We start from the raw sequence: 57671 nt of genomic DNA on the forward strand, positions 1-57671 counted from the left end.
ACTTTAATTAAAGTGAGCGGCTTTTTTGTGCCCTGTGATTAACCACGAGACACTTCTACATTAAAACTTGTAGTTATACTGAGCGCCAAGTAATACCGCGTGGCCTTTAGATTCGAAGCCCCACTGGCTGCCCGAGTCATCAGCTTCTGTGAACGTTTGTGTTTTACCACGGATGATACTTACACCAAGATCAACGTTAGAGTTTTGATCAATTGTGTAGTTACCGCCAAACGAGAACCAAAAGCGATCGGTATCAGGAATAGAGATTGATAGGTGCGTTTGTGATACTGGAGACTCATCAAATGCAACACCGGCACGAAGTAGTAAATCTTCGTTGTATTGGTAATCAGCACCTACAGAGTATCTGAAAGAGTCATCAAACTGCTCTTGCTTTTCAAACGCAACAAACTTATCACCAGTTGGTAACGTTACTTGTGCTTCTAGTGATTCAAAGCTGCTCCAACCTGTCCATAATACACTGTAATGTAGGCCTAACTTATCATCTAACTGATGTGAGCCAGAAAACTCAGCAATAGCTGGTAGTGTTAGATCAACAGCTCCTGGTAGCTTAGCGCCGCCTGTACCACCAATAGCTGCTGGTAGATCGTTTGAGAAGTCACCATCAAATGTGATGTCTGTTTCGCTACGATAGTTAAAACCAAAACGGCTGTTATCATCTAGCTGGTACATTAAACCAACGTTTAAACCAAAACCAGTATCATCACCTTGAAGGTTTACAGCATCAGCACCAAAATCAATACCGCTTGCATTAGCACCCACTTTACGAATAACAGTTGCATCAGCATAAATAGCGTTTAAACCAATACCAAAGCTGAATTGCTCAGTTACTTTATAAGCAACGCTTGCATTAAGGTTAACAGTAAAGATTTCTGTTTCGCCAGCAATTTGGCCAGCAACGTATTCGTCGTTAAACTCTGTAGATAAACCAAAGTTAGAAAATGCGCCAAAACCAATCGATACTTTATCGTTGTAAGGCATAGTAAAGTAAACAGCAGGTACTACAGCACTTGGTGCAATGCTGTCGTCATCTAATGCACTTGGGTCAATACCGTTATTAGTACTTTCGCCTTCAATACTTACATCTGGAATTACACCAATAGCAGCAACACTTAGTTGCTTATCTTTAAATAAAGTCATTAGTGCAGGGTTACGTGCAACTACAGACGCATCGTCTGCGATAGAAGCTTCACCAGCGTATGCACGGCCTAAACCCGATGCATTTTGCTCTGATAATTGAAACGCAGCTGCAAAGCTATCAGCTGAAACAAATGCAAGCGAAGCTGCAATAAGAGTTTTAGAAAATTTCATTGTTGAGTCCTTAACCAAACTGACTGTCTGGGTACTATGTGTGTTGTTATTAGGATTTGAAACTTTGCTACACTACCTTAATTTTTTGTAAAAAACTCTATGAATGCGTCAAAAAACAGCAAAAAACATGTTATTTAACGACATTTTAACAACTATTTAAAACTCATCGGATGAGAAATGTGTTATTAGAGTTAAAGCTCTAATTGTAATTAATTATCATTTAGATTGACTTGAAATATATAGCAAATTACACTCACTATAAAATCGCAAAGGAAGTAAAACTGTGATCATTTTATTTATTATTACAGGGCTAATATTTTGTGGGGCGAGTGTATTTTGCTTTTACAAAGCAAACTACTGCGCATGCACTCAAGCAGGACAATGCGATAACCCCGTAAACCATTATTGGTTAGGGGCAATGTTAAATGCGTTGATTTCTTTAGCGCTTTGTTGTTTTGCATTGCATGTAGAGTTAGGTACTTTGCTATGGTTAACACTGATGGGGAGTTGTTTTTTGGGTGCGTTTATTTCTGCAAAACAAACTAAAAAAAGGCAATGCAGTAAAACTAGTTCAACAAATGCTCTTTTAGCAGGCGAGACAAATTAATCTGATAATCAAGAGGCTTAACACTTGCTAGTATTTTCAGCTCTTGGGTGTGCTCACTTAAATCTATGTCTTTAGGTGTAACATGATGATTGTGCTTAGCATTATAAAATAGCTTAATTTTAGGTTTTATAGGATTTAATACGTTCCCCTCAAGCACTAAGGCTAAACGTTCATTCGTTAATTTTACAATAGTTCCTACCGGATGGACCCCTAAACACTTTATAAAGCGCTGAACTAACTCACCATCAAACAAGTGCTTATTGGCTAATAAGTAGCGTAATGCATTAATAGGCTCATCACCCTCTTGGTGCATTCTATCGGCTGTCATAGCATCGTACACATCTACAATTGCCATTATACGCGCCGGGCGACTTAACTTTTCAGCCTGCAGGCCTCGCGGATAACCAGAGCCATCTAAACGCTCATGATGATTTACTATCATATCGAGCATAAGGGGAGTTATACCCTTCTCACCTTTAACTAAACCTAAACCTTGCGCAACATGCTTTTTAATTGCTGCTAGCTCGTTATTACTTAGTTTAGTTGGCTTGGAAAATATACCCTGCGGTAATTTAGCTTGGCCTAAGTCATGAAGTAACGCCCCCATTGCAAGCTCTTGTACAACAGCCTTTTCATACCCTAAGTATTTAGCAAATACAGCAGTAAAAATGGCGCAGTTGATCATATGCCGCCAGTTATAGCTATGTTTGTCTTTTATACGAGTAAGAATAGTCATAGCGTTAGCATTACGAAAAACTGAGCTGACTATCTCGCTGGCAATTTCATCAAGCACTTTTATATTAACACTCAGGCCAGATGTTAAATCGCCATATAATGATTGTAACTTTCTGCCATGCTGATCGTAATTTACAGTCGCTTTAGCAAACTCCTGTTCGATAGAAATAGCTATAGGGGTTTTTTCTACTTTTTTTTGGCTATTAGATGTTTTAGGTGCGCTTTGGGGCTTATATTTAGCAGGAACTGGCGCATCACCTTTAGTAAAATCTATAAGCAGCTCGAGCACCCCTTCAGACACTAAACGCTTAATAATAGATTTGTCGCGCACCAAGCCACTGGTCTTAATTTTTATGCTATTGATCCCCTCGTGTTGCTTAGTAACACTATCAACGTACATACCAGGGGTGAGCTCAGACACAGGCAAAGTAATTAGCATAAAGGTGAGATTTTTTACATTTAAAGTAGATGTACCTTAAATAGCATTAATTAAGCTTAAAAGTCTAGTTTTTGAGTTGTAAGTAGTGATATATAACTACAAAGGATTACTTGCTGTATCACTCTTATTAGCTGTAGTGGGTAACCTTATTTTATGGATAATTAAAACCCTCTTCTATTTTCTTAATAACCTACAGCCACTTAGTACTTAAAAGGCTATTTGGGTATTATTTTTACGCTTTTAAACAAACTTAATTAACCTAATTTGAACATAATGTGGTTTTTCCTCGGTCTAAATATACACAACAGCTATAAAAATTTAAGAGCATCAACGTATATGACAAAATTAAACCACCCCGTATCAAACTTAAGTGTAGCGGCAATAAGCACCGTTTCTCCTTTGAGTCATATACTAAAAATAGCCGCTCCGCTGCTCGATAGCCTATTGGGCATCAATAAGCTGCGTGATATATACCTCTGTAATAATTTATCGGGTTTAGATAAACAAGAGTTTAGTGAAAAGCTGTTAAATGTATTAGGTATTAATGTGCTTGGTGCACAAGGTGTTATTGACAAAATACCAAAGCATGGCCCTTGCATAGTGGTATGTAATCATCCTTATGGCATGATTGAGGGCGTAATTATTGCAAATTTACTCACCCATTATCGTAGCGATACAAAAGTAATGGCTAACGTGGGTTTAAAAATATTTAAAGAAATTAAAGACTATTTTATTTTTGCTAACCCACTAAAACCAAAAGCAGCCATTAATACCAGCGCAATAAAACAGTGTTTTAGTCATGTTAAAAATGATGGCTTACTTGTGGTTTTTCCTGCGGGAAGAGTGTCATTTTTTCAATCAGAAAAACAACGTGTAACTGACGGGCAATGGAATCGCTTAGCCGCTCAACTAGCTTTAAAAACACAAGCTCCTTTATTGCCTGTATTTATTAGCGGTCAGAATAGCTCAACCTTTTATAACTTGGGGCGTGTTTACTACCGATTTAGATTATTAATGCTAATACGCGAATTACTTAAAATTCAAAAAAGCTCTATTAGCTTAAGCGCTGGTAATTTACTTACACCCAAATTATTAAATAAGTTTGAAAAAACTGACGACATAAACGCACTTACACGCTTGCAGTGTTACTTAAACGATGAGCGCTTTGTAACGCCTTGGCAAGAGGATAACCAATCAACACAGCTCAAAGCCATTATGCAGGAAGTTGATAAAACAAAAATGAAAAATGAGCTTGCAAACTTGCCAAGCGAGCAGCATTTAGTCGACTTTAAAGGTTACTCAGTTTATTACGGCTACCAAGAGCAAATACCTAATTGCGTTACTGAAATAACACGCCTCAGAGAAATAACCTTTCGTACATTAAACGAAGGAAGTGGCGAGCCATGCGACACAGATAAGTTTGATGCGACTTACATGCATTTGTTTATTTTTGATCATAAAAATGAAGAAATTATTGGTGCTTATAGAATTGGGCAAACCGATTTATTACAAAAAAATAGCGACGTGAGCGCTCTTTATTTATCGCAAATGTTTAACTTTGAACCTTCTTTTATTAATCAGCAACAGCCGTGCTTAGAAATGGGTCGATCGTTTATAGTTCAAAAGCATCAGGGCAGTTACCATGGTTTATTGCTGCTATTTAAAGGGATTGGTGCGTTTATGGCGCAAAATCCACGCTATAGGACTTTATATGGCACTGTTTCATTAAGTAAACTTTATGACCCTCGTTCTGTTGCAATTATTGGCCATGCAATGGTTAATAATAAACAAGGTGTTAGCGCCAATACGCCTTTTAATAATAAGCTCCACCCAGAGTTTGAAGACTTTATTAATGACCACACGTTAAACATAGGCCATGTATCAGCATTGGTTATGGGAATAGAAGAAGATAAAAAAGACATACCGATTTTATTAAAGCAATACCATAAGCTAGGCGCTCAATTTCATTGCATGGGCATTGATAGCAACTTTAATCACACGCCAGGATTACTTTTAAGTGTGCACCTACCAAGTGCGCCTGAAAAGCTACTTAAGCTCTACCTTGGTGATAAAAAGGATGATTATATAAATCACTCATAATTTTTACCTGCTGTATTAATATAGCAGGTAAAAATTGAGCAAAAAAAGTCGACGCTATTAATTGCGTCGACTTTTTTAGTTATGTAACAGCTATAAAAATATTTAGTTAAGCAGCAGCCACTTTTAAACAACCAATGCTACTAATGAGCTGAGACTGCTTATCAAAATAATTAAAGCGTATAGTGTTACCAACTTTAATATGGCTAATACTGACCGTCATTGCATCTTCCCTTAGCATATTTACGCCATATTGCCCTTGTTCGGCTTTACTGTAATGAAACGCTAAAAACTGCTCACTTTCAGGATGTCTTAAATCAATAAGTTGCTTAAATTGTTGTTTACGCTTTTGTGTCACCGTTTCAAGCTCAACACCTGATGACGTAGCAAGTGGTTCAACTTGGCAGTGGATCAACTGCTTTGCATCCCACCTAACAAAAACCACGTTATTGTTATTTATCGATAGCCCATCCGGAAAAATACATAACTTAAAAGGCGCGTAGCCCGATAAATCCATGTTTTGTAATTGGTACAATGCAGGGGCTTTATTGCTCAGTAAATGAGGGATTAACAAACCTCTACTATGCTTTACCGCAGTTATATCAAATACACTTTGGTAATCGTTTAATAATGCGAGTGTTTGCCCAAAATGCGATACCCCAAGCCAAGTACCTCCTCCTTGCGGATCAATGGGGAAAATTGCATTGCCCTGGTGCTTACTTGGAGCGATTGCCGTTTCTCGTGTTTTTTGCTCATCGCGATTAAAAAATAGCTCGTAGCCATCATCAGTTAAAAAGTAGCTTAACGTGCACATTTTAATTTTGCATCGATTTTGGTTGTGCTGGCTGGCTATTTTCTCTTAAAAAAGTAGCTGTACTTGGTGCTAAACCAAAGCTTTGATCGAGCTGCGACTTTTGAGCAAAAGAAATTTGTGAAATCATCGCGTAATGGTGCACAGCGTGACTGCCTACAAAAATAAGCTCTCGCGCAAGTGATGTGGTTACTGTTTGTACATTTTTGCTTTTAATTGAAACTTCGCTTGAAAGTGATAACGGTTTATTAAAATCATCTGGACTTAGCTGTTCAATCCACGTTGTTATTTCGGCAATTTTTTTTATTGCAGCAGTTGGAGAGTTTTCAATATCTCCTCCTCTTAAGCGGCAATCATAATCTACTTTTTGCGTGCTAAAGCCGGTCATTAAAGATTGATAATGATCGATAATATGTCGCATATGAGCTCCAGCCGAGCTAATAAAGTTAGGAGTGATGACTTGGGAATAGTCCTCTTTAGTTACACCTTCAAGATAAGCGTGTCCTTGAGCTAGTATCTCTAATTGACTATTTAACATTAAATCGGTCTTCCTCATTTATCACTAAAACTTATATGCAAATAATTACAACATGATTTTTGGATGCTAATTTTGCATTGTATAAATAACTAGAAAGCTGTTTTTAAAATTAACTTTCAAAGTTTTTGCAGTAAATGCATTTTTAAATACAAGAGTAATTAATAAGAAGCTAGGTAATATAGAGAGGATAATTAATACATATAAAAGCAAATGGCGCTCTCGGTAGGGATCGAACCTACAACTCAGCCTCCGGAGGGCCACGTGATATCCATTTCACCACGAGAGCACATTTGTTGCCGCCACACCAACTCGCGATATCAGTGCTTTAGCACCCGCAATGATAAAGAGATCTTTAAATAAATACCAGTAAGATCAGCTTATATGCTTATTAATTAAACTCTTTTAAATAAAACACTTCACAAAGGCTTAAAAACACGCTATTTATTCTTATTAGATAAGAAACAGTAACGGTTTAGTAACATTAAAATTATGATTGTCGCTGTGAGGATTAGTTTAATACGAGGAAATAATAATGAGTTTAATGTCTACTGAGCAAGTCGCTGAATTTTTAGGTGTAAAAGTAGAGCGTGTAAAACGTCTCTCTAGAGAAAGTTTATTAATTGCTAAATCTGAAGACGAGAATGGCGAACCACAATTTGATGCGGCCGAAGTAACAAAGTACAAAGAGCTCGCTGAACGCTTTGGTGGTTTGTAACTTTTATAAAAAAGTATTAGTAACAAGTTTATTTAGCTGCGCACGTAACATTATAGATTCACAGGTTATGTTGCGCTCCTCATACCAAGCAATACATAACACCAAAAAAAACAGTTTATAGTAATTTAGCTTATCTATTGATGGGTAAAAAGTGCTTGTTTTATCAACGCTATTTTTATAGTTGTTTAACAATGTACTGTCACTGCTCTCATTAAGATTAAAGCTCACTGCAAGGGCTGCCAAATCAAAATATACATCGTTAGTTTGCGCGTACTCAAAATCAATTAAATACATGCCCGAAGCATTTACAATAATGTTATCTTTTACCAAGTCATTATGACAAAAGCCTTCATCAAATTGCATGGCTGCAACTACTTTGAGTGCCTGCTCTATTTGAGGTTTATATTGCGTATATACGCCGGTGCTTTGATAAAAATGCAGCTCTTTAGCTATATCCATTGGCGCAGTAGACACTTTGTAATTGTGCACTTGAGCAAGTTTATTAATAAAGCTAAGCGTTATATCCGATTGCGCTGTATTACCTTCAATATAATTAAATACCGCACGGCTATTCTTTTTATCGAGCCAAACAGGCGCAGGACATATATTAAGCTCACTTAAAAAACGCTGTGCTTCAAGTCCTATGGCTGGCCAATGGCTTTTATAACACTTTAATAAATACCCTTGTTGTTTGGTACGTATTAAAAAATTATCGTTACTAAAACCATTTAGTAGTCGCTCGCTTGAAGTAACGCTAGTAGGCTCTATAAACGCCCTACACATTTTTACTAGCTGATTATGCTCAATCATTAATTAAAGCTGAGCTAGCGGCTTAGCTTGGCTTTGTTCGTACTCTTCGTACCAAGTTTTAAAGCCCCACGCGGCCATAATGGTATAAAATATAAAGAGCGCAAGCGTTGGGTAATAGCCTTTTTCATAATATAAATACATGGAAGCTGCATCTATTACAATCCAGTACAGCCAGTTTTCGAGGACTTTTTTAGCAACTAAGTAAGTAGTTACTACGGCAAAACACGTTGTGAAACTATCAAGGTAAGCAAAATCGGCATGCGTATAGTTTTGCATAACGTAACCAATTGTAATTGCAGCTACGGTTGTTAAACTAATTAAAACAGCATGACGGTTTATCGACCACGATGTAATATTTAAATTTTCAGCTTTGCCTTTTCTCCATACAACCCATCCAAACACAGCCATATACATATAATAAAAATTAAGTAACGACTCCATGAGCAATGCGCCATTCCAGTACATAATTGTATAAATGAGCGTGCTAAAAAATGCCGCCGGCCAACACCATAAGCTTTCCTTTATTGCCAATAATAAGTACGCCATCGACAATCCTACCGCAATGTATTCCCAATGCGACATTGCTGTAAAACCGCTTAAGGTTTGTGTTAAAAAGTCCATATTATGCAATCACCGTTTAGTTGCGCCATTTGTTATACCAATCTGCTTATATACGAGGTCTATTTAACGTTAAGAAAATCACGCTAAAACTAGGCAAAATTTTTGTATCTAGTTGTTCTAAATAAAAAATTTTAACGACGTTATAGTGCAATTTAATTCGTTAAATTGATCAAATATTTATGCAGATTGGTATTATAGATTATTCAGGCGATAAGTCGCCAAAGAGAAACTTACATACAAAAATAGCTTTACCAAATTCTTCATATGAGCGCTTAATTTCGGTATTTAACACCTGCATTACTAAATCATAATCACCAAAAATTTGCGTTGATAGCGTATTAGTAATCACTTTTAAATTTTCGTATTCGTTTAAGCGGTCAATAAAGCCTTTAATAAACGGAATGTAATCTTGGTGAAGTGGATATTTACTGATCTCTACTGATAATTTCATTTTAAACTCTACTTTTTAATTATTTGATTTAAACAAATCATTCAATGCCAGTTCAATACAGTGTAAAATTATACTAACACTCAATTTAACTGAGCTTATTATGGCACGCAGAATAACGTATACATTTAAAAACCAACCGCGCGAAATTAACTTCGCAAAAGATAAATACCACGACATGTATCAAGCTATTGCTGCTGCCGAGGGTATTGATTTAACAAATTACTTAAATATGGTACGCCAAATAGAAATGACCTCAAAAGGGTCTGCTTCTGTTCGTAACTTTCGCGACCAAGAATTTGCCCGTATGGGCTTTAGCGACATTTACTTTATAAAAGAGTAATTATACCCAATTGGTATACGCTAAAAACTAACTATGGCTGATACTCATAACTTACGCGTGGTGTAATATTACATAATAGCTCGTAAGGAATAGTATCAGCGCACAGTGCTATTTCTTCAACTGGTAGCTCAGGGCCCCACATAGTGACTCTGTCGCCAACTTTAATATTATGCTCATTAGCGCCTATATCAACGCTGATCATGTCCATAGCTACGCTACCTACAATACCATAACGCTGCTCACCAATTATTACCGGTGTCCCCTCTTTAGCATGCCGAGGATAACCATCGCCATAACCCATAGCTACAACAGCTAACTTGGTTGGTTTATCGCTTTTCCAACGACCACCATACCCAACAGCTTCATTAGCAGGCACATCTCGCACTGCAATTACGCGCGTAGTTAAGCGCATAACTGGTTTTAATTTGTGTTGCTGCCCAATACTATTTGCCATTGGCGATACACCATATAACATAAGCCCAGGACGCACCCAATCGCCATGACCGCTCGGCCAGGCAATAATACCAGCCGAATTTGATAAACAATGCGCTTGGTCAATACCATTCACTAAATTATCAAACAACGTAATTTGCTGAACCGTTTTAGCATTATCAACGTCATCAGCACACGAAAAGTGGGTCATTAAATTAACGGTATTTTTAGCGTTAGGTGTTTTTTGCAAGCGGCTATAAAAGGCTTCAAACTGCTCTGGCGCAATACCTAATCGATGCATACCTGTATTTACTTTTAACCAGCATGTTATTGGTGCATCTAGCTTTGCTTTTTCAAGCGCCGCTAATTGGTACTCATCGTGAATAATAGTTTGAAAATTGTTGGCGAGCAGAATAGGTAAGTCGGCTTTGTTAAAAAAGCCTTCTAGTAAAACAATTGGTTTTGTTAAGCCCCCAGCTCGAAGGGCAAGCCCTTCATCTATACGTGCCACAGCAAATGCGTCAGCATTATTTAAATGCTGCGCAATCGTTACTAATCCATGCCCGTAAGCATTTGCTTTTAGCACCGCCATCACTTTGCTGTTAGGTGCAAAGCCCTTAACTTGCGCTAAATTATGCGCAAGTGCCGTTAAGTTAATTTCAGCAGTCGCTAAGCGCATTAGTAATCGTCATCTACCGCTGGTCCCGCGTAATTATCAAAGCGAGAAAATTGACCTTGGAATGTTAAACGCACTTTACCAATTGGGCCGTTACGTTGTTTACCTATGATAATCTCAGCAATACCTTTATCAGTACTGTCTTCGTTGTAAACTTCGTCACGGTAAATAAACATGATTAAATCGGCATCCTGCTCTATCGACCCTGACTCACGTAAATCTGAGTTAATTGGGCGTTTATCGGCACGTTGCTCTAGCGTACGGTTTAGCTGCGAAAGCGCAACAACCGGACATTTTAGCTCTTTTGCTAGTGATTTAAGTGAACGCGAAATTTCAGCAATTTCAAGCGTTCGGTTATCAGCAAGGCTAGGTACGCGCATTAGCTGCAAGTAATCGACCATGATCATACTAATGCCGCCGTGGTCACGCGCAATACGACGTGCACGAGAGCGAACATCGGTAGGTGTTAAGCCCGAGGCATCATCAACATACATTTTGCCTTTTTCCATCAACAAGCCCATTGTTGATGAAAGTCGCGCCCAATCGTCATCATCTAACTGACCTGTACGTACCTTAGTTTGGTTAATACGGCCAAGAGACGCTAACATCCTCATCATAATTTGTTCTGAAGGCATCTCTAGCGAGTAAATTAGCACGGGTTTGTCTTGAGTCATTGCGGCATGTTCTGCAAGATTCATCGCAAAGGTGGTTTTACCCATTGAAGGACGCGCTGCAACAATAATTAAGTCAGACGGTTGCAGGCCCGTCGTCATTTTATCAAGATCGGCATAACCTGTACTTACACCCGTTACACCATCTTGTGGCGATTGATAAAGCTCTTCTATTTTATCAACGGTTTTTTCGAGTATGTTATGAATACTTTGCGGGCCTTCCGTACTTTTTGTACGTTGCTCGGCAATTTTAAATACTTTGCTTTCGGCAAAATCGAGTAGGTCGTGACTAGTACGCCCTTCGGTATTAAAACCCGCTTCGGCTATTTCATTTGCCACGCCAATCATTTCACGTACAACAGCACGCTCACGTACAATGTTTGCGTAGGCATCAATGTTGGCTGCACTTGGCGTATTTTTAGCAATTTCGGCTAAGTAAGCAAAACCCCCAATACCTGCAAGTTTATTATTTTTTTCTAAACTTTCAGAAATAGTGATTAAATCTATCGGATCGCCAATCTCAGCAAGTGCCGTCATCGCCTCAAAAATTAACTTGTGCGTGCGGGTATAAAAATCCTGTGATACAACAAGCTCAGCTACGCGGTCAAAAGCTTGGTTATCAAGCATTAAGCCACCTAAAACAGATTGTTCAGCTTCTATTGAATGGGGAGGAACTTTAAGAGTATCGACTTGCTTATCTGGTTTGGCCATAACTTCACAGTAGTAAAATTGAATGGCTCTATTCTATCGACTTGCAGGGGCTGTGCAAATAGAAAAGCAGGAAATCTTTCCTGCTTTTTGTAATCGTGATGGGGAATGAGTGTTATTTGGTACGAAGCTCTATTCGTCCACTTATGGTATCCATTTCAACATTTGCATTACCGCCATTAATACTAAACTCTAAATCACTGGCTGGGCCATATTTAGCTTTACTGACTTTGTCACTACTGACTTTGTTAATGATTTTACCATTAGCATGGGCTTTAATTTCAAACTTTGCTGATACACTTTGTGGGAAATAAAAGTCGGCATCACCACTTACTGATTCAAAACGTACATCACCGCCTTTTAAAAGCTCGTTAATCTGTACTTCTGCTTCGCCATTGACCGTATTAATACGTAGGTTTTTAATAGCCGATAGCGTAAATTCTATATCGCCATTTACGTTTTCAAGGCGCACATCATTAGCGCTTGAAGTTGATTTAATATCACCATTAACAGCGCTAAAACGCAGCTCACCACTTGATTGCCTATCGTTAATTTCACCATTTACGGTTTCAAACTGAATATTCCCGTTTAAGTTCTCAGCGTTCACATCACCATTTACAGTGGTGAGCTTAATGTTGCCAGTAATATCATCTACCGTAATTTCGCCGTTAACCACATCAACTTCTGCGCCGTTTTTAAGCTCCTTTGCAGTCACCGATACATTAACGCCAGCAAACTCTAAACTACTGCTTTTAGGCATAAATATAGTTAGGTTTGAGCCGTCACCACTATTACCCCAATTTGATTTACGGGGCATTTTTACAATAAACTGTGTTTTATCGCCACTTGTTTTAAGCTCATAACCCTGTGCTTTATCATCAAGCTCGCCAGATACTTTAAATTCGTTTTTATCCCAGCCTGTAATATGTATATCACCGCGTTGGTTTTCAATAAAAATAGTGCCGCCACTTGGTACGTCTATTTGCTTATCTATTTTTTCACCCGCAAATGCCGCCAGTGGAAATAAGCTCAGTCCTAATAAAATCGCTTTCATATCATACTCCTAAATGTGCTGCCAACGTGGCGCGTGCACCTTGTTAATTAAATCAAGTTGTTGTTGATATATTTGCGCTAACATTGTCAGTAGCGCTTGGTTTTGTGGTTCGTTTTCAAGAGCTTGCTTTATTGCTTGCTCAGCATCTTCAAGTTCTTGTAGTTGCGCTTGCCAGTTAGTGGTTAATGCTTCTTTATTTTCGTATTCAACTAACAAACTATTTTTTTGAGCCGAAAAGTAATCACTTATAGCCACTACGGGCTGTGGTTCAGGTGCTATAACAAATATATTAACAGCAATTAAAACAGCCACAGTACACGCTGCTATTGCCGTTAGTTTTGGCCAAATAATAGTGCTGTTTGGGTTCTGCTTATTATTAACAATTGCTCGCTCAATCCCCGCCCATAAATCTTTTTGTGGCGTAATTTCTTTATCAAGCGTGTTTAATGACTTATTTAAGTAGTCGTTAAAGTTTGGTTTACTCATTTTCATACCACTCTTGTAATAACTGCCTAGCACGATGATATTGTGACTTACTTGAACCAACAGCCATACCTAATTGCTCCGCGATTTCCTCGTGCCTGTAACCTTCAATAGCAAATAATACAAATACCATACGTGCGCGCTCAGGAAGCCTTACTATTAACTTATCGAGGCCATTTAAGCCTTTGCAGTCGTTAGCTGATTGCTCATCCATACCGCTGTGTTCAATACTTACTACTTTTTGTAACCAGTTTTTTTGCTTACGCAGGTAACTTATCGCTACATTACTGGCAACACTATATAGCCAAGTAGAAAACTGCGAACGCCCATCAAACAATGCTATTTTATGCCATACCTGTACAAATACCTCTTGGGCGGCGTCTTCAGCGTGTGCTTGGTCTGCTAATAAGCGCAAACATAAACCGTATACTCGTTTTATATGTAACTCATAAAGCGTTGTGTATGCGCCTTGATCACCCGATTTAACTCGCTCAATGAGTGCAGCTTCGCACAAAGGCGCTGGGTCGGGTTTAACGTGTAACATCCGTGATGCCGCCTTTTAATTATTATTGTTGAGTTGCTATTTAAGTGTATTGATAAGTTAGACGTAATGACAGTTCGAAAAGGTTTAAAAGGAATGAAAAAATAATTGAATAAAAAAGGGGCTTATACGAGGCTTTATACCAATTCGCTTAATTAAGTGATCTATTTTGAGGATGGAAAAACGTGTTGATAGCTAGACAAAAAATTCGCTATTTAGTTGTTCTAAATGAGAATTTTTTAACACAGGTAGCGACACGTTTAGCCCCGCAAAATGATTAAGTATTATTGCGGATTGGTATTATTTAACTGTGCCCTCAACTAATGAAGTTAGCCAAATTATAGGCACAAAAAAGCCGTGCTAATAGCACGGCTTTTTTAGCTTAATTAAAAATTAAGCTTCAGCGATTACGATTACTTTGATAGTAGCCGTTACGTCTGAGTGAACTGAAATTGATACGTCAAATTCACCAGTCTCACGGATAGTACCTAGAGGCAAACGAACTTCTGACTTAGCAACTTCAACACCAACAGCTGAGATAGCGTCAGCGATGTCACGAGTACCGATTGAACCGAATAACTTACCTTCGTCACCAGCTTTAGATACTAATGTAACTTCTGCTAATGCTTCTAGTTTTTCAGCGCGTGCTTGTGCAGCAACTAACTGTTCAGCGATTTTCGCTTCAAGTTCTGCACGACGAGCGTCAAACGTTTCAATGTTAGCTTTAGTCGCAGGAACTGCCTTACCTTGCGGGAAAAGGAAGTTACGTGCGAAACCAGATTTAACTACAACCTGTTCACCTAGGCTACCTAGGTTAGCGATCTTATCTAGTAGAATAACTTGCATGTTTCTACACCTTTTAAAAACTGTTAATCCGCTGCTTACTTATGTAAGTCAGTGTATGGAAGAAGGGCTAAGTAGCGAGCACGCTTAATAGCAGTTGCTAGCTGGCGCTGGTATTTAGCGCTAGTACCTGTGATACGGCTAGGTACGATTTTGCCACTTTCTGTAACATAGTTTCTAAGAGTAGCTAGATCTTTGTAATCGATTTGTTGTACGCCTTCCGCTTTAAAGCGGCAGAACTTACGACGTCTGAAATAACGTGCCATGAGATTAATTCCTCAAATAATTCTTTCTATATGCTGAGCATGCAAAACCAATTGGCTAAGGCCGTTACGACCTTCGTGGCGATTTAAAAAACCACTCACTTGCAATGCCTGCCCAACGTGCAAATGTTGAGTCTGTTGTTGCATTTGCTTTCCACTGGCAACTACCTGAAGCCTCACATAACTATTACGGTTAAGGTCTGCTTCGGTTTGCATTGATTTATGTTCTACAACAAAAATACAATGCGGGATGCCAGCAGGGCTTTGGCTAAACTTGGGAGTTTTACAAACTACCCCAGATATAACCAGCTGATTCATATATGGGCTAACCATTATAATAACTGCTGACTACATGCCATGCTAGGACTCAAAACAATTAAGCAGCTGGTGCTTCTTTCTTCTCTTCTCTTGCAAGAGGAGACGCTTCAGTTACAGCATTTTTAGTACGCATAACTAAGTTACGAAGCACTGCATCGTTGTAGCGGAAAGTAGTTTCTAGCTCGCTGATTACTTCAGTAGGTGCTTCAACGTTCATAAGAACATAATGAGCTTTATGAAGCTTGTTGATTGGGTAAGCCAATTGACGACGGCCCCAGTCTTCAAGACGGTGGATAGTACCACCAGCTTCAGTGATAGAACCAGTATAACGTTCGATCATACCAGTTACTTGCTCACTCTGATCAGGGTGAACCATGAATACGATTTCGTAATGACGCATGGATATTCCTTACGGTTAATAGAGCCTTCTACCGTTTCGGCCGGTCGGTTTAAGGCAAGGAATTAATAGTTTAAAAGCCGAAATGAGCGCGCATTTTACGCTTAGACGGATAATTAAGCAAGCAGGTTTTTTAAGCTTTTATAGATAAGAGTTTAAAGGCAATTATTGCGAGCTTCGCTCATCCCGTTAGCAAGCCTTAGGCCTAAAGGAAAAGCTAACCTCGTAGTTTAATATTTATCATATACGCGAAGCTTGCGCGCATAAAAAAGCGCAGCTTTGAATTACTTAAGTCTAACACCTGCCTCAAAATATAAGTATTTACTCAAACTTAAAGCCGTGCAATTATTAAGCAATACATTATTAAATAAGGATATTTATGAAGCTCTTACTATCGCTTGTATTAATACTTACTTTTAGTACACCATTTTTAAGCCACGCAAAAACCAATACAACTGACATAACCGTTGGTAAAAAAGTCATTCTGCAATCAAAAATACTTAACGAAGACAGACCCATTAAAATTTTCATACCTGACACTGTAAAAGACGATCAGCCGCTTTATGTTATTTATTTACTTGATGGTGTTGAGCACTTTCATACGGCGTCTGGTGTTATTAAATCCCTTGTTGATTACGAGCAGATACCTAATGCCTTGCTTGTTGGTATTGATACAACTAACCGTGTTCGTGATTACTTACCTAAAGTAGATGGTGAGCCTAAAACTGAATTTCAAACCTTTGTAAAAAATAAATGGCCTGAAGCGGGGCAAACTGACGAGTTTTTGAAATTTGTTTCTGACGAACTTATGCCATACATAAATTCTAACTACTCAACTAACGGCTACAACACGTTAATTGGCCACTCTAATGCAGGTACTTTAGCGCTTTATACTTTAGTTAATCAGCCTGAGTTATTTAATAACTATATAGCTATAAGCCCAAACAGTTGGTGGAGTGATGAAGAATTAAAAAATAATATTATAAAATACACTAAAAGCCCTAAAGGCGGTCAATCGTTATTTATTAGTGTAGCAACTGAAGGGTCACGCTTTTATACAGGTGTATTAAATACTTTAGTAAATTTAGAACAACAAATGCCAACACAGCTAAAATGGGAATATAAGCATTACCCTACTTTTAGTCATATGGGCACCATACTACCAGCCCTTAGCGATAGCCTAATTCACTTATTTGGCGACCTAATTTTTAGCGTTACTGACGAGCACGGAAGATTTGCTGATGTATCGCTTATTACAGGTTACTACCAAGCACTGAGTGATAAATATGGGTTTGAGCTTAAAATTCCACAAGATGTATATGTAGAATTTGCTCATAGCCAGCAAAAATTTGGTAACACAGCCAAAGCTATTACCACGCTTAAACACTTTACTACCCATTACCCAAATGCAGCCTATTCTCACATGCGCTTATCGCAAGGCTATACTGCAAATAAGCAGTTCAAAGAGGCCGTCACCAGTATGAAACACGCATTAGAACTTGCTAAGCAAAACTCGCGAGATCCAATGTTAATTGATGCGCTCAAGGATATGGTGAATGAAGCACAAAAGAATTTGTAACTGATTTAACGCAAAGTACTTTTTAGCTAACGATAGTAATTACGAGCTAGGCTCGTCGCGTCAGCAAGCTAAACGCCTACAGGTAAAATTAAGCTCAGTGTTAAACTTTGCATATAGACGCTGAGCTTGCTCGCGTGAAAAGCGCAGCTTTTAATATATTTAAAACCTTCATAAAAAAAACCGATGTTTAAATTAAACATCGGTTTTTTTAATCAAGCTCATCGCTTTACTTTATCCGTTGGGTTTCGCTTCGCTCAACCCAACCTACGTTACTTTCCTATCGCTTCTTTAGCGAACAGGTGTTTTATTGGGCCTAAATTATCAACTAATGATAGCCCTACTCCGCGGATAAGTTTTTTAACCGGGTTTGCACCTTCAAATAACTCTTTTAACCCTTGCATCATGGCTATGTGCTTTTGCGCATCGAGCTTACGGGTACGTTCGTAATCGCGAAGTGTGCGCGTGCTTGCAAATTCTTTATTATTACTTGTTAAAAGCTCAATTAAATAAGCGGCATCTTTTAGGCCTAGATTCATACCAAGCCCTGCAAGTGGATGGATTGTATGTGCAGCATCGCCAATGAGTACCACTTTGCCTGAAACCCATTGCTGGGCGTAGCGCATTTTAAGTGGAAAAGCAGCGCGTTTGCTTTGCACTTCACACAGCCCGCATTGGCCATCTATGGCTGCCATTACGGCTTTATTAAAGCTGCTGTCGTCCATTGCAAGCAGCTCATCGCAGTGGTTTGGGCTAGTAGACCATACTATTGAATGGGTATTTGCATCGCTCAGAGGTAAAAATGCCAGCGGCCCGGTTGGTAAAAACACTTGGCGTGCGGTGTTTTCGTGCGGCTCTTTGGTTTTTACGGTTGCGACTAGCGCATGGTGATCGTAATCTTTAAAGCTAAGTGCCATATTAAATTGTTTGCGAATAGCTGAGTTTGCCCCATCAGCGGCCACCAGCAGTTTTGCAATAATTGGCTCGCCACTTTTAAGCGTTATAAATACATCTGATTCGCTTTGATGTATTTGCTGATACTGCGTATCAAACATTAGTGTTGCGCTGCTTTGTTGCTCTAGCTCTTTTATAAGCGCGTAGCGGATAATGTCGTTTTCAACAATATGGCCTAAATGCTCAAGCTCAAGTTGTTTGTTATCAAACGCTATTTTGCCAAAACTGTCGGCATCGCGTACATCCATATGCGTATAAACGCACGCTCGCTGTGTGATAATTTCTGGCCATACATTTAATTGCTCAAGCAAGGTTTGACTTGCAATGCTTAGCGCACTTACGCGCAAACCATATTCGTCAGTTGGCAACGCTTGTGTTGGTGCGCCGTCGAGTACAACGACGCTTATAGAGGCTTTTGCCAATCCAAGTGCTAGTGTTAGCCCTACGCAGCCACCACCTACAATACAAACCTGTGCTTGCTTCATAAACGCCTACCTTGTTTAACTTGCCCCATTAACTGTTTGGCTAATGGCGCTTTTAATGCAGGAAATAAATCCATCGAAAACAACCCAATACTGCGCCCCAATGCGAGCACTCGCGATGAGTTTGAAAAAAGCCTAACAAGTGCATCGGTTAAGCTCATTACGGTTTTTATATCATCACTGCGCTTTTTAGAATATTCACGTGTAAACGCATAGCTGCCTAAACCGTGTTGGCTGTTTGCTATTAAATTACTTAGTACTTGCACGTCGCGAAGGCCTAAATTAAAACCTTGCCCTGCAATAGGATGAATAGCATGTGCGGCATTACCAATAACCACTGTACGGTGCGCAGTCAAAGACTCGACTTGCCCGTAAACGAGCGGGTAACTCGTGCGCATGCCTACTTTAGTAAATTGACCACCGCGATAACCAAACGCACTTTGTAGGGCACTTATAAAGTCTTGTTCATTAAGTGCCATGTGCTGTTCAACCTGATCTTGGCTCATACACCACACCAACGAATAACGGTTATTGCTCATGGGTAATAACGCCATAGGCCCGCTTTGTGTAAAACGCTCAAAGGCATGATTATTATGCCCACCAGCTACTTCTACATTGGCAATAATTGCGCCTTGTTCATAAGGCTGGGTATTAAAGCCAAGCTCAAGTAAATTACGTGTGGGTGATTGTGCACCATCAGCAATAACCAATAGCGCTGCGTTTAATTGCTCGCCGCTTTGCAGGGTAAGTGTATTGCTATGCAGAGTTTGCTCAATGGCAATTACGCTATCAGGGCACAAAAGCGTAATATTTGATTGCGTTAAACGCAGGTGGAGCGCTCGGCCAAAAGGGTTAACTTCTACTACGTAACCAAGTGAAGGCTTAGAAAATTCGTCGCAATTAATGTGCGCTTTGCCAAAGTGGCCTCTATCAGACACGCTCACTTTTTTGATTGCGGCGGTGTAAGGGGCATTTTGTTCAAATAAATTGAGGCTTTGTAAATACTCTACCGATTGCTGAGCAAGTGCAATGCTTCTGTCGTCAAAGCTTGGGTGGTAGTCGCCGGTAACTTGATTAGCTTCTACAACGGCAATATTTAACGCGGGATTAGTTTTAGCCACACTTAACGCGCAGCTTGCTCCCGCTAAACCACCGCCAATAACAACTACATCAAACTGCTTAGCCACTTTACTCTCCGAGCTTTATACGTTTTTAGCACTTTGCATAAGTGCTTCTATATCGCTAATTTTTTTAGGCACGCTTAGGGTCAAGTTTTCATGGCCTGTTTCGGTAACTAGCAAGTTATCTTCAATACGAATACCAATGCCTTTGTATTTTTGCGGTGCGCTTGAGTCTTCGCTGATATAAAGCCCAGGCTCTATGGTGAGTACCATATCGGGCTCAAATGCACGCTCAACGTTATTTACTTTGTAATCGCCAACATCATGTACATCTAAACCAAGCCAATGCCCAAGCCCGTGCATGTAATATTCTTTACATGCCCCTTTTGCCATTAGCTCATCAAAGTCGCCGGTTAAAATACCTAAATCAAGTAAACCTTGGGTCATTACTTCCATTGCTAGTTTATTAGCATGCGACATGTAACCACCGGGTTTTACTTCATCAAAAGCAACTTCTTGCGCTTTAAGAACAATATTATAAAGCGCGGCTTGCTCTTCGCTAAATTGACCATTTACTGGAAAAGTACGGGTAATATCGGCGGCGTAACCTTGTAGCTCACAACCGGAGTCTATAAGTACCAGGTCGCCATTTTTTAATACGTCGCTATTTTGCGTGTAATGTAAAATATTGGCGTTGTCGCCACTACCAACAATTGTGCCGTACGCCGGGTGCGGCGCACCATTCATAGCATAATGATGATGCAGCTCTGCCTCTAGCTGAAATTCAGTAGCTCCGGGGTGTGAAAAACGCATAGCGCGCATGTGCCCTCTCGCACTAATTTCACAACCTTCTCGCATAACATCTATCTCGCTTGTCGATTTAAACAAACGCATTTCATGAATAAGGCCGCGTATTTCTTTTAAAGTACTCGGTGCTTTGAGGCCTTTTCGCGCACCACTTCTAAGTGTACCTAGTAACGTAAACACCTTGGTATCAAATGAAGGATAAGCACCTTGTGCAAAATAAATCGCATCTTTTTCATTTAGTATATCGAGTAGCTTATCGTTTAATTCACTTAGTGGGTAAGCTTCATCAAACAAGTAGTCACTTTTAGCTTTATCAAAGCCAACTCTGCGGCCATGCCAAATTTCTGCAAGCTTGTCTTTATCTAGGCAAAATAAAGTACTGGGTGCATCGCTGTTGTTACATAGTACAAGTACAGCGTCGGGTTCGTTAAAGCCTGTTAAATAGAAAAAGTCGCTATCTTGTCTAAATGCATATTCGGTATCGCGGCTACGCGTCACTTCGCTCGCAGCGGGAATAATAGCAACACTATTTTTATCCATTTGCGCAAGTAAACGCTCACGGCGTGCTTTAAATTCTGACTTTTGTACTTCAACCATTATTAACCAACCCGTTTAACTTTTTAAACTAATGAAGTGTTTTTTTAGTACTTTGCGTGTTTTGCTCTTTACCAAGCTCTGCAAAACAAAGTAGTGCTGATACGCGCACATATTCAATCACTTCGTGCAGCGCTTGGCTGTCTTCTTCGGTTTCTTCAAAAGTGGTATCTAGGCGAGTGATTTCGCTAAAGTCAGTAATAACCTCTTTAACATCGCTTGATAACTTACCGTAATCTTTTTGCTTTAAGCCAAAACCAAGCATAAACCCTGCTACCCATGATACGAGGCCATTAGCCTGATCGATGAGTGTTTCGTCATCGTTTGGTAAAAATAAATCAAACTGAAATTCGTCATCATTAAAGCTCGCAACTACTTGCTTATAAATAGTGCCAAAAAACTGCTTTAAATCGTTACTAAATGATTCACCATCGTTAAACACATCGCTCAAAAGGCCTAAGTATTCTTTGTCGTCAATGGTTAAACCACACGCAAGTAAACCACTAATTACACCATGCGCTTCGGCAGGTGATACAAATATTTCGTTTTTTTCTAAAAGCAGTTGAGCTTTTTCGTAATCGGGTAAATCGTTCATAATCGAATCTTCGCTTTGCAAGTTAAGGCAATGCTACCACTCGATAAAAAGCAACTCCAATTAATTGTATGATCAAGCTCAAAAACCATGCGATAAAGTAAATGACGAGTTAAAGGTGCGGGAAAACTAAGCGAACGGTTTAATTTTTTACGTTTAGGGTTTAAGGATTGGATTATGTCTTATATACTTAAATTGTTCCCTGGGGTACCGGAGCTTGGTTAAGTCCCTGAGCCGATAAATTTTATACCAGGATTTCTGTTCGTCTACTATTGTGCAAGCTCGGCATGTACCGAGAAGCCTACGGTAAACCGCAGATTTCCGCCCTGAAACCTTCTGGTTTCAGGACTGAAACCGGGTACCGTATCTTGGGGAACACCTTCTTACTTTTTATACTCCCTCTTATTACTTATTCATTTTTTTGCTATACCTTCGTACATTATTTTTATAATTTTTGGCAAAAAAAAGCTGCAAGCAATTTCTTACTTACAGCTAAATTTTAAATGCTTACGCTTATTTACTTAAACCAACCTTGAAAGCGCTCCATCATCATGTAGTTTATTGGTACTAACAATAAAGTAATAAAGGTCGCAAAAATAATCCCAAACCCTAGACTTACCGCCATAGGTATTAAAAACTGCGCCTGAGTCGCTTTTTCAAATAATAACGGCATTAAGCCAATAAAGGTCGTTAAACTTGTTAGCATTACAGGGCGAAAACGCGATGCACCGGCAAGTTTAACTGCATCTAGTAATTTGCCGCCTTCACTACGCTTTTTATTGATAAAATCAACTAGTACAAGGGAGTCATTTACTACCACCCCAGTTAGGGCGAGCATACCAAGCAAGCTCATAATGGTTAAATCCATGCCCATAATCCAATGCCCGACTACAGCACCTATCATGCCAAATGGAATTACACTCATTACTATAATTGGCTGTAAGTAAGACTTAAGCGGTATCGCTAATAGCGCATAAATTATGAAAAATACAAACACAAGTGCCCAAGCCAATGAGCCAAACGACTCTCGCTGCTCTCTAGCCTCACCTTCTAGTTTGTAATCTACTCCAGGATATTGCTGCATTAATTCATCTAAATACTCCGTTAGGTCAGCCTGAAGTATGGTCATGTTGGTGTTATTTTTTTCGATATCCGCTGTTACATTTAAAGTACGGTAGCGGTCTATTCGGTTAATAGTTGACGGGCTTTGCCCTGCGGTAAGGGTTGCAACATGCGATAACGGCACCGAACCACCAGTAGGTGTATTGATGAGTATATTTTGTAAATCGGCAACTGAGCGGCGCTCGTCTATAGGCAAGCGAACCATTACACGTACATCGTCACGGCCGCGCTGAATACGTTGGACTTGCGAGCCAAAGAACGAGTTACGCACTTGACCTGCAACATTGACTCTATTTAAGCCCAGCGCTAAGCCTTGCTGCGTAAGCTCTATTTGTAACTCTTCTTTACCATCAGACATGCTATCGGCAATATCAAATACCGTTGGGTAGGTCGATAAACGGGTTTTAATGTGATCAGCCACGTCTTGTAAAATAGTCAACGAAGTCCCGCTAAGCTGAACATCAATTGGGTCAGAACTTCGGCCAATTTCAGCTCTAAACGTTAAGCTTTCAGCGCCTGGAATGACACCAATTAAATCGCGCCATTCGCTGGCAAGCTCTCTTGATCCTATGTCTGATTCACGCTTTTCAGCCGGTGTTATTTCAAAGCGTACAGAACCTGAATTAGATACACCACCGCGCCCACCTGTTGTGGCTAATATATTTAAAATAACGCTTTCACCTGTATCTGGGTCGCGGTATTTTTCTTGTAATTGCTGCGCCTTTTGCGACATATCAATTACGTATTTATTAGTGACTTCAAACGGCGTACCTGTTGGTAGTGTTAAGTTAACGCGGACTGTTTCGCTTGGTATACGCGGGAAAAATACAAACTTAGTCCAACCACTAGTGATCATGGTTAAAATTATTATAAACACACCAACAAACAAACTTACCGAAGCCAATTTATGGCGCAGTGCTAAATTTAAAGTGGGTTGGTAGTATTTTAAAATCGCGTTTTCAAATCCATCTGCAAAACGCTGTTGAATAACATCAAACTTTGAAGGTTCACCTTTTTCGTGGCGTAGTTTTATATATTTTAAATGCGCGGGTAGTACAAATTTAGATTCAATCAATGAAAACAATAATACCGGAATAACCACTACCGGTATTTGTGCAAACAAAGCACCGCGCGCCCCTTCAATAAAGGCCAAAGGTAAAAAGGCGGCAACGGTAGTTAATACACCAAATGTTACTGGTGTTGCGACTTCTTGAGTACCTAAAATTGCAGCCTGCTCGCCCGACTTAGCTGTTTTTAAATGGGTATAGACATTTTCGCCAGTAACTATGGCGTCATCAACAACAATCCCAAGTACTAATATAAAGCCAAATAAGCTCATAATATTAAGGGTTACGCCAAATATAGGCATCGCTATAAACGCGCCCATAAACGAAACCGGAATACCAATAAATACCCAAAATGCAATTGCAGGTCGTAAAAACAAAGTAAGCAAAGCAAGTACTAAAATACCGCCTTGTAGGGCATTGGTCGTTAGTGTGGCAATTCGACTTTTAACCAGCTCCGAATCATCATCCCAGTAACTTAGTTCAAATCCTTGTGGAAGGGAGCTTTGTTGCTCTTTTATGTAATTTTTAACTTCGTCAGCAACAGTAATCGCACTTTGCGGACCAATTCGATATACGTCGATAAATGCAGCCTGCTTACCATTAAAGCGAGTACGTACTGGGGTTTCTTCAAAATCGTCTTTAATTATTGCAATATCGCCTAAACGAATAATAGTGCCGTCAGCTTGGTTTTTAACAACAATATTGGCAAATTCATCTTTACGATATGCTTGCCCTTTAGAGCTTATAAGTACGTCCCCACCTTCAGTTTTTAAGTTACCAGCAGAAATATCAGAGCTTGAATTAGCAATGGCACTCGATATTTGTGCCAAACTTAAATCGTACTGGCGAAGAACGTCTTGGCTTACTTCAATGGCAATTTCATAATCACGAACACCACTTAGCTCTACCTGCGTCACATTTGGTAAACGTAGAATTTGATCGCGTACTGTTTCTGCGTATTCACGGGTTTCTTTTTCGCCGTAATCACTTGATACGGTAACCGCGATAACTTCGCGAATTCGTTCCGCAAGCGCGACTATTGGCTTTTCAGCATCGGCTGGAAAGGTGTTAATTGCATCTACACGACTTTTAATATCGGCTAAAAGCTCACGCGGGTCGTAGCCCGTTTCAACTTCAATTGTTACAGAGCCTGAGCCTTCAGAAGAGCGGCTAAATATTTGCTTTATGCCCTCTAAATCTTGTACGGCTTCTTCTATACGAATTGTTACGCCTTGCTCTACATCCTCTGGTGTTGAACCGCGCAAACTTACGTTCACGCTTATCATGTCGGTTTCGAATGAAGGGAATACTTCAAGCGGTATTTTAGTCGATAAACTAAAAAGCCCCGACAGCAGCAGTGTTACTAGCAATAAGTTAGCTGCAACATGGTTTTTGGCAAACCAAGCTATCATGGCTTATCTCCTTGCTTTGCTGGACGGCGTTTTTTTAACTCTTCAACACTAATACCAAGCTCTTTTGCTTTTTGTTCAAGCTGCTCTGGAGTCGGGCGCTTTCCTTTACCTTGCCCATTCGCTCCACGGCTTTTAGGTTGATCTGCGCTTTGTTCACCTAAAATACTTACTTGAGTTCCTGAACTTACTTGACCAAGTGGAGTAATAACAAGCTTATCATTTGCGTTTAAACCGGTTTTTATCATCGCCTGAGTCGCATTTTGCCAAGCTAGTGTGATGTCTTTGCGCTTAAGTACGCCACCTTCAACAATGTAAACGTACGTTCCTTGATAAATTGTACTGTTAGGAATTATAAGTGCGTTAGATACTGTTCTGCCGGTAATTTGCGCTTTTATATACTGCCCAATTTTTATTGGGTACTGGTTATTTGCTGTTGCTTTATACTGGTCATTAATTTTAGCAACTACATAAAGCTGCTGTGCGCCTTCATCTATAGCACCTTCTGTGCGTGCTAATTGACCTTGCCACGTTTGCTCACCTACTAAGTCAGAAGTAAATTTAACAATTGAACCCGCTTGGTTTTTAGCACCATCGCGATACTGCTCTGGTAAATTTACAAATGGGAGATCTTTATTTTTAATTGGTAAGCGAATCTCAACGCTATCGATTGCGTAAATGGTTGCTAACTGTGTGTTGTTAGTAACAACTTGCCCTAAATCAACACTGCGGCTAAGTATACGCCCCGCATATGGCGCCGTTACTTTAGTGCGCTCTAAATCAAGCATCGCTTTTTCAAGTGCTGCCTGAGCCGATAAAACCTCAGCTTCAGCGGCTGCTAGTTGTGGCTCACGTAGTACTAAGCTGCTTGCCTGATTTGAGCCGCCAAGGCGCTTCCAATCGGTAATGGCTTGTTGCCCACGCGCCTTCTCTTCTAGCAAACCTTGCTCTGCGGTTAATAAATTGGCTTGAGCAGATTTAACTTCAGCCTGATGATCTCTGTCGTCTAGTTTTAAAAGTACATCGCCTTTTTCAAAAAAACCGCCTTCTCTAAAGTCATCACTTACTTCAATTATTTGCCCAGATGCCTGAGCCACTAACAAACTTTGTGTACGTGGTTTTACCGTACCGTAGCTGTCTATCATAACTTGATAATTTTGTGGTTTTAGCTCAAGCGCAGCCACACTTATTGATGCCTTCGGAGGTGTCCCAAAGCGTTTAGCCTCTGGTGGATTCCCCTTAATAAACATAACAATTAAAATTGTGGCAACAATAACCACCGCTGGAATAATAATTTTTGCTGTTTTAGTTTTCATCGTTATTGCTCTTTAGTTCACTTGAGGGCTTTGCAAAATCACCACCAAGGGCAATGTGTAGGTTAATTCTATTGGCTATTAATTGGTTTTTAATATCGATTAAGGAGCTTTGCGCGTCAAAAGAACGGTCTTGGGCATCAAGCACTGTCGTGTAAGTTACCAAGCCACTTTGATACTGCTCAAACGACAATTGCTCTGCAGCAAGTGCGTTTTCTTGTGCCTCTAACGTGCTTGTATATTGAGCTTTGAGGGACTGCTGCTGCGAAATTGCATTTTCAACATCACCAAATGCGTCATAAAGCGTTTGTAAATAAAGCTGCTCTTGCTTTTGAGTATTAAGACGCGCTATTTCTTCGTTGGCTTTTAAGCGCCCACCTTCAAAAAGTGGCGCTGAAATACTACCTAACAAAGACCATGCAAGGCTTGATGGAGAAAACAAGTCGCTTACTCTGTCTGTACTATCACTTAATGAAGCTGTTAAATCTAAACTTGGAAAGCGTTGTTTGTGCGCATATGCCAATGATGCGTCGGCTGCTAAAAGCTCATACCAACTTGCACGTAGAGTAGGTTTTCGCGTTATAAGCTCAGAAGGTAATCCTAGAGGAATATCGGTATTAATAACAGGTAAGTCACTACTAGCAGTAATAGCGCCTTTTGGGTATTCACCAAGTAAACGCTCAAGTACACGTGCTGATGCCGATAAACTCGCTTTTTGAGTGGCAATGCGAGAGCGTTCATTATTAAGCTCATTACGCGCTAAATACACATCGAGCGCTTCGTTTATGCCTTGGCGATAGCCAGCTTCAATAATATCGAGATTTTGTTGTGAGTTGGCTTCGCGACGCTTAAATAAATCCAGTAATTGCTGCGCCGTAACCACATCAAACCAACCTGTTACTACATCAGCAACAAGTTGCTGTTTAGCTTGCTCAAACCGTGCCTGCTGAGCTAAATAGTTAAGATTAGCTTCGCGCTTGGCGTCAGAGAGCTTACCCCATAAATCAACCTCGTAAGTTAAGTTTAAACTAGCTGAGCTTGCGTTGTCGTAACTTACAGGGCGGTTGTCTTTACTACGGCTTGTACGTGTTGATAAATCAAGGCTTGGCCAAAGTGCAGCGCCCGAGACTATAAGTTGCTGCTTTTGAATTTCAACATCATAACTCGTTTGCAAAAGCTGTTGGTTATTTTTAAGTGCTTGTTGTACAAATTTATTAAGCGTAGGATTTTGTAATTGTGTAAGCCATTGCTCTTGTACTTTTAATACTGAGCTTGATGCTTCTTGCTGCCATTGCTGAGGCATATTATTAGAGACTTGCATGCGCTGAGACGAGTTTAAATCACTCGCACAGCCGCTGAGCAGCATCACACTAATTGCCAGTAGGGTTGGCTTGCATTGCCAAATCATAATTAAACCTAAATTACTGCTATTTATGAACGTAATTCAAGCACTTTGGCAAATTTTGCTCAACTTACTTTACATAACATTACATAGCTAGCGATGAATTAACATAATAGCCAGTTATACGGTAAAAATGAGTAAATGATCAGCAATTTTTAATACTAAAATTAACTTTTTGCAATGTGTTTAAGAGATTAACTATACAAAAACAAAAAAGCCCCGCTATAAGCGAGGCTTTTAAATAAATGGTGCCGACTAACGAAGTCGAGCGGGTAACTTATACAGACTACTGATTACAAGTTAGTTGCTTTAAGTTACCTAAAATAAATGGTGCCGACTAACCGAGTCGAACGGATAACTTATACAGACTACTGATTACAAGTCAGTTGCTTCAAGTTACCTAAAATAAATGGTGCCGACTAACAGAGTCGAACGGATAACTTATACAGACTACTGATTACAAGTCAGTTGCTTCAAGTTACCTAAAATAAATGGTGCCGACTAACCGAGTCGAACGGTTGACCTACTGATTACAAGTCAGTTGCTCTACCAGCTGAGCTAAGTCGGCACACAAAACTGTGTGCTAAGGCACGTTCAATTTTAAAGATTGAGAACTTTTATAAAGCACTTAAAATAAAAAAACCTTGCATAAGCAAGGCTTTTCAATAAATGGTGCCTCGACGCGGAATCGAACCACGGACACGAGGATTTTCAATCCTCTGCTCTACCGACTGAGCTATCGAGGCACATAAACTGTGCTAGTTACAGATTAACGAAATTAACCTTTAACTTAATAAATGGTGCCGACTAACCGAGTCGACGGGTAATTTGAACAGACTACTGATTACAGTTTTTCTTTTCAAACTACTTTAAATAAATGGTGCCGACTAACCGAGTCGAACGGTTGACCTACTGATTACAAGTCAGTTGCTCTACCAGCTGAGCTAAGTCGGCACACAAAACTGTGTGCTAAGGCACGTTCAATTTTAAAGATTGAGAACTTAAAGTAAATGGTGCCTCGACGCGGAATCGAACCACGGACACGAGGATTTTCAATCCTCTGCTCTACCGACTGAGCTATCGAGGCACATAAACTGTGCTAATTAATTGTTATACTTTACAATTAACTTTATATAAATGGTGCCGACTAACCGAGTCGAACGGTTGACCTACTGATTACAAGTCAGTTGCTCTACCAGCTGAGCTAAGTCGGCACACAAAACTGTGTGCTAAGGCACGCGTAATAATGTTTAAACTGTTGATTAAACACCACTACTTTAATAAATGGTGCCTCGACCCGGAATCGAACCAGGGACACGAGGATTTTCAATCCTCTGCTCTACCAACTGAGCTATCGAGGCACTTAAACAGTGCTAATTAAAAATCTTAAAGTATTTTTAATGCAATTCCCACTCATCTCTACCGACTGAGCTATCTGGGCGTGCGGCGTATTAAACGAGTTTTGCCCTTACAAGTCAACTTTTTTTTTATTCTTTATAACTGTTTGAACGGTTTTCAGACAACTCAGTGTATTTTTTATTAATAACGTTCATTTTTACCACAAATCGAACTATAAATATAAATAAATCAGACTAAAACCGTAGTGAATTATTTTTTGTAAATGTTACGATTAGCTTAGATACGTACGATAGGGACTTATCGTAGTAAAATCACATCAATTGGAAACAATCAATGCAGAGTAAATTTTCATCGCCAGTCAAAGGCTTATTACCTCTTTTTTTAATCATAAATATTGCAGTAACAGCGCTTGCTATTATTGCCCACTCATTTTATTCACAAACTGAAGTTAAGACAGCCCAACCTGCATCATCTGTTAATATTGTAACGCTTGCCGATAGATTAGACTTACCTATGGTTGATGCATTAACTATGTATGGTCAAGGTAAAGTAAGGCAGTTACTTGATTTAACGTCGTTATTAGATGATGACTTTGAATATACTCTATATCGCTTCAATGCTACATCAGATACTCAGTTGGTATATAGCAGCAGTAAACCTGCTATCGCTTCAATTAAAACTGAAAAGCATCTAGTAGAAGAAGGCATCCTACATCACTTACTGCTGTTAAACGATCAACCTATTGGCGAGCTTATTATTAAGCAAAACCTACCAACCGCTCCTTTAAGCGCTCAAAACTCTCAAGTTATTGCCTACATTATTGCGATAGCAAGCGTAGCTGCATTATTTATATTTACTTTAATGTTTAATATGTACATTAATAGTCGCTTACGAAAAAGTACTGACACTCTTACACAAGAGCTGCAGGCAATCACCGAAAATGCTAATTACAATAGTAGTGTTGATGAGCAGCTTGATATTGGTTTAGGTGTAGTGGCAAAAAACATTAACTTACTGCTACAAAAAGTACAGACTGCGATGAGTGAGAATGACGCCGCACAAAAAGAGCTTTATAAATTACAAAATGGCCTAGAAGCCGAAGTGCAAAATCGTACTATAGCGCTTGAGCAAGCCACATTAAAAGCAGAGCGAGCAAGCGAAACCAAAACGACCTTTTTAGCCACAATGAGCCACGAAATAAGAACACCGATGAATGGTGTTATAGGAACTATTGATTTACTGCGCCAGACCGAACTTGATGGCGCTCAACATCGTTTAAGTACAATTATTCGTGAATCAGCATTTTCTTTATTGAGCATTTTAGATGATATCTTAGATTTTTCTAAAATTGAGGCTGGAAAGCTAAATATTGACCCGATCCCATTTTCGGTAACCGATACCATTGAAGAAGTTGCTCGAGTGCTCTCATCAGTTGCTAAAAAACGTGAGCTTGATTTAGAACTAGCAATAGCACCAGATATTCCAGTCAACCTTACCGGTGATAGTGTGCGTGTACGTCAGGTGCTTTATAACCTATGTAGCAACGCAATTAAATTCACTAGCACTGATGAAAAAACCCAAGGCCATGTAAAAATATCAGTAGAGGTGGTTCATAATACGACTGATCACTTTACCTTACGCTTTTGCGTCACTGATAACGGTAAAGGCATGTCGCAGACGCAACTTCGCGAAATATTTAATCCATTTATTCAGGCCGAAAACTCAATTACCCGAGAATATGGTGGCACCGGTTTAGGTCTTTCTATTTGTAAAAGCTTAACTGAGCTTATGCTAGGTACTATTCATGTAACTAGTCATACCGGAATTGGCAGTGAGTTTACAGTAGAGTTGCCGTTTAGCACATCGGGTAAAATTAAGTACGCACATAAAGGTGCATTAAATGGTAAGCAAATTGTTGTAGTTAGTAATCACCTAGAACGTGAAAAAACAATGTACCGTTATTTATCGTTCATGGGCGCTAAAATAATATATGCACACACAGAAGAAGAAATTGAAGAGCACCAGCATTCACAAGATATTATTTGGGTAGCTGATGGCATAGACAATATGGATAAAACTAATGCGCTGCTAAGACGTTTATTTTATTCATTAGAGGATTATAACCAACAAGTTGTTGTACTAAGTAAGCTTGATGAAGCAGCTATAAATCATAAAAACATTTTTTATATTAATGCCTCTCCTCTATGTAAATCTAACTTTATGCTTTCTATATTGGTGGCTGCAGGGTTACATACACCTAAGCAAATTAAAAAAACCAAAACACTTAATAACTATTTAAATGTTGAGCAGGCACGTAATTCAAACAAATTGGTTCTACTTGTTGAAGATAACCTTCTAAACCAACAAGTCCTCACCGATCAACTACATATACTGGGCTTTGGCGTTGAAATAGCTAACAACGGTGAAGAAGGTCTAGATATGTGGAGAAAAGGTGATTACTCACTTATTTTAACCGACTTACACATGCCTAAAATGTCGGGTTACGATATGGTCGAAAAAATCCGTAATGAAGCAGAGTTATTAGAATCGATTGATGCACAGCCTTACATTATTGCAGTAACAGCAAACGCACTTAAAGGCGAAAAAGAGCGCTGTTTAGCAGTAGGTATTAACGACTTCATTACCAAACCTATAGAGCTAAACGCGTTAGAAGAAACTCTAAAACGTTGGAGCGATAAACAAAGCCAAAACCCAAATGTAGTTATTCATCAAACTATGGCACTACCTATTGATATGGAAGCTGTTGCTAAATATGTAAACGGTGATGACGCTAAGCAAATTCGTTTTTTCAAAATGTATTTAGAACAAAGCCAAGGCTTAATTAAGAGTATTAATTCCGGCGTTATGGTTAACGATTTAAATGAGATTATTGAAGGGTGTCATCAATTAAAATCGATCTCCAAGACAATTGGTGCCCAAACGGTGGCAGAACTTTCAAGTGCATTTGAAGATAAATGTAAAGAAGGTGAACTCACAACCGATGAATTAATAGAGTTAAGAGATAAGCTGGAAATTGAATACTCTAAAGCTGCTCAATTTTTAAAGGAACAAATTAAAATATCTGAGCAAGAAGATGAGTTAAATGAATAAATAAACATAAAAAAAGGGCTTAATAGCCCTTTTTTTTATTTAAAACATTACTTTTCAGGCGGTCGATAACCTTCAATTTCTACATCTTTATTTTCAAACAAAAAACCAACCATTTGCTCTTCTAAAAATGTGCGGTGTTCTGGGTCCATCATATTTAAATGCTTTTCGTTAATAAGCATTGTTTGTTTATGTTGCCACTGAGCCCACGCTTCTTTAGAGATGTTATTAAAAATCTTTTCACCAATTTCACCAGGGTATAACTGAAAGCCAAGCCCTTCGGCTTCTTTTTGTAACTTTTGACAAAATACTGTACGTGCCATGATTGATTCTCTCTAACGCTAAATATGGGGCTATTCTATACTATTGCTGTAATTTGTTTAACCAACTTTTTAGTTGGTGCTGCTAGGCCAACCTCTATTGATTGATCAAGCGGATACCAGATTAATTGCTTATCGTTTACCACATCAGGAGTTTTCTTAACATTAAGCACATGTGAGTTAATCCTCAATTCAAAATGTGAAAACACATGAATAAACGCTTCAAGCTCTACTAAGTCGGCTTCTAGGCCTTGCTGAGCTAAAAATATTTGAAGCTCTTCGTACTCATTAAATTCAAAAAAGCCAAACAATCCGCCCCAAATACCGCTGTTAGGACGTTTTTCCATAAGCACTTTATCACCACACTGAATAATTAACTGATGACAACTCTTTTTAGGAACTGCTTTTTTAGGTTTTGAATGTGGAAACTCTTTTACTTTACCTGCATTAAAAGCACCACAGCCTGAGTTTAATGGGCAAGCCTCACAATCAAACCGGCTGCGTGAGCAAACGCTCGACCCTAAATCCATCATAGCTTGATTAAACTCAGTAACATTATCTTTAGGCGTTAACTGCTCTGATAAATGCCAAAGCTGGTTTTCGACCTTTTTAACGCCGTACCAGCCCTCAATCATAAAATAGCGCGCTAAAACTCGCTTCACGTTCCCATCTAAAATAGGGTGATGCTGCCCAAGCGACAATGATAAAACAGCCCCTGCAGTAGAGCGCCCTATTCCAGGTAAATCCATTACTTCATCGAGTGTTTTCGGAAACTCACCTTGGTATTTGTCACGCACTATTTTAGCTGTTTTGTGTAAGTTACGCGCACGAGCGTAATACCCTAAGCCAGTCCAGTGATGCAAAACTAAGTCTTCATCCGCATCAGCTAAAGCGATAATATCTGGAAAGCTTTGCATAAACTTTTCAAAGTATGGAATAACAGTAATAACTTGGGTTTGCTGCAGCATCACTTCAGACACCCACACTTTATAAGGTGTTTTACCTAGCTGCCACGGGAGTGTTTTACGCCCATGAAGGTGATACCAATCAACAACTTGATTAGAAAACCAGTGTGACTGTTCTTTATTTAAATCCAACATTTTTAACTTTTACTGATGCCCAATGGCGGCTCAGTCTATTGCAGTTAACAAAAAGATCAAGCTATACGGGGTGTAAAACCAGCTAATACTTGTGATTGCGGCCTCGGTCAGGGATAATATGCAACCATTTTTAAACACATTGTTTTTGTCAGGCCAATAATATGAGTGAATCAAGCAACACTAACCTTGAGCAAGCTAAGCAAGAAGGTAAATACATCCGCACCATTCGCAGTTTTGTAAAACGCGAAGGTCGATTAACCAAAGGCCAAGCCGCTGCAATCGAAAAATGCTGGCCAACAATGGGCCTAGAGCATAAAAACGGTATGCTTGATTTAAGCGAAGTTTTTGGCAACAACAACGATGTAGTAGTAGAAATTGGTTTTGGTATGGGTAAGTCGCTTGTCGAAATGGCAACAAATGCCCCTCACCTAAACTTTATCGGTATTGAAGTACACCGCCCAGGCGTTGGTGCTTGTTTAATGGATGCCGATGAAGCAGGCATTACCAACTTACGTATTTTTGAACACGATGCAGTTGAAGTACTTGCAGATTGCATACCTAATGAAAGCTTAACAACACTACAACTATTTTTCCCTGACCCTTGGCATAAAAAGCGTCACCACAAACGCCGTATTGTACAAACTGAGTTTGTTGAAAAGCTAAGAGCCCAACTTAAAATGGGTGGCGTTTTTCATATGGCAACAGACTGGGAAAACTATGCAGAGCACATGCTCGAAGTAATGAACGTAGCTCCTGGTTTCAAAAACCAATCAGAAACAAATGATTATGTTCCACGTCCAGATTTACGCCCGCTTACTAAGTTTGAGCAGCGCGGACATCGCCTAGGTCATGGCGTGTGGGATTTAATGTTTGAGCGCACAGAATAATTAAATTTAATTACTCACTTTTACTTTTATAAAACTAAATATACTGTAAGGCAAAGCCATTTATGAGCGTACTAACCAACCCAAGTTTACTGTTACTTCGTAATAGCGAGGCACTAACGGGAAAATCTATCTTGGTGGTCAACTTTGTTCAAGATGGCTTTTTAACAGAGCTTAAAAGACTTAATCCGCAAAGCAAAGTAACTGCGTTTAGCTACAACCATGCTAACGGAGAGTTTGCTAAAAACACCAAAGATGTTGATGTTCATGTAAGCCACACAATACCTGGTAACGACTACGATTTAGTTATTCTTTACTACCCTAAATCAAAACCAGAGTTATTAATGGCACTTGATAATATTCGATCTGCTATTACTGATGATGCCGAACTATTAGTAGTAGGTGAAAACAAAAGTGGTGTTAAGTCAATTGAAAAGCAATTAGCTGGTAAGGCTGAGTTTAGTAACAAGATTGATTCAGCTAAGCACTGCGTTCTTTACTCATTTGCTGAAATTTCTAAGCACCCTCACTTTGATATTACGACTTACCATAAAAAGTTTGTTGTTAATGTTGCCGACACTGAATTTACAGCTATTAGTGTTCCTGGAGTGTTTAATCACGGTAGTTTAGATATAGGAACGAAAGTTCTACTGGAAAACGCACCGACAATTAAGCAAGGCAAAGTTCTCGACTTTGGTTGTGGAGCTGGTTTAATAGCAACTTTTTTAGGGCTTCATAATCCAGCACTTGAGTTTGTGTGTAGTGATGTAAGTGCGCTGGCAACTTATGCAACACAGCAAACCCTAAAGCTTAACAACATCAATGGTGAGGCTATATTAAGTGACGGCCTTAAAAGCATTAATGGCAAGTTTGATTTAATTATTAGCAATCCACCTTTTCATACTGGTATTGCAACCGACTACACAGTAGCAGAAACATTTTTAGCTAATGCAAAACAGCATTTAACTAAATTAGGGAAGCTAAATATTGTTGCTAACAGCTTTTTAAAGTACCCGCCTATTTTAGAAACTCAGTTTGAAAGCTATCAAACTGTATTTAAGAACAATAAATTTGCTGTATATAGCAGCTAATTTAAATTTGTAAAATGATTGAGCACAAACGTGCTCAAGCTAACTTTCGAATAAATATAAGAATTAATTTAGTTTTTTTCCTTCATTTTTCCACGTCTTTGCTAAACTAAAACTCTAAATAATTAAAATTAACTCAGGCGATAATGAAATAATGCCTAAAAAAGTTCATCAAAGTAGCATTCGAAAAGCACTCATTAATTTGATCATGCTTATTACAGCTATTTGCTTATCGTTATCTATTTCTATCTCTACGTATTTAAGCGTGAAAGAACAAAAGCAATTAATAGTTAATAAGCTTGTTATTCTTTCTGAAATTGTAGCTTTTGATGCTGGGCAATCGGTAATTGAAGATGATCGTAAAACAGAAGAAAAACGCCTCAAGTCATTTGAAAAGATCCCTCTTGTAAAAAACATACATATTTACTCAATAGAAAAAGCATCCCAAAAGCCTGTTTTCTTTATTAGCTTTAATGCTAAAAAAACACCTCCTGTGCCACTGAGAATAGACAGTGTAGAAGAGCTAAAAACACCACGAATTACGAGTGACCATATTGAGCTAACCCGCCCTATTTACGATAACGAACAAGTAGTAGGTTATGTGTATATGCGAGGAAGCCTCGAGAGTTTAGAGGTTTATATTGAGAGAAAAATATTAATAGACGTGTTATTAACATTATTAATTCTGGCGGTTGTTTACTTTATTGCTATTAAAGTTCAACGACGTATAGCTAAGCCAATAGAGCAATTAAGCATGTTATTGCAGGATGTGTCTAAAAATCATAACTACGATGCACGCGCACCAGTAACTGATGTAAAAGAAATAAGTGCTCTTTCAAATAGTTTAAATATCATGCTTACGCGTACAAAAAAACAACTTGAACGCCACGAAAAAGATAAGCAAGAAATCAAACAACTAAACCTAAGCCTTGAAGAAAAAGTAAACCAACGAACAATCGCCCTTAGAGAGGCAAATCAAGAGCTTTTATCAACTCTTGAGCGGATGCATCAATACCAAACACAAATTGTTGAAAACGAAAAAATGGCATCTTTAGGGCAAATGGTTGCAGGTGTTGCCCATGAAGTTAACACACCAATAGGGCTAGGTATTACCGGTTCTACGTTACTTAGAGATAAACTAGCAGACATACAGCAAAGCTTTGATGACAAAAAACTTACCTCAAGCCATCTAAAACGCTTTATAGATGAAGGTATTGAAAACTTAGATTTAATTTACCGCAACTTAAATCGTGCAGCTGACCTTATATCTAACTTTAAAAAAGTAGCGGTTATTCAAGATGACGGTGTAAATACCTATATTAATGTGCACAAATTAATAAGTGATGTTTTAACATCGATTCAATCTGAATTATTGCCCAAAAAGCCTGTTGTAACTATCAACTGTCCGACCGACTTGGCTATTCATAGTAAGTCTGAACCTCTACAACAAGTTTTTCAGCAGTTACTTATGAACTCTGTAATTCATGGATTTATAGGTAAAGAAAACAATGAAATTCGCTTTGACGTAGAACTCGTCGGGAAAAAATTAACAATCGTTTATTCTGACAATGGTCAGGGCGTTGACAAAAACATTAAAAATAGAATTTTTGACCCATTCGTAACTTCAAAGCGCGGGCAAGGCGCAAGTGGCTTAGGCATGCACTTAGTTTATAACCTAGTAACACAAGCACTTGGCGGAAGAGTGATGTTTGATCTTGAAGAAAAACGCGGTGCTCGCTTTATAATTACTATTCCTTAAATAAAGATCATTAAAAAGTGCATATATTTAAAATTTATCCTTGAATTAGCATTTAATGACCTCATTAATGAGGCATGTGATAAGTGCGTAACATTATTTAATTGCTTTAAATAAATATTACCAAGCGATTTATGAACTTTTTTATCTTTGCTGTATCACATACATTGATGAAAGGTTAAAAGGTTAAAAAGTGATATAGTTTTGCTTTGAATTAGTCTGATTATTTTAAGTACCTTGTTTAATTGAATGATATGTCAATTATCAAAGGAAAATGGCTTCGACTTTATGATTCAAATAGCTACATCCATGTATATATCAATTAAACAGTAGTTTTTGCACTGCCCTTTTTTAGTAGACTTTGGACACCCTACTGTTTTATTTTTATCCAATTTGTTTTTTCCTTGTTAACAAATGGGTATAATCCTATAATCTCTAGTAATCGGTTATAAATTAGTCACCGATTTTTTATAAATAATATATTCCAAAAGGTTAATTAATAATGCAAACGCCAGTCATTCTAATCGTAGAAGATGAAGACGTAACTCGACTGAACCTAGTTAGTTTATTTGAAGCTGAAGGGTACAAAGTTATTGAAGCCATTGATGGCGATGATATGCATGACAAGCTTACAAATAACGATGACGTTAATCTTGTAGTTATGGATATCAACCTTCCTGGTAAAAACGGTCTTATTTTAGCCCGTGAATTACGCCAAAAGCGTAAAGTAGGTCTTATATTCCTAACAGGTCGTGACAACGATGTTGACCGTATTTTAGGTCTTGAAATTGGCGCAGATGACTACGTTACTAAACCATTCAACCCGCGTGAATTAACGATCAGAGCTCGCAACCTTATTACTCGTACTGCCTTAGGTGGTGAAGAGTCAGCACTAGAAACAAATGGTGTTATTACGTTTAATGGTTGGGAACTTGATGAAAACAGCCGTTGTCTTACTTCTCCAAATGGCGACGCTAAACGTTTACCTAAAGGTGAGTACAGAGCACTTCGTTTAATGCTTGATTCTCCAGGTCGCATTTTTAGCCGTGAGCAATTAATTAAGCATATGACAGGCCGTGAGCTTCGCGCAAATGACCGTACTGTTGACGTTACTATTCGTCGCATTCGTAAGCATTTTGAAAGTGATAACTCAACGTCTGAGTTAATCAGCACCATCCATGGTGAAGGTTACCGTTTCATTGGTAAAATTGACGCTTAATTAGAGCTAATTAGTTTCACTCTAATTGCTGTAAAAATAAATGAAGGGCTTTCTGTCCTTCATTTATTTTATCTGCCAGAATATCTAACCACTGCTTTAACACCTCATCAGATTCATCAATAGCACCATGTTCCATTATTTTGGCATGAAGCTGCACATCATTAAGACCTACTGAGCCAGCCGCCCCTTTGAGTTTATGCGCTACTGATTCATATTCTTCTCTATCACCAGTATTTAATGAAGTAAGTAACTCTTGCTGATATTGTGGACTTAGCTTTTCGAATAGCTGACTACTGCGTCTAAACACAACTAAGCCCATCGAATTGACAAAGTCTTCTATTGTTTCCATATCTAATAAGTGTGCATCAATGCCTTTAAGGGCTTCTTCACTTACTTTTAACAGCGGCTCTGTGCATTCACTTTGCTTAATTCCAAATAAATCAGCCAGCATTTTATCAAGCTTCACCGTGTTAATTGGTTTAGCAAGCGCCCCTTGTATTGATATGCCTTCAAGCTCTTCTTCAGCACTACGAACATTGGCCGTTAGCGCTACAATGGGTAGTTTATCAAAGTGACTATCTGAGCGTATTTGCTTGGCAACTACGTCACCATTTATATCAGGCAATTGCATATCAAGTAATACTAAATCTAAGTCATCTTCGGTTTCGACAAACGAGAGTGCATCTTCACCGGTTTCAGCCCACAACACCTCATGCCCGCGTTGCTCTAATAAGTTTGTAGCAATTTCGGCGTTAAGAGGTACATCTTCTACTAGTAAAATATACAAACCACGACCAACATAACTTTGCTCTGTTGGTGCTACACATAAATTAAGCGGTATTTGAACTGTAAAGCAACTTCCTTCGCCCTCAGTACTATTTACTGTAATTATCCCTTTCATCGCACTTACAAGTGCCTTAGTTACAGCCAAACCAATACCGGAACCTATTGCGTTAGTCCCTTTTAAATCTGGCGCTTTGTAATACATATCAAATATATGAGCAAGCTGCTCTGGCGGAATACCCTGGCCGGTATCCGATACTTTCATAACTAACCATGGGCCTTCAACTCTGTTTTCTCGGCTACATTCAAGTGTTACCTTCCCTTGCTGTGTAAACTTAACGGCGTTATTAATTAAGTTCCAAACAACTTGGCGTAAGCGAGTTGGGTCGAGCTGTGCGTAAATATCCAGCACCCCATTGCGCTTAATATCAAACTCTAGCTCTTTTTGCTCCGCGATTAAGCCCGCAAAGTTAACAACGTCATTTATAAAGTCTGATACGTTAATAGAGTTGGTCACTATATCGAGCTGATCTCTATCTATTTTGTCTAAATCAATAATATCGTTAAAAATATTGCCGAGCGTTTCAGCACTCGAAAATATAGTATTACCCCAACTACGCTGCTGTTTGTTTAAGTCAGTATCAAGCAGCATTCGTGTTAAACCAACAATACCATTGAGCGGTGTACGTAGTTCATGGCTTAATGTGGCAATAAACTTACCTTTGTCTTTATAGGCCGTTTCGAGCGCTTGAGCGGCCTCCTTACGACTTGTGATATCACGACCAAAGCCCAGTAGACCAATGTAATCACCTTCATCATTTATAAAAGGTAATTTACGCAGCTCAAACCAACGCGTTTCGCCATTTACCTCATAACCCACATCAATGGTTAGTGCTTTATGGCTTTGCTCTACTTCTTTATCGGTTTTCAAAACTTCAGATAAAAAGTGGCTAGGAAATATCTGCTCAACCGTTTTGCCAATTAGTTCGCTACTTGATTTGCCCATTACTTCTTCAAACATTTTATTACAACCAGCAAACACGCCATTGTTATCGCGGTAATAAAATAAATCAGGAGATGAATCAACTATTGAGCGCTGCAGCATGCTTTGTTGAGCAAGTTCTTGTTGTGTTTTTTTACGCTCAGCAATTTCTCGTCGTAGTTCTTCGATAGCGCGGTGCTTGGCATGAAATGCCATTTTACGCTCATCAATTTCGATGTTTAGACGGTTAATGTTATCTTTTAGGGTTTGATTTAAAAGCTTTTCTTGCTTGGTGGCGCTGTCTAAATAAGCATATGAGGCATCTAGTTGTCGAATTGAATTAAGCAACACACTTATAATTAAAGGAGAAACCACAGCCGTAAAAAATACCACGGCTAAAATATCAACCAGGTGTAATTCGCCTATCGCCACATAATAAAACATGCTCGATAAAATAAGAGATACAGTTAAAAATAAAGTGTAACAAATAGCAGCGGTTTTAAATTCACCAAATCGCGTTATTGAGCTGGAAAGTACCCGAGCCCAAGGGCTCAAAGAATAATCGGTCATACGTAATTTTATCTCTTAGCTGTGTACTTAATATAAAGAAGGCAATGCGTATGTATAAACATACCATTTTCCCAGATTTTAGCATTTTTCTCCTACCACTACTCACGTTGTGCGATAAAAACAGAATTTTTCATGTTTGATTTAGCTCATCTATTAAACTCATCATTTCAGCAATAAATTATTTAGTGTAAAATGCCCCGCTTTATTATCCCCAAAATACGAGTAGCGCACATGCAAACCAATATGCCAGATATAGCAGACACTGCACCCGCTTTACAAACAGGTAAATTAGACTGGGTTGGCATGGGCGAAATAGAACTGCCATTTATTTTTGAATCCCGAGACTTATCTCCAGTTACAGTAAACGCCAAAGCTCGTGCATTTGTAAATTTACATAAAGAAGATGCCAAAGGCATTCATATGTCACGTCTATTTTTGGCACTTGATCTGCTTTCAACCGAGCAGCAAGTCAATCCGCAAACGATAGCGCAGGCACTCGATACCTTTATAACTAGCCACGAAGGGCTGAGCGATAAAGCACAAATTGAATTTAAATTTGAATTACCGCTACGCCGTAAGTCACTATTAAGTGGTAAAGCGGGCTGGAAAAGCTACCCAGTTGTACTTACCAGCACAATTGAAAATAACGTTATTAGCTACGAGCTAACCGTAGATGTAACTTATTCTTCAACGTGCCCATGCTCTGCTGCACTTGCGCGCCAGCTTATACAAAACGCGTTTAACGAAAAGTTTAACCAAGAAACGTTAAGCCAAAAAGATGTGCACGAATGGCTAGGCACTACACAAGGCATTGTAGCTACTCCTCACTCGCAGCGCTCTATTACCAACGTAAAAGTAAAGCTTGATAGCAACATTCAAGAATTTGACGTAGTTACGCTAATTAACACTCTTGAAGCTGAGCTTAAAACACCAGTACAAGCAGCAGTAAAACGTGAAGATGAGCAAGAATTTGCCCGTTTGAATGGTCAAAACCTTATGTTTTGTGAAGATGCAGCGCGTAAAATTAAAGCATTGCTAGAGGCAAACAATTACAGTGATTATTGGCTGCAAATAAACCACTATGAATCACTGCATGCGCACGATGCTGTAGCTATTGCAGTAAAAGGTATTAAAGGAGGCTACAAAGCTTAATCGCTGTGTAGCTATTGCTTGTAAACCAGCCGGTAATTATTTTATAACCCATACTTTTTAGGCACGTAAATTGCTTTGTTTGAGCAGTGTCAATTTGTTGTTATGGAGTTACCGTATGGAATTCGCTTTATTATTAATCCTAGTATTAGTTGTCGGGGCCTCTGTTGTTGCGTCAAAATTTAATGACGATGGCGGAAACCCGTATCCTTTTACTCGCAAGCAAACTGTTTTTACGCAGGTTGAAGGCGCTTTTTTAAATCTTCTCGAGCGTGCTGTTGGCGATCAATATAAAATTGTTAGTCGCGTTAAGTTAATCGACGTTATTGACTGTAAGCAAGGCCTTTCAGTAAAGTCTAAACGTGCTGCTTTAGCTAAAGCTAAAAATAAGCAACTCGACTTTGTATTAATCGATAAAGAAAAACTAACAATCATTGCTGCTGTTGACCTAGTTAACAATGCCAACAAAGATGGCCACAAAGCTCAACGCGACTGGTTTGTAAACGGTGCACTAGAGTCTGCGGGCATTCCACATATTCGTATGAAAGTTAAATCGGGCTACCGCCCTTCTGAAGTACGCGATGCAATTATGTTTAAACTTGGTAAGCCTGCAGCAACACAAACTCAGCGCCCTGTTCGTAATCGCTCACACAAGCCAGCGGTACTTTCACCTTCTCAAGCTAAAGCGCAAACTACCGCGTTAGCTGAAATTTAAAAAACGAATTAAATACTCTCCTAAAAAGTATTTAAAGCGAGCTCATAAACAAGCTCGCTTTTTTGTTTTTTATTGCTAACTTCACGTATAATAAAGTGATTCAAACTCAGGAATTAAACTTTATGAATGTTGGTATTATTGGCGCAATGGAGCCAGAAGTTAAAATTTTACGTGAAGCTATGCAAAACCCACAAATTTTAACTAAAGCAGGTTTCACTTTTTATACTGGCGAGTTGGCTGGTAACACGGTGACACTTGTTCAATCTGGTATTGGTAAAGTCGCATCAACTATTGCAACTACCTTACTGATCGATAACTTCAAACCTGATTGCATAATTAACACAGGCTCAGCCGGTGGATTCGATCCTTCTCTTAGTGTTGGCGATGTAGTAATTTCGTCAGAAGTACGTCACCACGATGTAGACGTAACTGCTTTTGGCTACGAAATTGGCCAAGTACCACAAATGCCGGCAGGCTTTGCAGCACACCCTAAATTAGTTGAAGCAGCACAGCAAACTATCGAACAAATCAGTGATGTTAAAACACTCGTTGGCTTAATTTGTACTGGTGACACATTTATGTGTGACCCTATACGCATTGATAAAGCACGTAGTGATTTTCCTACAATGCTTGCTGTTGAAATGGAAGGCGCTTCAATTGCACAAACGTGTTTTACGCTAAACACACCATTTGTTGTAATTCGCTCAATGTCTGATATTGCTGGTAAAGAGTCACCACAATCATTTGAAGAATACCTAGAAACAGCATCAATCAACTCATCTAAAATGGTTGTTGCACTTTTAGAAAAGCTTACAGCAGTATCTCTGTAAATGCTTAGCAATATTGTTCAAAATCACTTGGACTTTATTGCCTTTATACTAGCGCTTCTTGCTGAGCGCTTTATTCCCCTTATTAGCTGGTATCATCCTAATACGGCGTTAAATGCTGTTTTTAGTGCTATTGGCAAACGTATATACAAAAGCAAAGAACCTAAAAGCTATCAATATTTGGCAGCTATACTCGCAAGCTCACTTATTTTAAGTGTCATTCTCATTATTGTAGTGTTGCTACTCGAGTTTGCTTTTTATCCTGAATTACTCGCTGGCCTTATTTTATACTTATGCTTAGAAAGTAAGAGCATTGATAAAAAAGCACTTCGCATTGCAAAGCTAACTAAACAAAATCAAAAATCCACAGCGCGCGAATTACTAAAGCCACTGCTTGCCCGTGAAGTTAATAGACTTTCATCTGCTGGTATTATCAAAGCATTAATTGAGAGCTTAATACTGCGCACCGCTCGATACTATTTCGTGGTCATATTTATATTTTTAGCATTTGGCCCTATAGCTGCCCTTGCCTATCGGTTACTTACCTTAATACAACAAGCATGGCGTAGTGATATCCCCCCAAATAGTTACTTTTTAAAACCGCTTAAAACACCCTTGTTTATTATTGAATATATTCCGATGCGCTTACTCGCTTTAACTATTGCAGCAAGTCGAGCAAGCAAACAAAGCATGCATTATATAAAGCATTATGGCAGGCATTTTTATCAAACAAATACAGGCTGGCTCTTAAGCACATGTTCTGCATCACTTGGCGTTCAGCTGGGCGGGCCTGCAGTTTATTTAGGTACTCGCTTTAATAAAATGCGTATTGGTACTGATAGACTACCTACACCCGAGGATGTACCTGTAATAATTAATAGGTTAAATCAGGCCCGTGTATTTTGGTTGTTAGTAATAGCCAGTATTGAAATATTAAAATTGATTTAAAGGGCTCAAAATACGAGCACAAAAAAACCAGCCGAGGCTGGTTTTTTAGTTTTTAAACTGTGCTTAAGCTACAGTGATGTTTGCAAACTTACGTTTACCTACTTGGTAAATAGCCGTTGTGCCTTTTGCTATTTCAAGTTTGGTATCAGTGATTTTATCTTCACCGTTAAGTTTAACTGCACCTTGCTTAATCATACGCATTGCTTCTGATGTACTTACTACTAAATTTGCTTCTTTAAGCAAGTTAGCAATTAAAATAGTATCTTCTGCAATAGTGATTGTTAGCTCTGGGATTTCATCTGGTAACGCTTTTTTCTGAAAACGCTGAATAAAATCATCATGTGCACCTTGTGCATCAGCTTCACTATGAAAACGAGCAATTAGCTCTTTAGCTAGTTCAATTTTAATATCGCGCGGATTCGTACCTTGCTCAACACGTTCTTTTTGAGCTGCAATTTCTTCAATAGAAAGCGCACTTAATAAGTCGTAGTAACGCCACATTAGCACATCACTAATTGACATTATTTTACCAAACATATCGTTAGGTGCATCAGTAATACCAATGTAGTTACCAAGCGACTTAGACATTTTTTGAACGCCGTCAGTACCTTCAAGTAATGGCATCATTAATACTGTTTGCGGCTTTTGACCTTCTACTTTTTGTAGCTCACGGCCCATTAACAAATTAAAGCGCTGATCAGTACCACCTAGTTCAACATCTGACTCTAGTGCAACCGAATCCCAACCTTGTACCAGTGGATATAAAAACTCATGAATTGCAATTGGTTGGCCGCTTCCATAACGCTTTTTAAAGTCATCACGTTCAAGCATACGTGCTACGGTTTGGTTTGCAGCAAGTTTAATCATGCCTGCAGCGCCTAACTTTTCCATCCAAGTAGAGTTAAATGCAACAGTGGTTTTAGCAGGATCTAGAATTTTGAATACTTGTTCTTTATATGTTTCGGCATTGGCTAGTACGTCTTCACGAGTAAGTGGTTTACGCGTTACGTTTTTCCCCGTTGGGTCACCAATCATGCCAGTAAAGTCACCAATTAAGAAAATAACCTCATGACCTAAATCCTGAAAGGTTTTCATTTTATTAATTAGTACAGTGTGTCCTAAGTGTAAATCAGGCGCTGTAGGATCAAAGCCTGCTTTTATTTTTAGCTTCTTGCCCGACTTTAGTTTTTCAACTAGTTCGTCTTCAATTAATATTTCTTCTGCACCGCGTTTTATCTCTGCTAGAGCGGTTTGTAAATCCACTGTGTATTACTCCAAAATTCTGCCGACGAAGGGGCGACTAGTTACTTGCGTAGTCACGGTTTAATAAAGGTTTAAACCGAATAAATAGATGTAGCTAACATAACAAATTTCTACCTAATTAAAACAACTTTTTAAGTGATTCATGCAACTAAACTAAATCAATTGAGTCTTAGCTAGGTAGAGCGTTAAAAAAGGCTTTCTAAGCCCGATTTTAGCGTAGTTTAAGGTCAGTTTAAATCTACAAAACACTAGTATTCGTACATTATTAAGTATATCCTGCAATATTATGTATTTATTATCTTGACAGCAGAAAAAGGCACGTTATGGTTCACGTGGTTCACACGCTCCCCAAAAAACACAAATTGCTTATTCTAGGTTTGGTTTCTGCTATTGTTGGCTTAGCCTTTCTTCCTTCTGAAAAAGCCACTGCATCCAAAGACAATAGTGCAAATGCACTAGAAATTGGTAAGCGCTATGAGTTACAAGTTAAAGTTGATAACAACGAAAAATTAACTGAGTTAAATTCAGAGCAAGCAGCAGAAAAGTTACCAGAATACGACTTTGTCGATCATAAAGTTAAAAATGGCGACAATTTAGCAATTATCTTTAAGCGTGCTGGTTTTTCGGCTCAAACGCTTCATAAACTAATTAACACTAATGCTGAGACTCGCAAGCTGACTAAAATTCACCCAGGTGAAATACTTAGTTTTGCGACAGCTGAAGATGGCTCCTTAGCTCAACTGCGCTATGTGATTTCAAAAACAGATACTTTATTTGTTACCTTAAACGAAGAAGGTAATTACGATACAGCTATTGATAGCAAAGAAATTGAAACGCTAACCAAAACCGCTGGCGGCGAAATATCTAACAATTTTTGGACTTCAGCAATTGCAGCAGGTTTAAGCGAACGCCAAATAATGAACTTTGCTGACATATTTGGTTGGGATGTTGATTTTGCAAACGACATTCGTAAAGGCGATGTATTTGGCTTAATTTACGAGTCTCACTATGTTGATGGCGAGTTTATTGGTACTGGTAAAATTATTGCAGCTGAATTTGTAAACCAAGGTCAGCGCTTTGCAGCTATTCGCCATACCGACGGCAATTTTTATACGCCTGAAGGGCGTAGCATGAAAAAAGCATTTTTACGTGCGCCTGTAAGCTTTAAGTATATTAGTTCGAGCTTTAACCCTAAGCGATTACACCCTGTTACGGGGCAAGTTAGAGCGCACCGTGGTATCGACTTTGCAGCACGCACTGGCACACCTGTTGTTGCATCTGGTAACGGTAAAGTAATTAAAGCCGGTTACAGCAAGTACAACGGTAACTATGTATTTATTAGCCATGGCACGCAATATGTAACTAAGTACTTACACCTAAATAAGAAGCTAGTTAAAACGGGCCAAAAAGTTAAACAGGGCCAACAAATTGGTACTGTAGGTTCTACAGGTCGTGTTACTGGTGCACATTTGCACTATGAATTTTTAGTAAATGGCGTTCACCGTAATCCTAAAACTGTAAAACTTCCTAAGTCAGAGCCATTACCTCGCTCAGAACTTGCCAAGTTTAAACCTATTGCTGATAACTTTATTGCCCAGCTTGAGCGCAATCGCGAGCTACAGTTAGCACTTAAATAAAGTTTATCAATAAACATTAAAAAAGCCTTTGCAGGTTTAACCTGCAAAGGCTTTTTTGTATACGCTATAAACCATTAGTACATCAGTACATAAATGAGCTGAATAACTAAAGACACCATCACTAATGGCCAAATATATTTACTGTATTTGGTTGCGCCGTTGAGCCCTATTTTACTTTGATACTTTTCAAGCAAGGGTATAAGTATCGCCAGCGCAACAAACAAACCAATTAAAATAACGAATATGTTCATATTAACGCCCTACTTATGGTAATTCGTGGCCTTTAGCGCTTACATAAAGTGCATACCAATGCTCACGAGTTAGCTCTACGTTTACAGCATCACAAGAGGCTTTAATCCGTTTAGCATTAGTTGTTCCAATAATTGGCTGAATAGATGCGGGATGGCGAAGCAACCATGCAAGTACAATTGCCTCAGCAGAGGTTTCATAAAGTGCAGCCAGCTTATTAACTAAAAGACTGGTGTTTATATCTGCCTGAGATGCGTTTGATAAATCACTACCGCTGTACAAGCCTTGGCATAAACTACCCCAGCTTTGAATTTGGATTTCAAAATGTCGACAGTACTCAATACTACCTGGTGTAAAATTAAGATCTTTACCGTCACTGTTACCGGCATATACACCTTCATCAACAAACTGATGTTTTTGTAAACTAGCCTCAATTTGGTTAGCCACAATCGGCATATCAAGTGCGTGCTGTAAAAAGTTCATTTGGTGCTGCTGCATATTCGATACTGCAAAATTGCGCACTTTACCGCTTTCTTTTAAGCAACTAAATATACGAGCAATTTCGTTAACTTCCATGAGTGGATCAGGGCGATGCAGCATAAGTACGTCTAAATAGTCTGTATTTAATCGTTTTAATGATGCTTCAACTGATTGCTCAATCCACTTTGGGGAAAAATCATAGCGCTTTGGCCCTAAGTCATCTTCAAATCGAATCCCACACTTAGATTGAATATACATGTGCTCTCTAAGCTCTGGCCGCTCACTTAATGCTTTACCAAAAACCTGCTCTGCTTTACCAAAAGTATAAATATCAGCATGGTCAAAAAAATTAATACCGCCTTCAATGGCGTTATCTATACACTCATGAGCTTGCTTAACATGTGCATCAGTGATTGCGTCTTTATTCCAACCGCCGCCAAGACCCATACATCCAAATACAAGTTTACTAACGTGAGGCAAGTGCTTTGCTAAAGGCGTGTGAAGCATGATAACTATCCTTAAAATGTTGAAGAGCTGTTACTGTAAACAAAAAGTGCTGAACAAGAAACCATTTAGCGGTGAACAAATTAAGAACAAAAAAAAGCGCAGTAAACTGCGCTTAATGGTTAATCTATTTTAAATTACATTTTTAGCCAACAAGTGCTAATAAAATACCCGCAGCAACTGCACTACCAAGTACACCCGCTACGTTGGGTCCCATTGCATGCATAAGTAAAAAGTTATGTGGGTTACTTTCAAGGCCAACTTTATTAACTACTCGTGCCGCCATTGGCACAGCCGATACACCTGCCGCCCCAATTAATGGATTTATAGGCGTTTTAGATATTCGGTTAAGTCCTTTTGCCATAAATACGCCAGATGCCGTACCAATTGCAAAAGCCAGTGCGCCAAGCACTAAAATACCAATCGTCTCAACAGTTAAAAACTTATCTGCAGCAAGCTTTGAACCAACAGCTAAGCCTAAAAATATAGTTGTAACATTGATGATTTCGTTTTGAGCACTGTTACTTAATCTATCAACAACACCCGACTCTCGCATTAAGTTACCTAAACAAAACATACCTACCAGAGGTATAGCAGCCGGTAAAAACATAGCCGTTAAACTAAGCACCATAAGTGGAAAAATAATCTTTTCCTTTTTAGATACTTTGCGAAGCTCTGGCATTTTTATTTTACGCTCTTCTGGGGTTGTTAGTGCACGCATAATTGGCGGCTGAATAATTGGCACAAGTGCCATATATGAATACGCAGCTACTGCTATTGCGCCTAGTAAATCAGGTGCCAGTTTTGATGCTAAAAATATTGCTGTTGGCCCATCGGCACCACCTATAATGGCTATAGCCGATGCGTCCTGTAGAGTAAATTCAAAACCTGGCACATAGTTAAGTAATATAGCGCCAAACAATGTAGCAAAAATACCAAACTGTGCAGCCGCACCTAATAACAACATACGTGGGTTTGCAATAAGTGCGCTAAAGTCGGTCAGCGCCCCTACTCCCATAAATATCAACAGCGGAAAAATCCCCGTATCAATACCCACATAATAAACGTAGTACAAAAGCCCACCTGGGTCTGACAAACCTGCCACTGGTACATTTGTTAAAATTGCACCAAAACCAATAGGTAGTAATAATAGTGGTTCAAAGCCTTTAGCTATCGCTAAAAACAGTAATAAACACCCTACCGCAATCATTATTAACGATGGGATTGTAAAGTTAGCAATGCCTGTCGCATTCCAGAGGTTTAAAATACCTTCCATCCTCTATTTACTCCTAAGCTAATGCAATTATAGCGTCGCCGGTAGTTACAGCATCGCCTTCACTAACTAACACTTCAGCAATTGTTCCGGTATGCGTAGCGCGTATTTCAGTTTCCATTTTCATGGCTTCCATAATAATCACTACATCGCCTTCGTTAACAACTTGCCCAGCTTTTACTTTAATCTTAAAAATATTACCGGCTAGAGGCGCGTTAAGTGTTTCACCTGATGCAACCGAAGCAGATTGAGGAATGTGCTCAGAGTCTTTTAATGTTACTTCTTTAAGTTCACCACCTTGCGCTACGACTACGTCATAAACTTTACCATCTACTTTTACACTGTACTGCTCAGCCTTCACTTTGTTACTATTTGAAACTGATTTAGAAGGTGCTTTACTGCTTTTATCTTCAACAGAAGGTACTGGCTCAAATGCATCTGGGTTGTTGCGGTTTTTAATAAACTTCAAACCAACTTGTGGGAATAATGCATAAGTTAATACGTCATCAATTTGATCATCAGCAAGTGTTAAACCTTGCTCTTGTGCTTCTTTTAATAACTCAGCTTCAAGCGTTGCAAGCTCAGGTGCAATGTTATCAGCAGGGCGACAAGTAATAACTTCCGCTCCATCAAGCACGCGCTCTTGTAGCTCTTTATTCATTGGTGCTGGTGTTAAGCCATATTCACCTTTTAATACGCCAGCAGTTTCTTTAGTAATTGTTTTATAACGCTCACCCGTTAGCACATTAAGTACCGCTTGAGTGCCAACAATTTGCGACGTTGGTGTTACTAAAGGTAAAAAGCCAAGATCTTCACGTACACGTGGGATCTCAAGTAAAACCTCATTAAGCTTATCGGCTGCGCCTTGCTCTTTAAGTTGGTTTTCCATGTTTGTAAGCATGCCACCAGGTACTTGAGCTAATAAAATGCGCCCATCAACCCCTTTTAAGCTACCTTCAAATGCCGCATATTTTTTACGTACATCTCTAAAGTAAGCAGCAATTTCTTCTAGGTGGTTTAAATCAAGCTCAGTATCACGCTCAGTCCCTTCAACTATCGATACAATAGTTTCAGTTGCAGAATGTCCATAAGTCATACTCATTGATGAAATAGCGGTATCGAGCATATCAATACCAGCATCAATTGCTTTTTGGTAAGTAGCAGTACTTAAACCTGTTGTAGCGTGGCACTGCATAGCAATTGGAATAGATACAGTTTCTTTAAGTGCTTTAATTAGTTTTTCAGCATCGTACGGCTTTAATAAACCCGCCATATCTTTAATACAAATTGAGTGACAACCCATATCTTCAAGCTGCTTTGCAAGAGTTAGCCACATATCAAGTGTATGAACTGGGCTAACTGTGTACGAAATAGTACCTTGAGCGTGAGCGCCTACTTTTACAGCCGCTTTAATAGCTGTTTCTAGATTGCGAACATCGTTCATTGCATCAAATATACGAAATACGTCAACGCCATTTCTATGTGCACGTTCTACAAATTTTTCAACTACGTCATCAGCGTAATGGCGGTAACCTAATAAGTTTTGACCGCGTAATAGCATTTGCTGTTTAGTATTAGGCATCGCTTTTTTTAGTGCACGAATACGCTCCCAAGGATCTTCGCCTAAATAACGAATACACGAGTCAAATGTAGCACCGCCCCACGATTCAATAGACCAATAACCCGCATCGTCTAATTTGCTAGCAATCGGTAGCATATCGTCTAGGCGCATACGCGTTGCTAATAATGATTGGTGAGCATCGCGTAATACCAATTCTGTTAGTTTTAATTTAGCCATGTGTGTGCCCCTTATTTATTATTTGATTTGTACTGAGCAATGGCAGCACTAATAGCAGCGATGTGCTCATTAGGCACACCTTGAGATTTAAAAGATGGTGATTTAACTGGTGTCGCCACGTCAGGTTCGCTAAAGCGCGTCACCAAATTAGACATAAGCGTTACTGCACCAATTAATATCGACAGAAATACAAACACCCCAACCATGCCAGTAAGCATTAAGTTACCAGCCGTTGTGAGTAGAGCACCTATATCCATTTTTCTCCCCTTGAAACCCATATCGAAAATAAAAAATCGATTTAATTAAATATTTATTCACTGGATAATAACAAAACTAATCGCTTTGTCTACATCTTGTAAATTGGTAAAACCAATCAAACAATAAATAACATAACACTCAATTAATTTACATGCCATAACTCAGCAATCACGCGCTCTACAATACATACAAGAAATAACGACTATAGCTAATAGTTATATGGAAGTTGTTAATTAACTATCAAGCTAAGTAAAAATAAACACTAATTCTTAATATAAAATGCAAAGCCACACACCAATTGTTAATTGGTCTTACCAAAATAAGTTTATTTAGTGAACATTTAGCAGTTATTTGCAACAGTGTGAATAACTTACATAACAAAGCGTAAAAGTTACTAACCAACTAATAACTAGAATAACAGCAAAAACCCATAACTAATTGATATTTATGCCAAATAAATTTTGGCATATAACTGGCATTAGTTATTATGAGCAAATTTGATAACCAAGGAGAAAACAATGTTACGCTGGACAATTACATTTTTAGTTATTGCTTTAATCGCTGCAGTGTTAGGTTTTGGTGGCATCGCAGGTGCCGCAGCTGGTATAGCAAAAATTATATTTTTTATCTTTTTAGTACTTTTAGTGATTTCATTAGTTTCAGGTGCACTACGTGGTAAATCACCCAGGTAGATAAAGCATTCAACTAACAAACACTAAAATTTAATTAATACTTACAAGGAATTACACTATGAACTCTACAACTTTAAAAGCAGCACTAATCGCAGTATTTGCAGGTTTTTTCATGATGGGTTGTGAAGACAACCATGCAGAAGATGCTGGCGAACGTATCGACGAAGCAGTAACTGATGTGCAAAACTCTGTTGAAGATGCATGTGAAAATGTTAAAGAAGGCGTGAACGCTGAAGAAACTAACTGTTAATTCTTCTTGTACCGCTAAAAAAACGGCTTTCGAGCCGTTTTTTTGTGCCAGTAATAAAATCACTGACTATAAAGCTGCTCATTTAGCAGTTAGCTTGTTAAAATAAAAAAAACGATATTTAAAGCAAGGCAAAATGGCATTCACAACCACCTACACATTAGATAAACCCTACTTTTACGAGTGTTTTGATGAGTCACTCCCTTATAGTAAGCGTGCAAAACCTAAATACTTTTTACTTGTGTTGTTAGTTGCGCTTGGTCTATTTGGCATTTATGTTTTAAACGATCATTACTTAGGATCGTTTATGATCATGTTAGCGGTACTCGAATGCGTCGCTTTTTACTATCGCAGACCATGGTGGGTAACCAGACAAATGCTCAGCAGAGCATCAGGCTCTGAGGTAACACTTACCTTTGATGAAGAAGGTATTAAATCTTCTAATCATTACAAAAGCTATCAATTAGAATGGCAAAATATAAGCGAAGTAATAGACACCCAGCAAGGTATTATTATTAAAAATAAAAGTGGTATGCAGTACATATCAAAACAAATACTTAATCCTGAAACACTCGCTTTTATAAACAAAAAAGCCACTCAGTGAGTGGCTTTTAGTCTAGTTGAGTTAATTACTCAACTACGTATACGTGTTGATTAAGCATTGCCCGGATTAGGGTTCGACTTTTCAGCTTGTATGCGCATGTAAATCTCTTCACGATGCACTGATACGTCTTTTGGTGCATTAACACCGATTCGAACTTGATTTCCTTTAACACCTAGAACAGTAACTGTTACTTCGTCACCAATCATTAGGGTTTCACCTACTCTACGAGTTAGTATTAGCATTCTCTTGCTCCCATGTTCCAATAAAAATTATAAGATTCCGCTTAAACATACTAATGAAAATTAGACTGAAAAGTAAGTAAAAACTCGCAATCTATCCATTTTCTGTTAAAAATGCCTTGTGTAATGCACGAACAGCCAACTCTAAGTACTTTTCATCTATTAAAACTGAAATTTTAATCTCTGAAGTCGAGACTAAAACCACATTAATATTTTCCTGCGCTAATGCATCAAAAAATAAACTAGCGACACCAGAATGTGATTTCATACCCATGCCAACAGCAGAAACTTTAGCTACCGCTTGCAATCCGCTTATATTTTGAGCACTGAGCTGAGCTTGATCTTCACTCAATAATTCAAGTGCTTGCAGATAATCATTCGAGTGCACAGTAAAAGCATAGTCTATTTTTTCAAAGTTATGATTAACTTGATTAATCATATCTATTTCGATGCCATTTTCGGCAAAAAGTTTCAATATTTTTGAAAGATATTGCGTGCCCGTTGGCACACCTTGTACCTTAATTAAACATTCGTCACGATTAAACGCAATCCCCGATACAACCTTGCTTGGCATATCGTTCTCCTCAAAACTTATTAATGTACCTTCATCGGGATTAAAGCTCGAAAGCACCCTAAGTGGCACATTATGTTTTCCTGCGGCTTCTACTGAGCGAATATGCAAAACTTTCGCCCCTAAACTTGCCAGTTCTAGCATTTCGGCAAAGGTAACTTGGCTCATTCTGCGCGCGTTAGGTTCAACACGAGGATCTGTAGTATATACGCCGTCAACGTCTGTATAGATCTGGCATTCGTCAGCTTTTATAGCCGCAGCTATTTCCACAGCCGATGTATCGGTGCCGCCGCGCCCAAGCGTTGTAATGTTGCCCTCAACATCACGCCCCTGAAACCCAGCAATAATAGCAATACGATTATGCTCAAGCTCATGCTTTAAACGCGTAGCAGCAACCTCTGCAATACGAGCTTTACCAAACATGTTATCGGTTAAAATATTGACTTGATCGGCTAATAAGCTCACAGCAGAGTGGCCACGTTTTATAATAGCCATAGCAAGTAGTGATACAGAAACCTGCTCTCCGGTACTAATAAGTACATCTAGTTCACGGCTACTCGGGCGAGTATCAATTTGTTTGGCGAGATTAATTAAGCGGTTGGTTTCTCCCGACATAGCCGAGAGCACCACAACCACTTGATGTCCTTGTTGTCTGGTTTTTACAACAAGGTCGGCGACCGCTTCAATTCTCTCTATTGAGCCGACCGAAGTGCCACCGAATTTTTGAACAATAAGCGCCACTTAGGCTTAAGTACGCTCAGTTAACCAAGCTGTAACGCTATCTAGTGCAGCAGCAAGGTTTTGTGGCTCACTACCACCAGCTTGTGCCATATCTGGACGACCGCCACCTTTACCACCTACTTGGCCTGCCATGTGGTTAACTAACTCACCGGCTTTTACTTTGCCTGTTAAGTCTTTAGTTACACCAGCAATTAGGCTTACTTTGTCGCCACTGGCAACACCCAGTGCAATAACACCTGAGCCAATTTTGTTTTTAAGGTCATCAACCATACCGCGAAGTGCTTTAGATTCAGTACCTTCAACATTTGCTACAAGTAGCTTAACGCCGTTAATTTCAACAATCGAATCAAGTAAAGATGCACCCGCTGCACTTGCTAACTTATCGTTAAGTTGCGCAATTTGCTTTTCAAGGCCTTTAGATTTTTCAAGCAACGCAGTTACTTTTTCAAGTACCGATGCGCTATCGCCTTTAACTAAAGCAGCTACATCATGTAATTGTTGCTCTTGCTCGCTAACATAAGCAACTGCATCAGCACCAGTTACCGCTTCAATACGGCGAACGCCTGCTGCAATACCGCTTTCAGATACAATTTTGAATAAACCAATATCACCAGCGCGCTCAACGTGAGTACCACCACAAAGCTCAATAGAGTAGTCGCCAATAGTAACTACACGTACTTCGTCATCATACTTTTCGCCAAACAACGCCATAGCACCTTTCGCTTTAGCATCATCAATAGCCATAAGCTCAGTATTAAGTGCGAAGTTACGACGAATTTCGTCATTAACTACACGCTCAATTTCACGTAGCTCATCTTTAGTAACCGCTTCAAAGTGCGAAAAGTCAAAACGTAAACGATCAGGCTGAACAAGTGAGCCTTTTTGGCCTACATGGTCGCCTAATAATTGGCGTAGTGCTTCGTGTAAAATATGTGTAGCTGTGTGGTTTTTCTTAATGCTATCGCGGCGTGCATCATCAATAGTCGCATCCACTTTATCGTTAACACCAATGCGACCTTGCACAGTACCGTGGTGAGCAAAAGCATTACCAAGTTTAGTGGTATTAGTAACATTAAATTCGCCACCAGCAACTGTAATAGTACCCGTGTCGCCCGTTTGGCCGCCTGATTCAGCGTAAAACGGTGTGCGGTCTAATACTACAATACCTTGTTGACCATCTTCTAATAACTGAACAGCTTCGCCACCGGCAAAAATTTCTACCACTGTCGCGCTATGGTGCGTGCTGTCGTAGCCTTTAAACTCAGTAAGCTTTTCTGATTTTAATTGCTCATTGTAATCAGCACCAAACTTACCCGCTTGTTGCGCTGTTTTACGTTGTACAGCCATGCACTCTTCAAAACCTTGATGATCAATCGTCATCTGGCGCTCACGCGCAACATCGGCCGTTAAATCAGCTGGAAAGCCATACGTATCGTAAAGTTTAAATACTAAGTCGCCCGGTATAATATCGCCTTTAAGGTCACTTAAGCTTTCTTCTAAAATAGCTAAGCCACGCTCAAGTGTTTTACCAAACTGTTCTTCTTCAATGCGTAATACTTTTTCGATAATTTCTTGTTGCTTAGCAAGCTCTGGGTACGCTTGACCCATTTGCTCAATTAGCGCAGCAACTAACTTATAGAAAAACGAACCTTGCGCACCTAACTTATTACCGTGGCGCACAGCACGACGAATAATACGACGTAGTACATAACCACGACCTTCGTTAGATGGCATAACACCGTCAGAGATTAAAAACGCACACGAACGAATATGATCCGCCACTACGCGTAGTGACTTATCGTCCATATCTTGCGCGTTAGTTACACTTGCAGCTGCTGCAATTAAGCCTTGGAATAAATCGATTTCGTAGTTTGAATGCACACCCTGCAAAATTGCAGAAATACGCTCAAGGCCCATTCCCGTATCAACAGATTGCTTAGGTAGAGGCAACATAGTACCGTCGCTTTGACGGTTGTATTGCATAAATAC

Annotated in this window: 53 protein-coding genes, 7 tRNA genes and 1 other RNA gene (1 of these 61 running past the window's edge); 19 read left to right on the forward strand and 42 right to left on the reverse strand. The window is 39.1% G+C overall.

What is annotated here, in order from left to right; translation table 11 throughout:
* Window positions 1–60: 60 nt before the first annotated feature.
* Window positions 61–1329, reverse strand: coding sequence for an outer membrane protein transport protein (locus H5157_RS10765; RefSeq protein ID WP_154903642.1), 1269 nt, complete (start codon window positions 1327–1329; stop codon window positions 61–63).
* 283 nt (window positions 1330–1612) lie between these two features.
* Here H5157_RS10765 and H5157_RS20930 point away from each other — a divergent pair, with 283 nt between their 5' ends.
* Window positions 1613–1936 carry a hypothetical protein gene (locus tag H5157_RS20930; protein WP_154903641.1) on the forward strand — a complete coding sequence of 108 codons (324 nt, stop codon included), beginning with the start codon at window positions 1613–1615 and terminating at the stop codon, window positions 1934–1936.
* Here the strand turns inward: H5157_RS20930 and H5157_RS10770 are convergent.
* Window positions 1896–3110, reverse strand: coding sequence for an HD-GYP domain-containing protein (locus H5157_RS10770; RefSeq protein ID WP_039490270.1), 1215 nt, complete (start codon window positions 3108–3110; stop codon window positions 1896–1898). The genes H5157_RS20930 and H5157_RS10770 overlap by 41 nt on opposite strands.
* 336 nt (window positions 3111–3446) lie before the next feature.
* Between H5157_RS10770 and H5157_RS10775 the strand changes: the two genes are divergently transcribed.
* Window positions 3447–5210: a lysophospholipid acyltransferase family protein gene (locus H5157_RS10775; protein ID WP_182724669.1), complete on the forward strand. Its 1764-nt coding sequence runs from the start codon at window positions 3447–3449 to the stop codon at window positions 5208–5210.
* A 106-nt stretch (window positions 5211–5316) separates the two neighbouring features.
* On the opposite strand, the gene H5157_RS10780 is transcribed toward H5157_RS10775, so the two are convergent.
* The 3 genes from H5157_RS10780 to H5157_RS10790 all read right to left on the reverse strand — a co-directional run bounded on the left by H5157_RS10780 (window position 5317) and on the right by H5157_RS10790 (window position 6842).
* On the reverse strand, window positions 5317–6021 hold the full coding sequence (locus H5157_RS10780; protein ID WP_002963038.1) for an NRDE family protein: 705 nt from the start codon (window positions 6019–6021) through the stop codon (window positions 5317–5319).
* A gap of 1 nt (window position 6022) precedes the next feature.
* On the reverse strand, window positions 6023–6556 hold the full coding sequence (locus H5157_RS10785) for a DinB family protein (RefSeq protein WP_033022198.1): 534 nt from the start codon (window positions 6554–6556) through the stop codon (window positions 6023–6025).
* A gap of 211 nt (window positions 6557–6767) precedes the next feature.
* Window positions 6768–6842 (reverse strand) — tRNA-Arg (locus H5157_RS10790).
* A gap of 246 nt (window positions 6843–7088) precedes the next feature.
* Here H5157_RS10790 and H5157_RS10795 point away from each other — a divergent pair.
* Window positions 7089–7271 carry a hypothetical protein gene (locus H5157_RS10795; protein ID WP_039490259.1) on the forward strand — a complete coding sequence of 61 codons (183 nt, stop codon included), beginning with the start codon at window positions 7089–7091 and terminating at the stop codon, window positions 7269–7271.
* Window positions 7272–7274: 3 nt separating this feature from the next.
* Here the strand turns inward: H5157_RS10795 and H5157_RS10800 are convergent, their stop codons facing one another.
* The 3 genes from H5157_RS10800 to H5157_RS10810 form a co-directional block, all read right to left on the reverse strand.
* Complete coding sequence (locus H5157_RS10800) at window positions 7275–8081, reverse strand: phosphotransferase (RefSeq protein ID WP_182724670.1); 807 nt, start codon at window positions 8079–8081, stop codon at window positions 7275–7277.
* Between the two features lie 3 nt (window positions 8082–8084).
* Window positions 8085–8702 carry a nicotinamide riboside transporter PnuC gene (gene pnuC, locus H5157_RS10805; RefSeq protein ID WP_002963042.1) on the reverse strand — a complete coding sequence of 206 codons (618 nt, stop codon included), beginning with the start codon at window positions 8700–8702 and terminating at the stop codon, window positions 8085–8087.
* Window positions 8703–8901: 199 nt separating this feature from the next.
* Window positions 8902–9153, reverse strand: coding sequence for a hypothetical protein (locus H5157_RS10810; RefSeq protein WP_182724671.1), 252 nt, complete (start codon window positions 9151–9153; stop codon window positions 8902–8904).
* A gap of 100 nt (window positions 9154–9253) precedes the next feature.
* On the opposite strand from H5157_RS10810, the gene H5157_RS10815 reads away from it, so the two are divergent.
* Window positions 9254–9493, forward strand: coding sequence for a DUF2960 domain-containing protein (locus H5157_RS10815; protein ID WP_002963045.1), 240 nt, complete (start codon window positions 9254–9256; stop codon window positions 9491–9493).
* A 31-nt stretch (window positions 9494–9524) separates the two neighbouring features.
* On the opposite strand, the gene alr is transcribed toward H5157_RS10815, so the two are convergent.
* The 9 genes from alr to rpsF all read right to left on the reverse strand — a co-directional run bounded on the left by alr (window position 9525) and on the right by rpsF (window position 15882).
* Window positions 9525–10604 carry an alanine racemase gene (gene alr / locus H5157_RS10820; protein ID WP_024596806.1) on the reverse strand — a complete coding sequence of 360 codons (1080 nt, stop codon included), beginning with the start codon at window positions 10602–10604 and terminating at the stop codon, window positions 9525–9527.
* Window positions 10604–11983, reverse strand: a complete 1380-nt coding sequence (gene dnaB / locus H5157_RS10825) for a replicative DNA helicase (protein WP_002963050.1) — start codon at window positions 11981–11983, stop codon at window positions 10604–10606. Before dnaB ends, alr begins: the two co-directional genes overlap by 1 nt.
* 112 nt (window positions 11984–12095) lie before the next feature.
* On the reverse strand, window positions 12096–13034 hold the full coding sequence (locus tag H5157_RS10830) for a DUF4097 family beta strand repeat-containing protein (RefSeq protein WP_002963051.1): 939 nt from the start codon (window positions 13032–13034) through the stop codon (window positions 12096–12098).
* A gap of 9 nt (window positions 13035–13043) precedes the next feature.
* Window positions 13044–13526 carry a hypothetical protein gene (locus H5157_RS10835; protein ID WP_182715603.1) on the reverse strand — a complete coding sequence of 161 codons (483 nt, stop codon included), beginning with the start codon at window positions 13524–13526 and terminating at the stop codon, window positions 13044–13046.
* Entirely contained in the window at window positions 13513–14061 is a 549-nt protein-coding gene (locus tag H5157_RS10840; protein ID WP_182724672.1) for an RNA polymerase sigma factor, read from the reverse strand. The genes H5157_RS10835 and H5157_RS10840 overlap by 14 nt, the downstream gene beginning before the upstream one ends.
* A 390-nt stretch (window positions 14062–14451) precedes the next feature.
* The gene (rplI, locus tag H5157_RS10845) at window positions 14452–14904 is read right to left on the reverse strand and encodes a 50S ribosomal protein L9 (RefSeq protein WP_002962755.1); all 453 of its coding nucleotides are present in this window, start codon (window positions 14902–14904) and stop codon (window positions 14452–14454) included.
* Between the two features lie 35 nt (window positions 14905–14939).
* Window positions 14940–15167, reverse strand: coding sequence for a 30S ribosomal protein S18 (gene rpsR / locus H5157_RS10850; RefSeq protein WP_002962753.1), 228 nt, complete (start codon window positions 15165–15167; stop codon window positions 14940–14942).
* 12 nt (window positions 15168–15179) lie between these two features.
* Window positions 15180–15497 carry a primosomal replication protein N gene (gene priB, locus H5157_RS10855; RefSeq protein WP_004588456.1) on the reverse strand — a complete coding sequence of 106 codons (318 nt, stop codon included), beginning with the start codon at window positions 15495–15497 and terminating at the stop codon, window positions 15180–15182.
* Between the two features lie 43 nt (window positions 15498–15540).
* Window positions 15541–15882 (reverse strand): 30S ribosomal protein S6, encoded by a 342-nt coding sequence (gene rpsF / locus H5157_RS10860; RefSeq protein WP_002962750.1) that lies wholly within the window; start codon window positions 15880–15882, stop codon window positions 15541–15543.
* A 376-nt stretch (window positions 15883–16258) separates the two neighbouring features.
* Between rpsF and H5157_RS10865 the strand changes: the two genes are divergently transcribed.
* The gene (locus H5157_RS10865) at window positions 16259–17458 is read left to right on the forward strand and encodes an alpha/beta hydrolase-fold protein (RefSeq protein WP_182724673.1); all 1200 of its coding nucleotides are present in this window, start codon (window positions 16259–16261) and stop codon (window positions 17456–17458) included.
* A 269-nt stretch (window positions 17459–17727) separates the two neighbouring features.
* Here the strand turns inward: H5157_RS10865 and H5157_RS10870 are convergent, their stop codons facing one another.
* From H5157_RS10870 to H5157_RS10885, 4 genes are read right to left on the reverse strand one after another with little or no spacing between them, the layout of a single operon-like run.
* Window positions 17728–18894, reverse strand: coding sequence for an FAD-dependent monooxygenase (locus tag H5157_RS10870; protein WP_182724674.1), 1167 nt, complete (start codon window positions 18892–18894; stop codon window positions 17728–17730).
* Window positions 18891–20078: a 2-octaprenyl-6-methoxyphenyl hydroxylase gene (ubiH, locus tag H5157_RS10875; protein WP_182724675.1), complete on the reverse strand. Its 1188-nt coding sequence runs from the start codon at window positions 20076–20078 to the stop codon at window positions 18891–18893. Before ubiH ends, H5157_RS10870 begins: the two co-directional genes overlap by 4 nt.
* A gap of 15 nt (window positions 20079–20093) precedes the next feature.
* A complete protein-coding gene (pepP, locus tag H5157_RS10880; protein WP_182724676.1) occupies window positions 20094–21416 on the reverse strand; it encodes a Xaa-Pro aminopeptidase in 1323 nt (440 codons plus the stop codon).
* Window positions 21417–21444: 28 nt separating this feature from the next.
* The gene (locus tag H5157_RS10885; protein ID WP_002962745.1) at window positions 21445–22008 is read right to left on the reverse strand and encodes a UPF0149 family protein; all 564 of its coding nucleotides are present in this window, start codon (window positions 22006–22008) and stop codon (window positions 21445–21447) included.
* A 193-nt stretch (window positions 22009–22201) separates the two neighbouring features.
* Between H5157_RS10885 and ssrS the strand changes: the two genes are divergently transcribed.
* Window positions 22202–22384: non-coding RNA, 6S RNA (ssrS, locus tag H5157_RS10890), on the forward strand.
* 138 nt (window positions 22385–22522) lie between these two features.
* On the opposite strand, the gene H5157_RS10895 is transcribed toward ssrS, so the two are convergent.
* The 9 genes from H5157_RS10895 to H5157_RS10935 all read right to left on the reverse strand — a co-directional run bounded on the left by H5157_RS10895 (window position 22523) and on the right by H5157_RS10935 (window position 29679).
* Window positions 22523–25606 carry an efflux RND transporter permease subunit gene (locus tag H5157_RS10895; protein ID WP_182724677.1) on the reverse strand — a complete coding sequence of 1028 codons (3084 nt, stop codon included), beginning with the start codon at window positions 25604–25606 and terminating at the stop codon, window positions 22523–22525.
* Entirely contained in the window at window positions 25603–26919 is a 1317-nt protein-coding gene (locus H5157_RS10900) for an efflux RND transporter periplasmic adaptor subunit (protein ID WP_182724678.1), read from the reverse strand. Before H5157_RS10900 ends, H5157_RS10895 begins: the two co-directional genes overlap by 4 nt.
* A complete protein-coding gene (locus H5157_RS10905; RefSeq protein ID WP_182711834.1) occupies window positions 26909–28324 on the reverse strand; it encodes a TolC family protein in 1416 nt (471 codons plus the stop codon). The genes H5157_RS10900 and H5157_RS10905 overlap by 11 nt, the downstream gene beginning before the upstream one ends.
* A gap of 486 nt (window positions 28325–28810) precedes the next feature.
* Window positions 28811–28886, reverse strand: a tRNA-Thr gene (locus H5157_RS10910).
* A gap of 102 nt (window positions 28887–28988) precedes the next feature.
* Window positions 28989–29064, reverse strand: a tRNA-Phe gene (locus H5157_RS10915).
* A gap of 132 nt (window positions 29065–29196) precedes the next feature.
* Window positions 29197–29272: transfer RNA gene (locus H5157_RS10920), tRNA-Thr, on the reverse strand.
* Window positions 29273–29329: 57 nt separating this feature from the next.
* Window positions 29330–29405, reverse strand: a tRNA-Phe gene (locus tag H5157_RS10925).
* A gap of 51 nt (window positions 29406–29456) precedes the next feature.
* A tRNA-Thr gene (locus H5157_RS10930) sits at window positions 29457–29532 on the reverse strand.
* A 71-nt stretch (window positions 29533–29603) separates the two neighbouring features.
* Window positions 29604–29679: transfer RNA gene (locus tag H5157_RS10935), tRNA-Phe, on the reverse strand.
* Window positions 29680–30010: 331 nt separating this feature from the next.
* Between H5157_RS10935 and H5157_RS10940 the strand changes: the two genes are divergently transcribed.
* Window positions 30011–32788, forward strand: a complete 2778-nt coding sequence (locus H5157_RS10940) for a hybrid sensor histidine kinase/response regulator (protein ID WP_024597693.1) — start codon at window positions 30011–30013, stop codon at window positions 32786–32788.
* A 47-nt stretch (window positions 32789–32835) separates the two neighbouring features.
* Here H5157_RS10940 and H5157_RS10945 read toward each other — a convergent pair whose 3' ends face one another.
* Window positions 32836–33108, reverse strand: a complete 273-nt coding sequence (locus H5157_RS10945; protein ID WP_002962543.1) for an oxidative damage protection protein — start codon at window positions 33106–33108, stop codon at window positions 32836–32838.
* Between the two features lie 35 nt (window positions 33109–33143).
* On the reverse strand, window positions 33144–34205 hold the full coding sequence (gene mutY / locus H5157_RS10950) for an A/G-specific adenine glycosylase (protein WP_182724679.1): 1062 nt from the start codon (window positions 34203–34205) through the stop codon (window positions 33144–33146).
* A 161-nt stretch (window positions 34206–34366) separates the two neighbouring features.
* On the opposite strand from mutY, the gene trmB reads away from it, so the two are divergent.
* The 4 genes from trmB to arcA all read left to right on the forward strand — a co-directional run bounded on the left by trmB (window position 34367) and on the right by arcA (window position 39152).
* Entirely contained in the window at window positions 34367–35092 is a 726-nt protein-coding gene (gene trmB, locus H5157_RS10955; protein ID WP_007582957.1) for a tRNA (guanosine(46)-N7)-methyltransferase TrmB, read from the forward strand.
* 62 nt (window positions 35093–35154) lie between these two features.
* Window positions 35155–36180 carry a 16S rRNA (guanine(1207)-N(2))-methyltransferase RsmC gene (gene rsmC / locus H5157_RS10960; protein ID WP_024605357.1) on the forward strand — a complete coding sequence of 342 codons (1026 nt, stop codon included), beginning with the start codon at window positions 35155–35157 and terminating at the stop codon, window positions 36178–36180.
* A gap of 151 nt (window positions 36181–36331) precedes the next feature.
* Window positions 36332–37936, forward strand: a complete 1605-nt coding sequence (locus H5157_RS10965) for a sensor histidine kinase (protein WP_182671521.1) — start codon at window positions 36332–36334, stop codon at window positions 37934–37936.
* A gap of 499 nt (window positions 37937–38435) precedes the next feature.
* Complete coding sequence (gene arcA / locus H5157_RS10970) at window positions 38436–39152, forward strand: two-component system response regulator ArcA (protein WP_002962549.1); 717 nt, start codon at window positions 38436–38438, stop codon at window positions 39150–39152.
* 16 nt (window positions 39153–39168) lie between these two features.
* Here arcA and arcB read toward each other — a convergent pair whose 3' ends face one another.
* Window positions 39169–41487 carry an aerobic respiration two-component sensor histidine kinase ArcB gene (gene arcB / locus H5157_RS10975; protein WP_182724680.1) on the reverse strand — a complete coding sequence of 773 codons (2319 nt, stop codon included), beginning with the start codon at window positions 41485–41487 and terminating at the stop codon, window positions 39169–39171.
* Window positions 41488–41718: 231 nt separating this feature from the next.
* Between arcB and folE2 the strand changes: the two genes are divergently transcribed.
* The 4 genes from folE2 (at window position 41719) to H5157_RS10995 (ending at window position 45126) form a co-directional block, all read left to right on the forward strand.
* Entirely contained in the window at window positions 41719–42639 is a 921-nt protein-coding gene (gene folE2, locus H5157_RS10980; RefSeq protein ID WP_182724681.1) for a GTP cyclohydrolase FolE2, read from the forward strand.
* A gap of 115 nt (window positions 42640–42754) precedes the next feature.
* Window positions 42755–43351: a DUF2726 domain-containing protein gene (locus H5157_RS10985; protein WP_002962552.1), complete on the forward strand. Its 597-nt coding sequence runs from the start codon at window positions 42755–42757 to the stop codon at window positions 43349–43351.
* A 122-nt stretch (window positions 43352–43473) separates the two neighbouring features.
* Complete coding sequence (gene mtnN, locus H5157_RS10990; RefSeq protein ID WP_024597687.1) at window positions 43474–44181, forward strand: 5'-methylthioadenosine/S-adenosylhomocysteine nucleosidase; 708 nt, start codon at window positions 43474–43476, stop codon at window positions 44179–44181.
* Window positions 44182–45126 carry a regulatory signaling modulator protein AmpE gene (locus H5157_RS10995; RefSeq protein WP_182724682.1) on the forward strand — a complete coding sequence of 315 codons (945 nt, stop codon included), beginning with the start codon at window positions 44182–44184 and terminating at the stop codon, window positions 45124–45126.
* 63 nt (window positions 45127–45189) lie between these two features.
* Here H5157_RS10995 and tyrS read toward each other — a convergent pair whose 3' ends face one another.
* Window positions 45190–46389 (reverse strand): tyrosine--tRNA ligase, encoded by a 1200-nt coding sequence (gene tyrS, locus H5157_RS11000; protein WP_007585427.1) that lies wholly within the window; start codon window positions 46387–46389, stop codon window positions 45190–45192.
* Window positions 46390–46712: 323 nt separating this feature from the next.
* Here tyrS and H5157_RS11005 point away from each other — a divergent pair, with 323 nt between their 5' ends.
* Window positions 46713–48026 (forward strand): peptidoglycan DD-metalloendopeptidase family protein, encoded by a 1314-nt coding sequence (locus H5157_RS11005; RefSeq protein WP_182724683.1) that lies wholly within the window; start codon window positions 46713–46715, stop codon window positions 48024–48026.
* Between the two features lie 74 nt (window positions 48027–48100).
* Here the strand turns inward: H5157_RS11005 and H5157_RS11010 are convergent, their stop codons facing one another.
* The 5 genes from H5157_RS11010 to H5157_RS11030 form a co-directional block, all read right to left on the reverse strand.
* On the reverse strand, window positions 48101–48277 hold the full coding sequence (locus tag H5157_RS11010) for a hypothetical protein (RefSeq protein ID WP_007583822.1): 177 nt from the start codon (window positions 48275–48277) through the stop codon (window positions 48101–48103).
* A gap of 13 nt (window positions 48278–48290) precedes the next feature.
* Window positions 48291–49262, reverse strand: coding sequence for an aldo/keto reductase family oxidoreductase (locus H5157_RS11015; protein WP_024597683.1), 972 nt, complete (start codon window positions 49260–49262; stop codon window positions 48291–48293).
* A 142-nt stretch (window positions 49263–49404) separates the two neighbouring features.
* Entirely contained in the window at window positions 49405–50535 is a 1131-nt protein-coding gene (locus tag H5157_RS11020; RefSeq protein ID WP_002961942.1) for a sodium ion-translocating decarboxylase subunit beta, read from the reverse strand.
* Window positions 50536–50548: 13 nt separating this feature from the next.
* Window positions 50549–52330 (reverse strand): sodium-extruding oxaloacetate decarboxylase subunit alpha, encoded by a 1782-nt coding sequence (gene oadA / locus H5157_RS11025; protein WP_182724684.1) that lies wholly within the window; start codon window positions 52328–52330, stop codon window positions 50549–50551.
* 11 nt (window positions 52331–52341) lie between these two features.
* The gene (locus H5157_RS11030) at window positions 52342–52587 is read right to left on the reverse strand and encodes an OadG family protein (RefSeq protein ID WP_002961940.1); all 246 of its coding nucleotides are present in this window, start codon (window positions 52585–52587) and stop codon (window positions 52342–52344) included.
* A 519-nt stretch (window positions 52588–53106) separates the two neighbouring features.
* On the opposite strand from H5157_RS11030, the gene H5157_RS11035 reads away from it, so the two are divergent.
* The 3 genes from H5157_RS11035 (at window position 53107) to H5157_RS11045 (ending at window position 54131) form a co-directional block, all read left to right on the forward strand.
* The gene (locus H5157_RS11035) at window positions 53107–53280 is read left to right on the forward strand and encodes a DUF1328 domain-containing protein (protein ID WP_002961939.1); all 174 of its coding nucleotides are present in this window, start codon (window positions 53107–53109) and stop codon (window positions 53278–53280) included.
* A 58-nt stretch (window positions 53281–53338) separates the two neighbouring features.
* On the forward strand, window positions 53339–53530 hold the full coding sequence (locus tag H5157_RS11040; protein ID WP_002961938.1) for a hypothetical protein: 192 nt from the start codon (window positions 53339–53341) through the stop codon (window positions 53528–53530).
* A 133-nt stretch (window positions 53531–53663) separates the two neighbouring features.
* Window positions 53664–54131: a YcxB family protein gene (locus tag H5157_RS11045; RefSeq protein ID WP_182724685.1), complete on the forward strand. Its 468-nt coding sequence runs from the start codon at window positions 53664–53666 to the stop codon at window positions 54129–54131.
* Between the two features lie 50 nt (window positions 54132–54181).
* Here the strand turns inward: H5157_RS11045 and csrA are convergent, their stop codons facing one another.
* From csrA to alaS, 3 genes are all read right to left on the reverse strand, one after another.
* On the reverse strand, window positions 54182–54373 hold the full coding sequence (gene csrA / locus H5157_RS11050; RefSeq protein ID WP_004587515.1) for a carbon storage regulator CsrA: 192 nt from the start codon (window positions 54371–54373) through the stop codon (window positions 54182–54184).
* A gap of 91 nt (window positions 54374–54464) precedes the next feature.
* Entirely contained in the window at window positions 54465–55682 is a 1218-nt protein-coding gene (locus H5157_RS11055; RefSeq protein WP_024597680.1) for an aspartate kinase, read from the reverse strand.
* A gap of 6 nt (window positions 55683–55688) precedes the next feature.
* Window positions 55689–57671, reverse strand: the 3' portion of a protein-coding gene (gene alaS, locus H5157_RS11060; RefSeq protein WP_008138921.1) for an alanine--tRNA ligase. 618 nt of this gene lie beyond the right edge of the window; 1983 of the gene's 2601 nt are visible here — the last part of the coding sequence; the start codon falls outside the window, past its right edge; its stop codon occupies window positions 55689–55691.

Source organism: Pseudoalteromonas sp. SG43-3 (assembly GCF_014164385.1).
Classification (GTDB): Bacteria; Pseudomonadota; Gammaproteobacteria; order Enterobacterales; family Alteromonadaceae; genus Pseudoalteromonas; species Pseudoalteromonas distincta.

Bases quoted from the DNA above. Each gene is read 5' to 3' on its own strand.
- H5157_RS10765 (WP_154903642.1), bottom strand. From the start codon at position 1,329: ATGAAATTTTCTAAAACTCTTATTGCAGCTTCGCTTGCATTTGTTTCA.
- H5157_RS10905 (WP_182711834.1), bottom strand. From the start codon at position 28,324: ATGATTTGGCAATGCAAGCCAACCCTACTGGCAATTAGTGTGATGCTG.
- pepP (WP_182724676.1), bottom strand. From the start codon at position 21,416: ATGGTTGAAGTACAAAAGTCAGAATTTAAAGCACGCCGTGAGCGTTTA.
- priB (WP_004588456.1), bottom strand. From the start codon at position 15,497: ATGGTTAGCCCATATATGAATCAGCTGGTTATATCTGGGGTAGTTTGT.
- mtnN (WP_024597687.1), top strand. From the start codon at position 43,474: ATGAATGTTGGTATTATTGGCGCAATGGAGCCAGAAGTTAAAATTTTA.
- pnuC (WP_002963042.1), bottom strand. From the start codon at position 8,702: ATGGACTTTTTAACACAAACCTTAAGCGGTTTTACAGCAATGTCGCAT.
- oadA (WP_182724684.1), bottom strand. From the start codon at position 52,330: ATGGCTAAATTAAAACTAACAGAATTGGTATTACGCGATGCTCACCAA.
- H5157_RS11045 (WP_182724685.1), top strand. From the start codon at position 53,664: ATGGCATTCACAACCACCTACACATTAGATAAACCCTACTTTTACGAG.
- H5157_RS10895 (WP_182724677.1), bottom strand. From the start codon at position 25,606: ATGATAGCTTGGTTTGCCAAAAACCATGTTGCAGCTAACTTATTGCTA.
- H5157_RS10810 (WP_182724671.1), bottom strand. From the start codon at position 9,153: ATGAAATTATCAGTAGAGATCAGTAAATATCCACTTCACCAAGATTAC.
- H5157_RS10815 (WP_002963045.1), top strand. From the start codon at position 9,254: ATGGCACGCAGAATAACGTATACATTTAAAAACCAACCGCGCGAAATT.
- H5157_RS10800 (WP_182724670.1), bottom strand. From the start codon at position 8,081: ATGATTGAGCATAATCAGCTAGTAAAAATGTGTAGGGCGTTTATAGAG.
- csrA (WP_004587515.1), bottom strand. From the start codon at position 54,373: ATGCTAATACTAACTCGTAGAGTAGGTGAAACCCTAATGATTGGTGAC.
- H5157_RS11030 (WP_002961940.1), bottom strand. From the start codon at position 52,587: ATGGATATAGGTGCTCTACTCACAACGGCTGGTAACTTAATGCTTACT.
- H5157_RS11005 (WP_182724683.1), top strand. From the start codon at position 46,713: ATGGTTCACGTGGTTCACACGCTCCCCAAAAAACACAAATTGCTTATT.
- H5157_RS11020 (WP_002961942.1), bottom strand. From the start codon at position 50,535: ATGGAAGGTATTTTAAACCTCTGGAATGCGACAGGCATTGCTAACTTT.
- H5157_RS10870 (WP_182724674.1), bottom strand. From the start codon at position 18,894: ATGAAGCAAGCACAGGTTTGTATTGTAGGTGGTGGCTGCGTAGGGCTA.
- mutY (WP_182724679.1), bottom strand. From the start codon at position 34,205: ATGTTGGATTTAAATAAAGAACAGTCACACTGGTTTTCTAATCAAGTT.
- rsmC (WP_024605357.1), top strand. From the start codon at position 35,155: ATGAGCGTACTAACCAACCCAAGTTTACTGTTACTTCGTAATAGCGAG.
- H5157_RS10865 (WP_182724673.1), top strand. From the start codon at position 16,259: ATGAAGCTCTTACTATCGCTTGTATTAATACTTACTTTTAGTACACCA.
- H5157_RS10900 (WP_182724678.1), bottom strand. From the start codon at position 26,919: ATGAAAACTAAAACAGCAAAAATTATTATTCCAGCGGTGGTTATTGTT.
- H5157_RS10785 (WP_033022198.1), bottom strand. From the start codon at position 6,556: ATGTTAAATAGTCAATTAGAGATACTAGCTCAAGGACACGCTTATCTT.
- rpsR (WP_002962753.1), bottom strand. From the start codon at position 15,167: ATGGCACGTTATTTCAGACGTCGTAAGTTCTGCCGCTTTAAAGCGGAA.
- H5157_RS11010 (WP_007583822.1), bottom strand. From the start codon at position 48,277: ATGAACATATTCGTTATTTTAATTGGTTTGTTTGTTGCGCTGGCGATA.
- H5157_RS11040 (WP_002961938.1), top strand. From the start codon at position 53,339: ATGAACTCTACAACTTTAAAAGCAGCACTAATCGCAGTATTTGCAGGT.
- H5157_RS10840 (WP_182724672.1), bottom strand. From the start codon at position 14,061: ATGTTACACGTTAAACCCGACCCAGCGCCTTTGTGCGAAGCTGCACTC.
- H5157_RS10940 (WP_024597693.1), top strand. From the start codon at position 30,011: ATGCAGAGTAAATTTTCATCGCCAGTCAAAGGCTTATTACCTCTTTTT.
- H5157_RS11015 (WP_024597683.1), bottom strand. From the start codon at position 49,262: ATGCTTCACACGCCTTTAGCAAAGCACTTGCCTCACGTTAGTAAACTT.
- H5157_RS10795 (WP_039490259.1), top strand. From the start codon at position 7,089: ATGAGTTTAATGTCTACTGAGCAAGTCGCTGAATTTTTAGGTGTAAAA.
- H5157_RS10835 (WP_182715603.1), bottom strand. From the start codon at position 13,526: ATGAAAATGAGTAAACCAAACTTTAACGACTACTTAAATAAGTCATTA.
- H5157_RS10770 (WP_039490270.1), bottom strand. From the start codon at position 3,110: ATGCTAATTACTTTGCCTGTGTCTGAGCTCACCCCTGGTATGTACGTT.
- H5157_RS10995 (WP_182724682.1), top strand. From the start codon at position 44,182: ATGCTTAGCAATATTGTTCAAAATCACTTGGACTTTATTGCCTTTATA.
- arcA (WP_002962549.1), top strand. From the start codon at position 38,436: ATGCAAACGCCAGTCATTCTAATCGTAGAAGATGAAGACGTAACTCGA.
- arcB (WP_182724680.1), bottom strand. From the start codon at position 41,487: ATGACCGATTATTCTTTGAGCCCTTGGGCTCGGGTACTTTCCAGCTCA.
- alr (WP_024596806.1), bottom strand. From the start codon at position 10,604: ATGCGCTTAGCGACTGCTGAAATTAACTTAACGGCACTTGCGCATAAT.
- H5157_RS10965 (WP_182671521.1), top strand. From the start codon at position 36,332: ATGCCTAAAAAAGTTCATCAAAGTAGCATTCGAAAAGCACTCATTAAT.
- dnaB (WP_002963050.1), bottom strand. From the start codon at position 11,983: ATGGCCAAACCAGATAAGCAAGTCGATACTCTTAAAGTTCCTCCCCAT.
- H5157_RS10775 (WP_182724669.1), top strand. From the start codon at position 3,447: ATGACAAAATTAAACCACCCCGTATCAAACTTAAGTGTAGCGGCAATA.
- rplI (WP_002962755.1), bottom strand. From the start codon at position 14,904: ATGCAAGTTATTCTACTAGATAAGATCGCTAACCTAGGTAGCCTAGGT.
- H5157_RS10945 (WP_002962543.1), bottom strand. From the start codon at position 33,108: ATGGCACGTACAGTATTTTGTCAAAAGTTACAAAAAGAAGCCGAAGGG.
- H5157_RS10780 (WP_002963038.1), bottom strand. From the start codon at position 6,021: ATGTGCACGTTAAGCTACTTTTTAACTGATGATGGCTACGAGCTATTT.
- trmB (WP_007582957.1), top strand. From the start codon at position 34,367: ATGAGTGAATCAAGCAACACTAACCTTGAGCAAGCTAAGCAAGAAGGT.
- H5157_RS10985 (WP_002962552.1), top strand. From the start codon at position 42,755: ATGGAATTCGCTTTATTATTAATCCTAGTATTAGTTGTCGGGGCCTCT.
- H5157_RS11035 (WP_002961939.1), top strand. From the start codon at position 53,107: ATGTTACGCTGGACAATTACATTTTTAGTTATTGCTTTAATCGCTGCA.
- rpsF (WP_002962750.1), bottom strand. From the start codon at position 15,882: ATGCGTCATTACGAAATCGTATTCATGGTTCACCCTGATCAGAGTGAG.
- H5157_RS10830 (WP_002963051.1), bottom strand. From the start codon at position 13,034: ATGAAAGCGATTTTATTAGGACTGAGCTTATTTCCACTGGCGGCATTT.
- H5157_RS10885 (WP_002962745.1), bottom strand. From the start codon at position 22,008: ATGAACGATTTACCCGATTACGAAAAAGCTCAACTGCTTTTAGAAAAA.
- folE2 (WP_182724681.1), top strand. From the start codon at position 41,719: ATGCAAACCAATATGCCAGATATAGCAGACACTGCACCCGCTTTACAA.